54 protein-coding genes and 1 tRNA gene (1 of these 55 running past the window's edge) are annotated in these 57,114 nt (G+C 71.1%); 14 read left to right on the forward strand and 41 right to left on the reverse strand.

Translation table 11 applies throughout. The features are described 5' to 3' along the window. On the reverse strand, nt 1–341 hold the 5' portion of the coding sequence (locus OG417_RS41710) for an rRNA adenine N-6-methyltransferase family protein (protein ID WP_329241164.1). The gene continues 190 nt to the left of window position 1, outside the view; 341 of the gene's 531 nt are visible here — the first part of the coding sequence; the start codon lies at nt 339–341; its stop codon lies beyond the left edge, outside the window. A 223-nt stretch (nt 342–564) separates the two neighbouring features. Here OG417_RS41710 and OG417_RS41715 point away from each other — a divergent pair, with 223 nt between their 5' ends. Continuing rightward, a complete protein-coding gene (locus OG417_RS41715; protein WP_329241166.1) occupies nt 565–1,122 on the forward strand; it encodes a hypothetical protein in 558 nt (185 codons plus the stop codon). A 206-nt stretch (nt 1,123–1,328) separates the two neighbouring features. Here OG417_RS41715 and OG417_RS41720 read toward each other — a convergent pair. The 8 genes from OG417_RS41720 to OG417_RS41755 all read right to left on the reverse strand — a co-directional run bounded on the left by OG417_RS41720 (nt 1,329) and on the right by OG417_RS41755 (nt 7,781). Next, nucleotides 1,329–1,401, reverse strand: a tRNA-Ala gene (locus tag OG417_RS41720). Nucleotides 1,402–1,470: 69 nt separating this feature from the next. Further along, nucleotides 1,471–2,106: a histidine phosphatase family protein gene (locus tag OG417_RS41725; protein WP_329241169.1), complete on the reverse strand. Its 636-nt coding sequence runs from the start codon at nt 2,104–2,106 to the stop codon at nt 1,471–1,473. A 434-nt stretch (nt 2,107–2,540) separates the two neighbouring features. Beyond that, on the reverse strand, nt 2,541–2,948 hold the full coding sequence (gene rsfS / locus OG417_RS41730) for a ribosome silencing factor (RefSeq protein WP_329241172.1): 408 nt from the start codon (nt 2,946–2,948) through the stop codon (nt 2,541–2,543). 36 nt (nt 2,949–2,984) lie between these two features. Continuing rightward, nucleotides 2,985–3,575 carry a nicotinate-nucleotide adenylyltransferase gene (gene nadD / locus OG417_RS41735; RefSeq protein ID WP_329241176.1) on the reverse strand — a complete coding sequence of 197 codons (591 nt, stop codon included), beginning with the start codon at nt 3,573–3,575 and terminating at the stop codon, nt 2,985–2,987. A gap of 63 nt (nt 3,576–3,638) precedes the next feature. Continuing rightward, entirely contained in the window at nt 3,639–4,451 is an 813-nt protein-coding gene (locus OG417_RS41740) for a hypothetical protein (protein ID WP_329241179.1), read from the reverse strand. 109 nt (nt 4,452–4,560) lie between these two features. Further along, on the reverse strand, nt 4,561–5,463 hold the full coding sequence (locus OG417_RS41745) for a hypothetical protein (protein ID WP_329241181.1): 903 nt from the start codon (nt 5,461–5,463) through the stop codon (nt 4,561–4,563). Nucleotides 5,464–5,569: 106 nt separating this feature from the next. Then, a complete protein-coding gene (locus OG417_RS41750; protein ID WP_329241184.1) occupies nt 5,570–6,415 on the reverse strand; it encodes a hypothetical protein in 846 nt (281 codons plus the stop codon). A 97-nt stretch (nt 6,416–6,512) separates the two neighbouring features. Continuing rightward, the gene (locus OG417_RS41755) at nt 6,513–7,781 is read right to left on the reverse strand and encodes a phenylacetate--CoA ligase family protein (protein ID WP_329241187.1); all 1,269 of its coding nucleotides are present in this window, start codon (nt 7,779–7,781) and stop codon (nt 6,513–6,515) included. A 76-nt stretch (nt 7,782–7,857) separates the two neighbouring features. On the opposite strand from OG417_RS41755, the gene OG417_RS41760 reads away from it, so the two are divergent. After that, complete coding sequence (locus OG417_RS41760) at nt 7,858–8,895, forward strand: M48 family metallopeptidase (RefSeq protein WP_329241190.1); 1,038 nt, start codon at nt 7,858–7,860, stop codon at nt 8,893–8,895. Nucleotides 8,896–9,056: 161 nt separating this feature from the next. On the opposite strand, the gene OG417_RS41765 is transcribed toward OG417_RS41760, so the two are convergent. The 3 genes from OG417_RS41765 to OG417_RS41775 are packed head-to-tail and all read right to left on the reverse strand — an operon-like array spanning nt 9,057 to nt 10,546. After that, nucleotides 9,057–9,554 (reverse strand): WXG100-like domain-containing protein, encoded by a 498-nt coding sequence (locus tag OG417_RS41765; RefSeq protein ID WP_329241193.1) that lies wholly within the window; start codon nt 9,552–9,554, stop codon nt 9,057–9,059. 52 nt (nt 9,555–9,606) lie between these two features. Continuing rightward, nucleotides 9,607–9,942, reverse strand: a complete 336-nt coding sequence (locus tag OG417_RS41770; protein ID WP_329241198.1) for a hypothetical protein — start codon at nt 9,940–9,942, stop codon at nt 9,607–9,609. A gap of 10 nt (nt 9,943–9,952) precedes the next feature. Next, a complete protein-coding gene (locus OG417_RS41775; protein WP_329241200.1) occupies nt 9,953–10,546 on the reverse strand; it encodes a hypothetical protein in 594 nt (197 codons plus the stop codon). A gap of 462 nt (nt 10,547–11,008) precedes the next feature. Between OG417_RS41775 and OG417_RS41780 the strand changes: the two genes are divergently transcribed. Continuing rightward, nucleotides 11,009–12,157 carry an ROK family transcriptional regulator gene (locus tag OG417_RS41780; RefSeq protein WP_329241203.1) on the forward strand — a complete coding sequence of 383 codons (1,149 nt, stop codon included), beginning with the start codon at nt 11,009–11,011 and terminating at the stop codon, nt 12,155–12,157. Nucleotides 12,158–12,265: 108 nt separating this feature from the next. Then, entirely contained in the window at nt 12,266–14,509 is a 2,244-nt protein-coding gene (locus tag OG417_RS41785; RefSeq protein WP_329241206.1) for a glycoside hydrolase family 3 N-terminal domain-containing protein, read from the forward strand. Between the two features lie 86 nt (nt 14,510–14,595). Here the strand turns inward: OG417_RS41785 and OG417_RS41790 are convergent, their stop codons facing one another. The 3 genes from OG417_RS41790 to OG417_RS41800 form a co-directional block, all read right to left on the reverse strand. Then, on the reverse strand, nt 14,596–16,782 hold the full coding sequence (locus OG417_RS41790; RefSeq protein ID WP_329241209.1) for an MMPL family transporter: 2,187 nt from the start codon (nt 16,780–16,782) through the stop codon (nt 14,596–14,598). 118 nt (nt 16,783–16,900) lie between these two features. Further along, on the reverse strand, nt 16,901–17,098 hold the full coding sequence (locus OG417_RS41795; protein ID WP_329241212.1) for a hypothetical protein: 198 nt from the start codon (nt 17,096–17,098) through the stop codon (nt 16,901–16,903). 56 nt (nt 17,099–17,154) lie between these two features. Further along, a complete protein-coding gene (locus OG417_RS41800; protein WP_329241215.1) occupies nt 17,155–17,496 on the reverse strand; it encodes an ArsR/SmtB family transcription factor in 342 nt (113 codons plus the stop codon). 151 nt (nt 17,497–17,647) lie between these two features. On the opposite strand from OG417_RS41800, the gene OG417_RS41805 reads away from it, so the two are divergent. The 3 genes from OG417_RS41805 to OG417_RS41815 all read left to right on the forward strand — a co-directional run bounded on the left by OG417_RS41805 (nt 17,648) and on the right by OG417_RS41815 (nt 20,323). Further along, the gene (locus tag OG417_RS41805; RefSeq protein WP_329241217.1) at nt 17,648–18,220 is read left to right on the forward strand and encodes an RNA polymerase sigma factor; all 573 of its coding nucleotides are present in this window, start codon (nt 17,648–17,650) and stop codon (nt 18,218–18,220) included. Beyond that, the gene (locus OG417_RS41810) at nt 18,217–18,777 is read left to right on the forward strand and encodes a hypothetical protein (RefSeq protein ID WP_329241219.1); all 561 of its coding nucleotides are present in this window, start codon (nt 18,217–18,219) and stop codon (nt 18,775–18,777) included. The genes OG417_RS41805 and OG417_RS41810 overlap by 4 nt, the downstream gene beginning before the upstream one ends. A gap of 136 nt (nt 18,778–18,913) precedes the next feature. Continuing rightward, entirely contained in the window at nt 18,914–20,323 is a 1,410-nt protein-coding gene (locus OG417_RS41815; protein ID WP_329241222.1) for a phospholipid carrier-dependent glycosyltransferase, read from the forward strand. On the opposite strand, the gene OG417_RS41820 is transcribed toward OG417_RS41815, so the two are convergent. From OG417_RS41820 to OG417_RS41860, 9 genes are all read right to left on the reverse strand, one after another. Further along, the gene (locus OG417_RS41820) at nt 20,292–21,545 is read right to left on the reverse strand and encodes a glutamate-5-semialdehyde dehydrogenase (RefSeq protein ID WP_329241225.1); all 1,254 of its coding nucleotides are present in this window, start codon (nt 21,543–21,545) and stop codon (nt 20,292–20,294) included. The genes OG417_RS41815 and OG417_RS41820 overlap by 32 nt on opposite strands. A 9-nt stretch (nt 21,546–21,554) precedes the next feature. Beyond that, on the reverse strand, nt 21,555–22,697 hold the full coding sequence (gene proB / locus OG417_RS41825; RefSeq protein WP_329241228.1) for a glutamate 5-kinase: 1,143 nt from the start codon (nt 22,695–22,697) through the stop codon (nt 21,555–21,557). A gap of 22 nt (nt 22,698–22,719) precedes the next feature. Next, nucleotides 22,720–24,222 carry a GTPase ObgE gene (gene obgE / locus OG417_RS41830; RefSeq protein ID WP_329241231.1) on the reverse strand — a complete coding sequence of 501 codons (1,503 nt, stop codon included), beginning with the start codon at nt 24,220–24,222 and terminating at the stop codon, nt 22,720–22,722. A 157-nt stretch (nt 24,223–24,379) separates the two neighbouring features. Continuing rightward, nucleotides 24,380–24,637 (reverse strand): 50S ribosomal protein L27, encoded by a 258-nt coding sequence (rpmA, locus tag OG417_RS41835; RefSeq protein ID WP_290119150.1) that lies wholly within the window; start codon nt 24,635–24,637, stop codon nt 24,380–24,382. Nucleotides 24,638–24,647: 10 nt separating this feature from the next. After that, nucleotides 24,648–24,962 (reverse strand): 50S ribosomal protein L21, encoded by a 315-nt coding sequence (gene rplU, locus OG417_RS41840; protein WP_285585043.1) that lies wholly within the window; start codon nt 24,960–24,962, stop codon nt 24,648–24,650. Between the two features lie 296 nt (nt 24,963–25,258). Beyond that, a complete protein-coding gene (locus OG417_RS41845) occupies nt 25,259–27,739 on the reverse strand; it encodes an Rne/Rng family ribonuclease (protein WP_329241235.1) in 2,481 nt (826 codons plus the stop codon). A gap of 164 nt (nt 27,740–27,903) precedes the next feature. Further along, nucleotides 27,904–28,722, reverse strand: a complete 819-nt coding sequence (locus tag OG417_RS41850) for a TIGR03936 family radical SAM-associated protein (protein ID WP_329241238.1) — start codon at nt 28,720–28,722, stop codon at nt 27,904–27,906. A gap of 67 nt (nt 28,723–28,789) precedes the next feature. After that, complete coding sequence (locus tag OG417_RS41855) at nt 28,790–29,410, reverse strand: hypothetical protein (protein ID WP_329241240.1); 621 nt, start codon at nt 29,408–29,410, stop codon at nt 28,790–28,792. A 69-nt stretch (nt 29,411–29,479) separates the two neighbouring features. Beyond that, nucleotides 29,480–30,544 (reverse strand): LacI family DNA-binding transcriptional regulator, encoded by a 1,065-nt coding sequence (locus tag OG417_RS41860; RefSeq protein ID WP_329241243.1) that lies wholly within the window; start codon nt 30,542–30,544, stop codon nt 29,480–29,482. A 92-nt stretch (nt 30,545–30,636) separates the two neighbouring features. Here OG417_RS41860 and OG417_RS41865 point away from each other — a divergent pair, with 92 nt between their 5' ends. Further along, complete coding sequence (locus OG417_RS41865; RefSeq protein WP_329241246.1) at nt 30,637–30,855, forward strand: hypothetical protein; 219 nt, start codon at nt 30,637–30,639, stop codon at nt 30,853–30,855. A gap of 254 nt (nt 30,856–31,109) precedes the next feature. On the opposite strand, the gene OG417_RS41870 is transcribed toward OG417_RS41865, so the two are convergent. Together OG417_RS41870 and OG417_RS41875 are read right to left on the reverse strand one after the other, a co-directional pair. Next, on the reverse strand, nt 31,110–31,781 hold the full coding sequence (locus OG417_RS41870) for a response regulator transcription factor (protein ID WP_329241249.1): 672 nt from the start codon (nt 31,779–31,781) through the stop codon (nt 31,110–31,112). Then, on the reverse strand, nt 31,778–32,962 hold the full coding sequence (locus OG417_RS41875; RefSeq protein ID WP_329241253.1) for a sensor histidine kinase: 1,185 nt from the start codon (nt 32,960–32,962) through the stop codon (nt 31,778–31,780). The genes OG417_RS41870 and OG417_RS41875 overlap by 4 nt, the downstream gene beginning before the upstream one ends. A 167-nt stretch (nt 32,963–33,129) precedes the next feature. Here OG417_RS41875 and OG417_RS41880 point away from each other — a divergent pair, with 167 nt between their 5' ends. Continuing rightward, the gene (locus tag OG417_RS41880) at nt 33,130–33,858 is read left to right on the forward strand and encodes a hypothetical protein (RefSeq protein WP_329241256.1); all 729 of its coding nucleotides are present in this window, start codon (nt 33,130–33,132) and stop codon (nt 33,856–33,858) included. Nucleotides 33,859–33,877: 19 nt separating this feature from the next. On the opposite strand, the gene OG417_RS41885 is transcribed toward OG417_RS41880, so the two are convergent. After that, the gene (locus OG417_RS41885; RefSeq protein ID WP_329241259.1) at nt 33,878–35,794 is read right to left on the reverse strand and encodes a TIGR03960 family B12-binding radical SAM protein; all 1,917 of its coding nucleotides are present in this window, start codon (nt 35,792–35,794) and stop codon (nt 33,878–33,880) included. A 173-nt stretch (nt 35,795–35,967) separates the two neighbouring features. Between OG417_RS41885 and OG417_RS41890 the strand changes: the two genes are divergently transcribed. Continuing rightward, nucleotides 35,968–36,966, forward strand: coding sequence for a zinc-dependent alcohol dehydrogenase family protein (locus OG417_RS41890; RefSeq protein WP_329241262.1), 999 nt, complete (start codon nt 35,968–35,970; stop codon nt 36,964–36,966). A 36-nt stretch (nt 36,967–37,002) separates the two neighbouring features. On the opposite strand, the gene OG417_RS41895 is transcribed toward OG417_RS41890, so the two are convergent. From OG417_RS41895 to OG417_RS41950, 12 genes are all read right to left on the reverse strand, one after another. After that, a complete protein-coding gene (locus tag OG417_RS41895; protein WP_329241266.1) occupies nt 37,003–37,404 on the reverse strand; it encodes a type II toxin-antitoxin system VapC family toxin in 402 nt (133 codons plus the stop codon). Then, complete coding sequence (locus OG417_RS41900) at nt 37,404–37,769, reverse strand: hypothetical protein (RefSeq protein WP_329241268.1); 366 nt, start codon at nt 37,767–37,769, stop codon at nt 37,404–37,406. The genes OG417_RS41895 and OG417_RS41900 overlap by 1 nt, the downstream gene beginning before the upstream one ends. A 42-nt stretch (nt 37,770–37,811) precedes the next feature. After that, entirely contained in the window at nt 37,812–38,300 is a 489-nt protein-coding gene (locus OG417_RS41905) for a macro domain-containing protein (protein ID WP_329241271.1), read from the reverse strand. Between the two features lie 105 nt (nt 38,301–38,405). Further along, the gene (gene rodA, locus OG417_RS41910; protein WP_329241274.1) at nt 38,406–39,581 is read right to left on the reverse strand and encodes a rod shape-determining protein RodA; all 1,176 of its coding nucleotides are present in this window, start codon (nt 39,579–39,581) and stop codon (nt 38,406–38,408) included. Then, nucleotides 39,578–41,728, reverse strand: a complete 2,151-nt coding sequence (mrdA, locus tag OG417_RS41915) for a penicillin-binding protein 2 (RefSeq protein WP_329241277.1) — start codon at nt 41,726–41,728, stop codon at nt 39,578–39,580. The genes rodA and mrdA overlap by 4 nt, the downstream gene beginning before the upstream one ends. A gap of 4 nt (nt 41,729–41,732) precedes the next feature. After that, complete coding sequence (gene mreD, locus OG417_RS41920; RefSeq protein ID WP_329241280.1) at nt 41,733–42,278, reverse strand: rod shape-determining protein MreD; 546 nt, start codon at nt 42,276–42,278, stop codon at nt 41,733–41,735. Between the two features lie 2 nt (nt 42,279–42,280). Next, entirely contained in the window at nt 42,281–43,258 is a 978-nt protein-coding gene (gene mreC / locus OG417_RS41925) for a rod shape-determining protein MreC (RefSeq protein WP_329241282.1), read from the reverse strand. 12 nt (nt 43,259–43,270) lie between these two features. Beyond that, nucleotides 43,271–44,302: a rod shape-determining protein gene (locus tag OG417_RS41930; protein WP_425550975.1), complete on the reverse strand. Its 1,032-nt coding sequence runs from the start codon at nt 44,300–44,302 to the stop codon at nt 43,271–43,273. A gap of 189 nt (nt 44,303–44,491) precedes the next feature. Beyond that, entirely contained in the window at nt 44,492–44,902 is a 411-nt protein-coding gene (gene ndk, locus OG417_RS41935) for a nucleoside-diphosphate kinase (RefSeq protein ID WP_329241285.1), read from the reverse strand. A 207-nt stretch (nt 44,903–45,109) separates the two neighbouring features. Further along, nucleotides 45,110–46,579: a hypothetical protein gene (locus tag OG417_RS41940; RefSeq protein WP_329241288.1), complete on the reverse strand. Its 1,470-nt coding sequence runs from the start codon at nt 46,577–46,579 to the stop codon at nt 45,110–45,112. Nucleotides 46,580–46,687: 108 nt separating this feature from the next. After that, complete coding sequence (locus OG417_RS41945) at nt 46,688–47,005, reverse strand: DUF4233 domain-containing protein (RefSeq protein ID WP_329241290.1); 318 nt, start codon at nt 47,003–47,005, stop codon at nt 46,688–46,690. A 43-nt stretch (nt 47,006–47,048) separates the two neighbouring features. Beyond that, nucleotides 47,049–48,410 (reverse strand): bifunctional folylpolyglutamate synthase/dihydrofolate synthase, encoded by a 1,362-nt coding sequence (locus tag OG417_RS41950; RefSeq protein WP_442875787.1) that lies wholly within the window; start codon nt 48,408–48,410, stop codon nt 47,049–47,051. A 58-nt stretch (nt 48,411–48,468) separates the two neighbouring features. On the opposite strand from OG417_RS41950, the gene OG417_RS41955 reads away from it, so the two are divergent. Next, entirely contained in the window at nt 48,469–49,710 is a 1,242-nt protein-coding gene (locus OG417_RS41955; protein WP_329241296.1) for a hypothetical protein, read from the forward strand. Nucleotides 49,711–49,716: 6 nt separating this feature from the next. Here OG417_RS41955 and OG417_RS41960 read toward each other — a convergent pair whose 3' ends face one another. Further along, nucleotides 49,717–51,792 carry a SpoIIE family protein phosphatase gene (locus OG417_RS41960; RefSeq protein WP_329241299.1) on the reverse strand — a complete coding sequence of 692 codons (2,076 nt, stop codon included), beginning with the start codon at nt 51,790–51,792 and terminating at the stop codon, nt 49,717–49,719. 103 nt (nt 51,793–51,895) lie between these two features. Here OG417_RS41960 and OG417_RS41965 point away from each other — a divergent pair, with 103 nt between their 5' ends. Together OG417_RS41965 and OG417_RS41970 are read left to right on the forward strand one after the other, a co-directional pair. Next, nucleotides 51,896–55,735 (forward strand): HAMP domain-containing protein, encoded by a 3,840-nt coding sequence (locus tag OG417_RS41965; protein ID WP_329241302.1) that lies wholly within the window; start codon nt 51,896–51,898, stop codon nt 55,733–55,735. Nucleotides 55,736–55,749: 14 nt separating this feature from the next. Further along, on the forward strand, nt 55,750–56,367 hold the full coding sequence (locus OG417_RS41970; RefSeq protein ID WP_329241306.1) for a response regulator: 618 nt from the start codon (nt 55,750–55,752) through the stop codon (nt 56,365–56,367). A 130-nt stretch (nt 56,368–56,497) separates the two neighbouring features. On the opposite strand, the gene OG417_RS41975 is transcribed toward OG417_RS41970, so the two are convergent. Further along, nucleotides 56,498–56,674 carry a GNAT family N-acetyltransferase gene (locus OG417_RS41975; RefSeq protein ID WP_329241308.1) on the reverse strand — a complete coding sequence of 59 codons (177 nt, stop codon included), beginning with the start codon at nt 56,672–56,674 and terminating at the stop codon, nt 56,498–56,500. Nucleotides 56,675–56,684: 10 nt separating this feature from the next. On the opposite strand from OG417_RS41975, the gene OG417_RS41980 reads away from it, so the two are divergent. Next, entirely contained in the window at nt 56,685–56,978 is a 294-nt protein-coding gene (locus OG417_RS41980; RefSeq protein WP_329241310.1) for a hypothetical protein, read from the forward strand. The last annotated feature ends 136 nt before the right edge of the window (nt 56,979–57,114 follow it).

Genomic DNA, 57,114 nt, shown 5'->3' on the forward strand with positions numbered 1-57,114 from the left:
AGAAGCCGCAGCAGCTCACTGGAGATCGCGTACGGCGGGCTGGCGACCACGCGGAAGGGCCGGCGCGGCAGCCGCACGGCCAGCGCGTCGGTCTCGACGACCGTCACGTCCGCGCCGTCGAACCGCTCGCGCAGCCGCTCGGCCCGGCCGGGATGCGCCTCGACGGCGACGACCCGGGCCCCGGCGGCGACCAGATGAGTGGTCAGCGCGCCACGGCCGGCGCCGATGTCGAGCACGAGCTGCCCCGGGCGTACGCGTGCGTCCTCGACGACGCGCCGGGCCCACTCGTCAACGAGCGGATGCCAGCCCCACGCCCGCCGCGACCGCCCGGAGGCGACCACGGCGCACCATGTTCATGAAGCACGTCATGCGCTCACCGTAGGAGCCCCCAGCCCGTCCCGGCAATCGAATTAGACCGCGATCGCCAGCCGCAGGTAGTGATCTTCGCCGCCGCCGGTAAAAAGACCCCGGTGCGGGTCACGGTCATGATGATCTCGCGGGGAGACCTTCTGCGGACGCCGGCCACGGCGTCCGGCAGGTCGAACTCGACGGGGGAAACAGAAGATGATCAAATCCATCCGACGAAACGCCGTGACCGCCGGCACGGTGATCGCGATCGGCGGCACCGTCGTCGTCATGCCGTACGGGCCCGCGGAGGCGTCGAGCTTCTCGGCCACCTACACCTGCAGCGTCCCGGTGCTGGGATCCCGGTCGGTCACCATCGACGGGCGGCTGACCGCCTCGCCCGAGCGCGCGACGCCGGGCCGGCCGGTCCGCTTCCAGCTGCACATCTCCCGGCTGAACCTGCGCACGCCGGTCGCGATCGACTCGTGGACCGCGGTCGCCGAGATCGACGTCACCGGCGCGCAGTCGACGTCGTTCCGCATGACGGGGACCGGTGGCCCGGTGACGCCACGCCAGCCGATCAGCGGTGACCTGTTCGGCTCCTGGACGCCGCGAGCGCACGGCACGGACCACTTCCGCGGCGCCAACGTGGCCCTCACCGCAAAGGTCGCCCGCGTCGGCCGGCTCACGGCCGGATGCACACCGACCAAGCCCCGCCCGCTAATGGAGACGGTAACGGTCACATCACCGTCCGCACGCCAGAACACCGACCTCTGACCCTCGCTCCCGCCGGGCCCGTACGAAGCTCACGGGTCCGGCGATCCCCATAAAACAAAAAAGCCCCTCCTCCGACCGAACCGGAAGGGGGCGTGGGGGCGCAAGCCCCCACATCGGGGGGAATGGGGGGTCGCCCCCCCAAAAAAATAGCGGCCCACCGCGAAACCGCCCCCCGAAGGGGGCGGTGAGCACGATGAGCCAGCCCGTGGAGCTATGGGGATTCGAACCCCAGACCTCCTCCATGCCATGGAGGCGCGCTACCAACTGCGCCATAGCCCCTCGCGTCTTTCAGGTCTCCCTGCGACGCCCCGTCAGTGTATCGGACCTGACGGCCATACCTGTAATCGATCAGCCGTCACTCGCGGCGCGGTCGTCGCTCAGGACGGGTTCCGGCAGCGTACCGGCGTTGTGCTCGACCAGACGCCAGCCGAGCCGGCCCTCCTCCAGCACCGACCAGGAGCAGTTCGACAGGCCTCCGAAGCGGGCCCAGAGCTCCTCAGGGAAGCCGAGCCAGTGCAGCATGCCGATGCGGACCGCCGCGCCGTGGGAGACCACGACGAGCAGGCCGTCGTCGGGGATGCGGGCCAGCGCGCGTTCGAGGGCGGCGCTGAAGCGCTTGGCCACCTGCTCGGTGGTCTCGCCGCCCGGCGGCTGCCAGATCGCGTGTTCGCTCGGATAGCGGGTGCGGATCTCGTGGTTGGTCAGGCCCTCCCAGGCTCCGCCGCCGCGTTCGATCAGGTCCGGGTCGTGGGTGACCGGCAGGCCGGTGACCTCGCTCAGCGCACCGGCGGTGGCGCTGGCCCGCTGCAGCGGGGACGAGACGATCACGGTCGGGCGGAGGGCGGCGAGGAGCCGGGCGGAGCGGGCCGCCTGCTGGACGCCGGTCTCGTCCAGGGGGATGTCGGTCGTGCCCTGGAAGCGGCGTTCGACGTTCCAGGTCGTCTGACCGTGCCGCCACAGCACGATCTTGCGCGACTCGCTCATGGGCCCTCCTTCGTCGGGGGAGTGACCAGGCGCGCGTGTTCTTCGATTCGCTCGCTCCGCTCGCTCATGAGCCCTCCTTCGTCGGAGGAGAGACCAGGCGCGCGTGTTCTTCGATTCGCTCGCTCCGCTCGCTCATGAGCCCTCCTTCGTCGGAGGAGAGACCAGGCGCGCGTGTTCTTCGATTCGCTCGCTCCGCTCGCTCATGAGCCCTCCTTCGTCGGAGGAGAGACCAGGCGCGCGTGTTCTTCGATTCGCTCGCTCCGCTCGCTCATGAGCCCTCCTTCGTCGGAGGAGAGACCAGGCGCGCGTGTTCTTTGATTCGCTCGCTCCGCTCGCTCATGAGCCCTCCCGCGAAGGCGCTCCGCAGGCGCCGCGCTTCCCCGCGTGCGACGCGGTGAGCCGCCCGCCTTCGTCGTCCGGCAGGATCTCGGGGCTCACCGGCCCTCACCCGCGCGTACACGCTGTGTCGCGTGGGCGTTCACGTCCTCGGGCAGGGCCATCTCCGGGCAGTCCTTCCACAGGCGCTCGAGCGCGTAGTAGACGCGGTCCTCTTCGTGCTGGATGTGCACGATGATGTCGGAGTAGTCGAGAAGCACCCAGCGGCCCTCACGCTCGCCCTCGCGACGGACCGGCTTGGCGTCGGCGTCCTCACGCAGACGCCTCTCGACCTCGTCGACGATCGAGCGCACCTGGCGGTCGTTGGCGGCCGAGCAGAGAAGGAAGGCGTCCGTGATGACGAGCTGCTCGCTCACGTCATAGGCGATGATGTTCTCGGCCAGCTTCTCCGCCGCGGCCTCGGCGGCGATCTGGACCAGCTGGTTGGCCCTGTCGGATGCGGTCACGATGCTGTCGTGTTCCTCCCTGCGGGGGCTTCGTCGTCAGTCGCCACGATAAAGCCCTCGTTTATTGATGTACTGCACGATTCCGTCTGGCACCAGGTACCACACGGGCTCACCGGCGCGTACGCGTTCGCGGCACTCCGTCGATGAGATCGCCAGAGCGGGTACCTCGACGAGACTCACCCCGCCCCCGGGGAGCCCGGGGTCGGTGAGGTTGTGGCCGGGACGCGTACAGCCTATGAAATGCGCGAGGTTGAAGAGCTCATCCGCGTCACGCCAGGACAAGATCTCGGCCAGAGCGTCGGCGCCGGTTATGAAGAACAACTCGACGTCCGGCCCGTGTATTTCGCGCATCTCCCGCAACGTGTCGATGGTGTAGGTCTTCCCTGGCCGGTCGATGTCGACGCGGCTGACCGAGAACCTGGGGTTGGACGCGGTGGCGATGACCGTCATCAGGTAGCGGTCCTCGGCCGGGGACGTCTTGCGCCCCTCCTTCATCCACGGCTGGCCGGTCGGCACGAAGACCACCTCGTCCAGCGCGAACAGGTGCGCCACCTCGCTCGCGGCCACGAGGTGCCCGTGGTGGATGGGATCGAAGGTGCCGCCCATGACCCCGAGTCGACGTTTCATGGCGCGACCCTAACCATCGACACCGACGTCCGATTCGCACGCCCCCTCGATTCGCCGCAAGACTCAGCGCTCGGCGGCGTTGCGCAGTTCGAGCGCGACGCCGGCCAGGGACGCGACGCTGCCGCTCCCCGATCGGAACATCATGCCCACGGTCGAGGCGTCCGCCCAGGCGCAGGCCGCCATCGGCCCGCTCTCGTCCCTGCCCGCCCCGCAGCGGAGCACACCGCCGAACGGCCCGGCCGCGTAGTCCTTCGCTCCGCCCTTCAGCCCCACGCCCTCGAACACCCAGTCGACCTGCTCCGACGGCGAGCCGGAGCGCAACTGCTCCGCCGCCGCCGGGCCGTCCTTCGCCGAGAGCCCGATGAAGACGATGGGAGGCTCGGTGCTTCCGCGCTTCTCGTATATGGCGGTCTTCGCCTGCGCGAACGCGCCGCCCTGCGGCGCCATCTCCTGGCGCAGGTCCTTCTCGATCCGCTGCGCGTCGCTTCCGGTCATCCGCCGGTAGTGGCCGAACGATTCGGGGAGAACGATCGCGTGCACCTCGTGTGTGGCGCCCGGAGAGCCGACGTCGTCCGTGTCCCCGGCAGGAGAGTAGGCCTTCTCGAGCAGCACGGACATGCCGGCGAGCACGACGGCGGCCACGATGACGAGCCCGATGACCAGTCCACGGCGATTCTTCCTCGGCGGTCGCGGACCCGGCCCGTACGGCCACGGACCCGGCGCGCCGTACGACCCGGGCGGCGCGCCGTCGGCGTACGTTCCCTCGTGGCTCTCCGGGCCGCGCGGCGCGCCGCTCTGCACCGACAGGTCCTCATCGGGCCGGGGCTCGCCGTCCGGCGGCACGAACCCCGGTCTGTCGTCCTGCCCATCGTTCACGGACCCGCACCCCCGCACTCCCCCTGAATGGTGGATGAATTATCCCTAATGGACGCCTCGATGTCGCTAGAAAACCGTTTGTTGAAGTCTGTTACGAATCGGGGAAACGTCAGCGTTCGGCAACGTTGCGGAGCCGGAGGGTGACCCTCGCCAACGTCGCGGCCGACCTGTGGGGCTCGACGACCATGCCGAAAGTGGAGGAGTCCGCCCACGCGCAGACCATCGCGGTCACGCCCCCCAAATCACCGTTACCGCAGCGGAGTACACCGCCGAAGTGCCCTGGCGCGTAGTCCTTGGTCTGGTCCACTCCCGTGCCGAGAAACAGCTGGTCGACCTCCTCCGACGGGGACGTCGATCGCATCGCTTCGGCCATCTCCGGGCTGTCCTTGGCCGACATACCGGTGAAGATCAGCCGACGGCCGGGGTCGCCACCGTAGGTGTAGATCGCGATCTTCCACTTCGCGTATACATCGGCGTACTTCCCATTCTCCTTGGTCATCGCCTGGCGCATCGTGTGGACGATCCGATCCGCGACGTTCCCGGTCAGGCGTCGGTACGCTCCAACGGTCCTCGGGGGCACGATGGAGTGCGTCACGCTCTCGGCCGCCGGCGACGTCGCGTCGCCGGCCGGCGCGCCGGCCGCATCCGGCCGGGGGTGGTGGCCGTCGGATGACAAAACCACGCCGGCCAGCGTGGCGACGCCGCCCAGCACGACGACCGCGCCGATCACCAGCCCGACGATCAGCCCCGTCCGGCGCCGGCTCGACGGCTCCGCCCACGGCTCGGGTCCGAACGACGCGAACCGCGCGCCGTGCGGGTCAGACCGCGCCCCAGGCTGCCCGCCGTACGCCACGGCCTGCCCGCCGTACGGCTCACGCCGCTCGCCGTACGCACCACCCGGTCCTCCCTCGTACGGCGGCTGTGCTCCAGCTCCGTATGGCACCCCGTCCCGGGGCTCGTCCGGCCACTGCCCGCCATCCGGCGGCACGAAGCCGCCCCGCCCACCGCTCACGCGTCCCCATCCCCACATGCCTCCGAATAGTGGATTGATTATCCACTATTAGGCCTTAATGTCGCTATAAAACCTTTTGTGGAGGTATGACACGCATCGGGAAACGTCAGCGTTCGGCGGCGTTGCGCAGGCGGAGGGTGATCCTCGCGAGCGTCGCGGCCGACTTCTTGGGCTGGAAGGCCATGCCGACAGTGGAGGAGTCCGCCCAGGCGCAGGTCATCCCGCCCATATATTCCAGATCGCCCTTACTGCACCGGAGTACGCCGCCCAAAGGCCCGGTCGGGTAGTTCGTGGTCTGGTGCACCCCCGCGGCGAGGAACATCTGGTCGACCTCCTCCGACGGGGACGTCGTTCGCATCAGTTCGGCGATCTTCGGACTGTCCTTGGCCGACATGCCGATGAACATCAGCCCACGGTCCGCGGGGCCGCCGTTCGTATAGAGCGCGATCTTCCACTTGGCGTACACATCGGCGTACTGGCCACCTTCTTTGACCAACGACTGACGCGTGGTGCGGACGATCCGGTCCACGGCCTTACCCGTCAGCCGCCGGTACGGTCCGACCCTCCTCGGCAGCACGAGCGAGTGCGCCGGGCTCGCGTCCGCGGGCGAGGTCGCGTCACTGGAAGGCGTGCCCGTGGCCGCATCCGGCCGGGTGTGGTGATCGGATGACGACGCCACGCCGACCAGCGCCGCGGCGCCGCCCACCACGACGACCGCGCCGATCGCCAGCCCGACGATCAGCCCCGTACGGCGCGGCCTCGACGGCTCCGCCTGCGCCTCGATCCCGTACGCCCCGGGCCACCCGCCGTGGGAATCGGGCCGCGCGCCGTACGCACCCGGTCGCCCCTCGTACGGTAACCGTGCTCCGGCCTCGTAAGGCGCCCCGTCCCGCCCCTCGTCCGTCCGCTGCCCGCCATCCGGCGGCACGAAGCCACCCTGTGCACCGCTCACGCGCTCCCCGTCCCGAAACCCTCACCGATCAAATGGTCGGTAAAGATTAGCCAGGTGCCGACGGCGTTATGTCGCAAATCGGGATCAATCAGGATATTCACAGACCGGGGAGCGGCGCCTCTCCGGACTCCCAGGTCACCACGCGGACCGCCTTGCCGATCTCCACGCGCGGGACCGTTCCGGCGGGCAGTACCCGGACCTCGCACGACAGGCCCAGTTCGGCCGACAGCACCTGCTCCAGCCCGGCGTCCGCCTCCTCGCACGCCACGATCAGCCGGGGCATGGTCGCCCGCCGGTCGACGATGACCTGGTAGTGCGGCGAGGCGTGCCGCAGCAGCACCGCCTCGATCTCGCGCGGATAGACGTTCACCCCGCGGACGACCAGCATGTCGTCGCGTCGGCCCAGCACCTTGCTCATCCGTACGAGCGTGCGCCCGCACGGGCACGGCGCGGTCGTGAGCGACGCGACGTCCCCGGTGCGGTAGCGCAGCAGGGGCATCGCCTCGCGCGTCGTGGTGAACACCAGCTCGCCCGGCGTGCCCTCCGGCACCGGCGAGCCGTCCTCGCCGACCGCCTCGACGAGGAAGTGGTCCTCGTTGACGTGCAGGCCGTCGCGTTCGAGGCACTCGGTGGCCACGCCCGGGCCGATGACCTCCGACAGGCCGTAGATGTCCAGCGCCGCCAGGCCGAGGAGGTCCTCGATCGTGCCGCGCATCTCCTCCGACCAGGGCTCGGAGCCGAACAGGCCCGCCTTGAGGTTCAGCTCGACCCCGGCCTCCCGCGCGGCCTCGCCCAGGCGTACCGCGTAGGACGGCGTGCAGGTCAGAATGTCGGGCCGCAGGTCGGCGAGCAGCCGGACCTGCCGCTCGGTCATGCCACCGGACATCGGCACGACGGTCGCGCCGAGGGCGATCGCGCCCTGGTGGATGCCGAGCCCGCCGGTGAACAGCCCGTAGCCGTACGCGTTGTGCACCACACTGTCCGGGCCGGCGCCGGCGCAGACCAGGGATCGCGCGCACATCGCCGCCCACAGCTCCAGGTCGCCCCGCGTGTACGGGACGAGCGTGGGCCGGCCGCGCGAGCCGCTGGAGCCGTGCACCGCGACGACGTCGCGCATCGGCACCGCCAGCATGCCGTGGGGGTAGGAGTCCCACAGGTCCTGCTTGGTGGTGAACGGCAGCTTGGGCAGGTCGGCGAGCGCGACGTCCTCTCCCCCCGTGACGCCGGCCTCGCGCAGCCGCTCGCCCTGGACGCCACCGGCCCGTACGAGCCGGTCGATCAGCTCGCGCAGCCGGGTCTGCTGCAGTGCGGCCCGTTCGTCTCGCGACATCGTCTCCTCGGGCCCGGGCCCGTACGCCTCCACCATGACCGGACCATAGATCGGGTACACGCGGAAGGGGAACCCTGAGCGCGAGACAAGCGTCGGACATAGCATGCCGGACATGACGAGCAATACGCCCGACCGTTCACGCACGCGTTTCCCCGGGATCAGCTCCCGCGCCTACGAACATCCCGCGGATCGGTCGGCGCTGGTCGCGCTGCGGTCGCTGACCGGCTTCGACACCGTGCTCAAGCGCCTGGCGGGTCTGTTCAGCGAGCGCGCGATCCGGTTGATGTTCCTCGGCGGGAGCGTACGCGCGGGTGAGACGCAGTTCCGCAACATCAACGACATGGTCCGCGACGCCGCCTACATCCTCGACCTGCCCGAGGTGCCGGAGCTGTACGTCACGCAGGACCCCGCGCCGAACGCCATGACGATCGGCACCGACCACCCGTTCATCGTGCTCAACACCGGCCTGGTCGACCTGCTCGACGACGAGGAGCTGCGGTTCGTCGTGGCCCACGAGGTCGGGCACGTGCTCTCCGGGCACGCGGTGTACCGGACGATGGCGCTGATCCTGACCAACCTCGGCGCGCGGATCGCCTGGCTGCCGCTCGGCAACATCGCCATCTCGGGCATCCTCATGGGCCTCAACGAATGGCAGCGCAAGTCCGAGCTGTCCGCCGACCGCGCCGGGCTGCTCGCCGGCCAGGACGTCGACGCGGGCAAGCGCGCCCTGATGAAGCTCGCCGGCGGCGGCCGTCTGACGGAGATGAGCTCCGAGGCGTTCCGCGAGCAGGCCCGCGAGTACGACGCGGCCGGCGACGTGCGCGACGGGCTGCTGAAGTTCCTCAACCTGCTCACCCGCTCCCACCCGTACGCCGTGGTGCGCTTCGCGGAGCTGGAGCACTGGGCCGCCGAGGGCGAATACCAGCGCGTCCTCGCGGGTGACTACCCCCGCCGGGCCGACGACCCGAACGCCTCGATCTCCGAAGAGATCAAGAACGCCGCCCGCGCGTACCGCGAGTCGTGGAACCGTAGCGAGGACCCGTTCATCGGCGTGGTCAAGAACGCGGCCGAGGGCGCGGTCAACGTGGGCGAGAAGATCTTCTCCCGCTTCGGCGGCCGCCCTGGAGACGACCGCAACAGCGACTCCTGACGGCGGTACACCGCACCTTCATCCTCAGGCGAACGCCCGGCGGACCCGAGAGACGGCCTGCCGGGCGTTGACGGCTGTTCGACCGTGGCGAGCGACACGCGGAGGTCGCTCGCCGACGCCTCACCACATCGGTCTTGGCGCCGTCCCAGAGCACCGGGGTGCTACGCGCCCCCCATGATCAGGGTGGCCAACGTGTTCGTCGCGGCGTTCTGGCTGAGACGGCCGACCGCCAGTTCCTCCGGCCAGGCGACCTCCCCACCGGGGACGAGCGCGGAGGCGGCCATCTCCGCCAGGGTGGAGGCACCGGAGACGAGCTTGAAAATCTTGTAGGCGCTCAGTCCGTTCGGCACCACACCGCCGCCGATGAACGCCGCCACGTTCGCGCCCTTACCGTGGTCGTCGAGGTTCTTGATCGGACCCTGCGGATGGTCGACCGTCTGGGTCATCTGCGTCCCGGCCGATCCCTGGACGGCTGAGGTCGCACGCTGCCCGTGAGTCTTCGCGTCGGTCACCGCGGGCTGCAGGCTGGTCGCGTGCTGCTGGTACAGCCTGCCGACCTTGTGCGCGTCGTCCTCGTTGGCGTTGGTCCAGCCCGCCCCGCCGGCTATGCCCATGAGGTTGAGCAGCTTGCCCATCCAGCCCGGGAGCTCTATCGCCATCGGATCATGTCACCTTTCCGGCCGCGCCCGGCCGACTCGGTTCGCGCTCGGATCAAGCCTGGACCGGCCCGGACAGGCCGGTGTTCGCCTCTTCGGCACCGGTCATGTTCCCCGACATCACCTGCATCGCCTGTCCGTGGCCGTGCAGCACGTCGAGGTTCTGGTGGCCGGTGGACATCATCATCTCGTGGACGGCCGTGAAGCATCCACCGAGCAGGCCACCGATCAGGTCGTTCGGGTCCTTGTTGGGATTCCACCACTCGCCCAGGCCCTGGATCTGCGCCTGGGTGTTGTTCAGCTGGGTCCGCGCATTCTCATGGGCGGCCACGAGTCCGTCGCCGGACTGCTTGAGCTGCGGCCGGTCGTACTGGATCTGCTGCTCGGTCATCCTCGCTCCCTCAACGCTCCGGCTCGATGCCGTTGACCACATCACTCAGTGACCGGAAGTAGGACTCCAGCCGGGCCATGTTCCGTTCCCGCAACTGGCCGAGCTGTTTTCTTATCGCCTCCGGGTCGATGCCGGACTCCGCCTGCCGGTCCCGCGTCTTGGTGGCCAGGTCGTCCAGTGCGGCGTTCACCGCCGTCACGACGTCCCGTTCGAGCTCGACGGTGCCGCGCATCGCGCGGGCGTCCAGGACCAGCGATTTGAGCCGGTTGCCGGGAACGCACACCGCGCGCACCGAGCCCCGGGGGGCCTCGCCCGTACCGGTGAGCTCCTCCTCGCCGAGGTTCCGCGCCTCGTCCACCGTTCGCAGGACGTCGGTCACCTCATCGATCATGTCGTCGACGTTCAGGGCCGGCAGATCGGCGACCTTGACTCCCGACTGACGCAGTTGGGCGCTGACCTCCGCGGCGAAGTCCAGGCGCTGGTTCATGTCGTGTTTGAACTGCTCGTTCGCCTTCCGCAGGTCGGCGATGACCTCACGCAGATCGAATTCCGGGACCTCGGTGCCGAGACGGCGCGAACGGAAGTCATCGAGTGCGGCATTCACCGCCTCAATGAGAAGCCGGCTCACATCCTCCCGGGACGACCGGAGCAGCCTCGCCTCCACACGAACGGTCTCCAGCCGCTCGCCGACCACGGTCACCTGAACGCGACCCTCGTCGGCTTCGCCGACCCCGCGAATGACTGTTTCAGAGCCGGTGTCCGGCCGCTCTACCGACCACTGCGCCATGGCCCGATCGTACAGGGATCGCGCCTTACGCGAGAGATGAGCGTCAACGACAGAAGTGTCGTTAATGATGCTCCGAAGGCGCCCCTACGCACGGCGGATTTCCTCAACAGAATGTTGACGCCCGACGGCGGCTTCGGCCGGCGAAAGAAGAAGGAACGACAGCAGGAGAAGGGAGCCGCGTACCGGCGACGATCGAGGCGGGGACTCCGGCCATGGTTGCGCGTAACCTGTGGTTCACTTCTTGAACACCGTAGACCCGCTGGGGGACCGATGGTGGCGATGCCGGGCTCGCAGACGTCCCTGCGGGAGGCCAATCAGCGGCGGGTCATCCAGGCGGTGCGCGAGTCCGGGGCGCCGACCCAGGCCGACATCGCGCGCAGCACCGGGTTGTCCCGTGCGACCGTGTCCAACATCGTCCGGGAGCTCGCCGCCGACGGGCTGCTGGTCGTCCGGCCCACGTCGGCCGGTGGACGGCGCGCCCGCGCGGTGTCGCTGGCGCCCGGTGCCGGGTTCGCCGTCGGTGTCGACTTCGGTCACTCGCACCTGCGCGTGGCGATCGGCAACCTCGCCCGCGAGGTCATCGCCGAGCGGGTCATACCGCTCGACGTCGGCGCGTCCGCCGCCGACGGGCTGTCCGCGGCGGAGCGTCTCATGGACGAACTGCTGACGTCCGCCGGCGCGACGCGCGACGACGTGGTCGGGATCGGGCTCGGCGTGCCCGGCCCGGTCGACGCGGTGACCGGCACGATCGGCTCGAGCACCATCCTGCCCGGCTGGGCCGGCATCCACGCCGCCGACGAGGCCGCCCGGCGCCTCGGCCGCCCCGTGCACGTCGACAACGACGCCAACCTCGGCGCGCTCGGCGAGATGACGTGGGGCGCGGCGCACGGCCACGCCGACGCCGCGTACATCAAGATCAGCTCGGGCGTCGGCGCCGGCATCGTCATCGGCGGCCGGCTCTACCACGGGCCCGGCGGCACCGCGGGCGAGCTCGGGCACCTCACGCTCGACGAGAGAGGGCCGATGTGCCGCTGCGGCAACCGCGGCTGCCTGGAGACCTACGCCGGTGGCCGTTATCTCGCCGAGCTGCTGCGGCACGCGCACGGCGACGGGCTGACCACCGCGCGCATCGTCGAACTGGCCCTGGCCGGCGACGCGCCCTGCCGCCGCGCGGTCGGCGACGCCGGCCGGTACGTCGGCGCCGGCGTGGCCAGCCTGTGCAACCTGCTGAACCCCACACGGGTCGTGGTCGGCGGCGATCTGGGGCGGGCGGGCGACCTGCTGCTGGATCCGATGGCCGAGGCGGTGAGACGGTCGGCGATCGCCAGCGCGGCCTCGCTGGTCTCGATCGTGCCCGGGGTCCTCGGCGACCGCGCGGAGGTGCTCGGCGCGCTCGCGCTCGTTCTCCAGATCGCGTTCAACTCTTGAACGATTCTGGCAGACTTCGGCCAAACTTAATTCAAGCCTTGATTTGATCTTCAGCTGGGTCTTTGATCACAGAACCTCTTCTTGATCCCCCGCCTGGAGAACACGCGCATGAGACTGAGGTCCAGGGCCGCCCATATCGGGCTGGCCGTCACTGTCACCCTTTCCGGCCTGGCGCTCAGCGCGACCGGCGCCAGCGCCCAGTCCGGCTATCAGGACCCGCACGCCCCCATCCCCGCCCGGGTGGCCGACCTGCTCAAGCGCATGACGCTCGAGGAGAAGGTGGGCCAGATGACCCAGCCCGCGGTGCTCAACATGCAGGGCGACTGCCAGTGGTCCGGCGGCACCCTGGTCGAGTCCTGCATGAAGCATGTCCTGACCGACCTGAAGGCCGGCTCGGTGCTGTCCGGCGGCGGTGAGACCCCGCCGCAGAACACGCCCAAGGACTGGGCCGACATGGTCAACGCGGTCCAGAAGTACGCGATCGACCACTCCCGCCTGCACATCCCGATCGTGTACGGCGTCGACGCCGTACACGGGCACAACAACGTGCTCGGCACCACGAAGTTCCCCCAGCAGGTGGGCATCGGGGCCACGTGGGACCCGCAGCTGTCCGAGGCGATGGGCGAGTCCACCGCACGCACGGTGAAGGCGACCGGTCCGCAGTGGGACTTCGCGCCGGTCGAGGACATCTCCCGCGACACCCGCTGGGGCCGCTACTACGAGACCTACTCCGAGGACCCGTACCTCGCGGGCTCGCTCGGCGCCGCCAACATCCAGGGCCTGCAGAAGTCCGGCCAGGTCGCGGCGACGGTCAAGCACTTCGCCGGCTACTCGGCGCCGTTCGCGGGCCACGACCGCACCGAGGCGCACCTGGACCCGCGCTACTTCCAGGACACGTTCCTGCCGGCCTACAAGGACGCGGTCGACGCGGGCGCGCTGACCCTCATGGTCAACTCCGGTTCGGTCAACGGCGTCCCGGCGCACGCCTCCCACTACCTGCTCACCGACCTGTTGCGCCGGCAGTGGGGCTTCAAGGGCGTCGTGGTCAGCGACTGGGACGACGTCAAGAGCCTGCAGACCGCGTACCACCTGAGTGACAGCTACGCGGGGGCGGCGGCCATCGCGGTCAACGCCGGCGTGGACATGGCGATGCTGCCGCCGGGCAGCGTCGACGACTACGTGAACGGGCTCATCGCCGACGTCAAGAGCCACAAGGTGTCGAAGGCGCGCATCGACGAGGCCGTGTCACGCATCCTGACGCTGAAGTTCAGGCTCGGCCTGTTCGAGCACCCGTACGTGGACTCCTCCCAGGCGGACGGCATCGCGCTCGGCGCCGACAAGGACCTCGCGGTCCGCGCGGCCACCGAGTCGCAGACACTGCTGAAGAACGACGGCAACGTGCTGCCGCTGTCGACCGGCCTCGGCAAGGTGGTCGTGACCGGCCCGAGCGCCGACTCGATCCCGAACCAGGACGGCGGCTGGACGATCCAGTGGCAGGGCATCCCGGACGGCGTCAACGATCCGGGCGTCACCATCTACCAGGGCATCAAGAACCTCATCGGCGACCACGCCAAGCTGGTCAAGGACGCCGGTGACGCGGTCGACCAGACCAAGGACGCCGACGCGGCCGTCGTCGTGGTCGGCGAGAAGCCCGGCGCCGAGGGCGTCAACGACAACGAGACGCCCGAGCTGGCCGCCGACCAGCAGAAGCTGGTCGACGACCTGCAGGCCACCGGCAAGCCGGTGATCGTGGTGGTCGTGGCCGGGCGGCCTCTCGCGCTCGGCGGTGCCGCCGACGCCAAGCAGCTGCTGATGTCCTGGCTGCCGGGCAGCGAGGGCGGTACGGCGGTGGCGAACGTCCTGTTCGGCAAGGCGAACCCGAGCGGCCGCCTGCCGGTGTCGTGGCCGAAGGTCGCCGGCGACGAGCCGATGTTCTACCAGCAGCTGGCGGGCACCAACTCCGGCACGAGCTCCTCCTACGACCCGCTGTTCGGCTTCGGCGCGGGCCTGTCGTACACCTCGTACGCGGTGAACGACGTCTCGGTCTCGGGCGGCAGAACGGTGAAGGTGTCGGTGAAGGTCGCCAACACCGGATCCCGCGACGGAGACATGGTGGTGCCGGTCTTCGCCCAGCAGCCGGTCAGCCGCATCCTCGTCCCGCCGAACCGTCTCGTGGCCTACACCCGCGTGCCGCTCAAGGCCGGCCAGTCCACGACCGTCTCGCTGTCGTTCCCGCTGTCGCGCCTGGCCGTGACGCAGGGCGACATCAACGGGTCGTCCACCCGGTCGGTCGTCCCCGGCCAGTACAAGATCGTCGCCGGCGGCAAGTCCGCGGACCTGACCGTCCACTAGGCGACGGCGACCAACCGGCCCTCCGCCGGGAGAGGCGGTCGCCCCGGCGGGTTCGCAACCCACCCGCCGGGGCGGCCCAGCCGCTCTCAGCCGAGGGCTTCACTCATCTGCGGCCGGACCGGGTCCCGGCCCCACGCCCGGTCGCCGAGCAGCGCCAGGGCGGCCGGGAGGAGCACGCCGCGAACGAGGGTGGCGTCGATCAGGATGGCCACGGACAGCCCGACGCCCATCATCTTGTACTCGATCGCGGTCAGCACGACGAAGACGCTGAACGCCGCGGTCATGATGACGGCGGCGCTGGTCACGACGCCGGCACTGGCGCCGATGCCGCCGACGATCGCCTCGCGCGGACCGGCCCCTCCCGACCGGCGTTCGCGGATCCGGCTGAGGATGAAGATGTGGTAGTCCATGCTCAGGCCGAACAGGATGACGAACATGAACACCGGCAGCCAGTCGACGATCCCTCCGTAGGAGGTGAAGCCGAGCAGCGAGCCCCCGTGACCGCCCTGGAACACCCAGCCGAGCACGCCGCACGCGGCACCGATGGACAGCAGGTTCAGGGCGATCGAGACGAGCGGCACGGCGACGGAGCGGAACGCCACGGCGAGCAGCACGAACGCCAGCACGAGCACGAACCCGAAGACCAGCGGCGTACGGCCGGAGAGCTGCCGGGTGAAGTCGTACGCCAGCGCGGTCCTGCCGGCGACCCCGTACTCGACGCCGTCCACGTGCCCGAACGCCGCGGGCAGCGACCTGTGCCGCAGCGTGTCCAGCGCACGGACGGCCGTCTCTCCGTTGCCGAAGTCGGCCAAGGGCACCCTCAGGAGCAGCGCCCGGCCGACCCTCGCCTGGGCGATCGGCTCCGCACCGCCGCTGCGCAGGTCGTCGACGGCCCGCCGTACGCCGGGAGCGTCGAGCGCGCCTTCGCGTGTCTCCCACACCACCACCCGGGCCGGAGACGGCGTGCCCGGGAACGCCTCCTGCATGCGGACGGCGGCGTCCACGACGGGCACGCTGCGCGGCAGGCTGTCGGTCACGGCCGCGTCCTGAAGATGGAGCCCGAACACGGGCAGCGCCATGACCACCAGCGCGAGCACGGCCGCTCCGCCCCAGACGAGCGGCCGTCTCACGACCACCCGCGCGACGGCCGTCCACGTCCGTGACTCCGCCGCCGCCGTACGCCGGCGGCCCAGCCACGGGATGCGGCTCCGGTCCACCCAGCGGCCCAGCAGGCTCAGCAGCGCCGGCAGCACGGTCACCGAGCCGACCATCGCCAGGCCGACCACGAGCACCGCGCCGATCGTCAGCCCGCGCAGTTCGGCCAGCCCGCTGAACAGCAGCCCGGTCATGCAGAGCATCACCGTCAGGCCCGAGACGAGGATGACGTGCCCCGACGTACGCGCGGTGATCCGCAGCGCCTCCCGTACGGTACGCCCCGCGGCGCGCTCCTCGCGTTCCCGCCGCAGGTAGAACAGCGAGTAGTCGATGCCGACCGCGACGCCGATCAGCAACACCATCGAATGGGTCGCGCTGTTGATCGGGGTCCAGTGATCGACCACCTGCAGCAGGCCGAACGCGCCGATGACGGTGCTGAGCGCGAGCAGCAGCGGAATCCCCGCCGCGATCAGCGAGCCGAACGCCACCAGCAGGATCACCACGGTGACCGGCATCGAGAAGTGCTCGGCCCGCTGGAAATCGCCCTTGATGCCCTCGTCGACCGCGGAGCTCAGGCTCCGGTCCCCGGCCTCCACCACGCGCGCCCCCGGATGGCGGGCCGCCACCTGCGCCACCGCCCGGACGACGGCGTCGTACTGCGCGTCCACCCGCTCGTACGGTCCGGCGAGCTGGAAGGTGACCAGGCCGGAGCGGCCGTCCTCGGACACCGCGGGTGAGCGGAGTCCCGTCACGGTGCCGGGCGTCCGCTGGAGCGCCGCCTCCAGGTCCCGCGCGGCCTGACGCAGGTCCGGGTCGTCGGCGAACCGCCCGTCCGTACGGGACTGGACCAGCACGTTCTCCAGGACGGGCACGTAGGCGTGCTGGGCGTCCAGGATCCGTTGGGCCCGGCCCGACTCGCCCGGATCGACACCGCCGGCGCCCTGACCCGGAATCAGCGCGCTGGAGAGCACGGCGAAGATCACCAGGGCGAACCAGCCCGTGATGGCCAGTACGCGGTGCCGCACCGACCATCCCGCGACGCGCTCCACCAGGGGAGCGGGACCGGCCGGAGCGCGCCCGGCGGCCTCCGGCACGGCCGACTTGCCAATGCGCAGCATGAGCTGCTGTCCTTTCCTTGAAGGGGTATTCGACGAGAACTCGCCCTCGGGCGAGGTGATGCTTCTTCGCTACCTGGGCCGCCGAGTTGCAGCTCGGCGGCCCAGGGCATCCGGGTCCTTACTCGACCTCTTTGAGGATCCGTTCCAGCGAGGCCAGGCGCGCCCGCATGTCCTCCAGCACGAGGGTGATCTCCCGGAGCTGCAGGTCGGTGCGTTCCTGTACGGCCGCCGTGGTCTCGGCGAGCTGGTGGTACCTGCCCTCGCGTGGCGACAGCACCTTGGCCCGCCAGATGGCGGCGATCTGCCAGATGGTCACGGCGATCACCGTGGAGAGTCCGGCGGCTCCGACGACTTCCGCTAGCGCATGCCCGTTCACGTGGGTGTTTCCTCCTCGCCGCCGCGCTGGACGATCTCAGGTGTGGTGAGAGTGAGTACGGCGGCCGCGACGGCCTCCGGGGAGAGCTGGATGGAGAAGGGAGTCACCTCGTAGAACTTCATCGCCTTCCCGTCCTCGGACAGCTCCATCTGGGCCGACACGAGCCCGGCCGCCTGGAGCTTGCGCAGGTGCACCTGGAGCAGCGCGCGACTGATGCCCAGCTCGCGGGCCAGCCGGCTGACGTAGTTGCGCTCACGCGCCAGCGCCGCGACGACTCGCAGGCGATGCGGGTTGGCGAGCGTCGCCAGCACCTCCACGAGTTCGTCGCCGTTCGGCACGTCGACTCCTAATCTTTGTTTGCGCCTGCAAGAAAAAGTTAGCAGGTATCGATCGCGGACACCACCGGACGAGTAACCCGGGATGTAACGCTTTTTCCGCCGACGACCAAGTAAGGGTGTTAGCGGGCGGACGGCGAAGGAGGCGGGGCGGATGCGCGGCAGCGACGCATCGCCGGCGGAGGTGGCCACCGACCCCGAGGCGTTCGAAAGGTTCTACCGGCGCCACATCGAGGTGGTCACGCGGTTCGTGACACGCCGGGTCGACGATCCGCACCTGGTGGCCGACCTGGTCGCGGACGTGTTCGTCGCGGTGATCGACTCGGCGCACACCTACCGCGCGGACCGCGGCACCGAGGTCGAGTGGCTGCACGGCGTGGCGCGCAACACGCTGGGGGCCTACCGGCGGCACGCGGCGCGGCAGCAGCGGCTCGAGCACCGGATCGCCGGGCGCCGCCTGCTCGACCCTGACGACGTGTCCCGGCTCGAGGACCGCATCGACGCGGAGAGACCGGCGCGCCGGCTGCTGGCCGCCATGGCGGGGCTGCCCCCGAGCGAGCGCGCGGTACTCGAGCTGGTGGCGATCGACGAGCTGACCGTCGGGGAGGCCGCCGCGGTCCTGGGCATCCGGCAGAACACCGCCCGGGTACGGCTGCACCGGGCCCGCCGGTCGCTGCGCGGCAACGCCGATCTCGATCTGACCGTCGCCGTGGAGGGACTGCGATGACCTTCGAGGACAGGCTCCTGGCGGAGCTGAAGACCGAGGTGGCGGGACGAGCCGCCCGGCGACGCGGTACGGCGCGGTGGTGGGCGAGGCCGCGGCCGGTGGCCGTCGCGGTCGCCGCGGTGGCGGCCCTCACCGCGGTCGCCGTGCCCACGCTGATCGGCTCCGAAGCCACGGCGGCCTACGCGGTCACCCGGAACGCCGACGGCTCGATCACCGTGACCATCAAGGAGTTCCGGGAGGCGGACCGGCTGCAGCGGGAACTCGCGGGCGACGGCGTCCGGACCGACATCACGTATCTGCCCCAGCACAAGAGATGCGCCGGCGTACGGGGCACCGAGGTCGACTCGGCCCCTCCCCCGCACGAGCCGCTCGTGTGGCCGGAACGGGAGCGGCCGGTGCGATCCTTCAAGATCTCCCCGCAGCTCGTCGAGCCCGGCCGGACACTCGTACTGGAGCTCGCCGAGTCGCACCGCACGAAGCTGTGGAAGCTCAAGTTCTACCTGGTGACCGGGCCGGTCGGGCCGTGCGTGCTCGAGAACGACCCGTACTGGAACTGACCGGCGCGTGAGGCCCGTCACCGCGTAGCCCCCGCCGACGGACCCCGCCCTCTCCGCCCCTGGGAACCGCCCGGCGACGGTGACGCACGCTATTGGACTCATTCACAGTAAGGGGCTGGTCGCTTTGGCGTCCCCCGTGGCCGGCGTTGAGGCGCCGGTCTCCCCCACGCCGTCCCGCGCACCCGGCGCACGCACGCGGTGGGCGGCGCACGCGCCGTTCGCGGTGGTCCTCGCCGTCGCGGCCGTGCTGCGGGCCGTGACGATGATGGGATACCGGCCCGGCCGCGTCTACTACATCGACTCCTACGAGTACCTCGACCTCGCGCTGCACCCGCGTCCCGGAACGGGCTTCCGTGGCATCGGCTATCCGCTGCTGCTGCGCCTGCTGCTGCCGTTCCACAGCGTTCCCGTCGTGGTCGCGGCCCAGCACGTCCTCGGCCTCGCGACCGGCCTGCTGATGTACGCGCTGCTCCGCCGCAGGGGCGTGCCCGCGTGGGGCGCCGTGCTCGCGACGGTGCCCGTGCTGTTCGACGGGCAGATGCTCCAGCTCGAACACGCCGTGCTGTCCGACACGATGTTCCTGTTCCTCGTGGTCGTCGCGGTGGTGGCGCTGATGTGGTCGCCCGGCCGCCCGTCGGCGCGGGCGGCGGCGGGCGCGGGCCTGTCGCTCGCCCTGGCCGCGCTGACCCGGAGTGTGGGCCTGCCGCTGCTCCTGCTCGTGCTGGCCTACCTCGCGGCACGCCGGATCGGCGTACGCCGGTTCGCCGCCGCTGCGGTCGCCGGGCTGCTGCCCCTGGTGATGTTCGCCGGCTGGTACCGGGCCGACAACGGCCGCCTCGCCCTCTCCGGGACCGACGGGGTCGCCCTCTGGGCACGGACCATGACCTTTGCGGACTGCCGCCGGATCCAGCCGCCGCCGGACGAGGCTCCGCTGTGCCCGAACGGCACCTGGCAGGACGCGGCCTCGGAATACGTGTGGGACCCCGGCTCGCCGATCAACCGCATGCCCGGGGGCGCCGCCGCGAACAACGACCTCGCACGGTCCTTCGCGCTACGCGCGATCCTCGCCCAGCCGCTGGACTACCTCGGCGCGGTCGGCCACGACGTCTCGCTGGCGTTCCACTGGACACCGGCCCGCCACCCCCGGCGCGTGACTCCCGCGTTCGGCTTCGCGAAGGGCCGCTGGGCACCGACCGGGGTGCCGCCGTGGGCGCGACGGACCCTGTCCGCGTACGCCCCCGGTGCCACCGGGGAGTACCGCTCCGTCGAGCCGTACGCGGCCGTTCTGCGCGCCTACCAGTACCCCGCCTACCTGCGCGGTCCGTTCCTGGCGGCGATCCTCCTCGCGGGCGCGCTCGGCCTGCGGCGCGGCACGCTGCTGCCGTGGGGCGCGGCGGTCACGCTGCTGGTCGTGCCGGTCGCGGTCCTCGACTTCGACCACCGGTACGTCCTGCCGGTCGTACCGGTGGCCTGTCTGGCCGCGGCGCTGGCCCTCGCCGGACGGCCCGGCCGGGTCAGGCCCCCTTCAGGTGGCCCTCGCCGGTGACGACGTACTTGGTGGAGGTCAGCTCGGGCAGCCCCATCGGACCGCGGGCGTGCAGCTTCTGGGTCGAGATGCCGATCTCCGCGCCGAAGCCGAACTCCTCGCCGTCGGTGAACCGCGTCGAGGCGTTGACCATGACGGCCGCGGAGTCGACCAGGGCCACGAACCGGCGGGCCGCCGGCTGAGAGGTCGTCACGATCGCCTCGGTGTGCGCCGAGCCGTACCGGCGGATGTGCGCGACCGCCTCCTCCAGCGAGCCGACGACGGCCGCGGCGAGGTCGAGGGAGAGGTACTCACGTCCCCAGTCCTCCTCGGTGGCCGCAACGACGTCGTCGCCGTACGCGCGCACCGCCTCGTCGCCGTGCACGGTGACGCCCTTGGCGCGCAGGGCCTCCAGCGCGCGCGGCAGGAAGTCGGCGGCGATGTCGCGGTGCACGAGCACCGTCTCGGCCGCGTTGCACACCGACGGCCGCTGCGTCTTGGCGTTCACCAGGATGTCCACGGCCATGCCGAGGTCGGCGTCGGCGTCGACGTAGACGTGGCAGTTGCCGACGCCGGTCTCGATCACCGGGACGGTCGACTCCTCCACGACCGAGTTGATCAGCGACGCGCCGCCGCGCGGGATCAGCACGTCGACCAGGCCGCGGGCCCGCATGAGGTACTTCACCGAGTCGCGGTCGCGGCCCGGGACGAGCTGCACGGCGTCGGCGGGCACGTCGGTGAGCGCCGAGCGCATGACCTCCACCAGCGCGACGTTGGAGTCGTACGCCGAGGAGGAGCCGCGCAGCAGCACGGCGTTGCCGCTCTTGAGCGTCAGGGCGGCGGCGTCGACGGTGACGTTCGGCCGGCCCTCGTAGATGATGCCGACCACGCCCAGCGGCACGCGGACCTGCCGCAGCTCCAAGCCGTTCGGCAGGGTGTAGCCGCGGACCGACTCCCCCACCGGGTCCGGCAGCGAGGCCACATGGCGTACCGCCGCCGCGATCTTCTCGACGCGCTCGGCGGACAGGCTGAGCCGGTCGATCATGTACTCGGACGTGCCCGCCTCGCGGGCCCGCGCGACGTCACCGGCGTTCGCCTCGACGATCTCGGCGGACCGGGCGAGGAGGGCGTCGGCGATCGCGTGCAGCGCGGCGTCCTTGGTGGCGCGCGGCAGCGGGGCGAGCTCGGCCGCCGCCTGCCGGGCGCGTCGCGCCACGTCGAGAACCTGCTCCTGGGTGGTCATGCTCCCCTCCTACCCCGCCGCCGACCGCGACGGTGTCTCCGGACTCGCCAGGACGACGAGGTCGTCCCGGTGGACGATCTCGCGTTCGTACTCCGGGCCGAGCTCGCGCGCCAGCCAGCGCGTCGAGCGGCCCATGAGGTCGGGGATCTCCCCCGCGTCGTAGTTGACCAGCCCGCGGGCGATCAGGCCGCCCTGCTCGTCGCACATGTCCACCGGGTCTCCGGCGCTGAAGTCGCCCTCGACCCCGGTGATCCCGGCGGGCAGCAGCGACTTGCCGCGGCGTACGACGGCCTCGACCGCGCCCGGGTCGAGCCGTAGCCGTCCCTGGCCGGTCGTGGCGTGCGCCAGCCACTGACGCCGTGCCGACGGCCGTGTCACCGGCGGGTGGAAGTACGTGCCGGCCTCCTCACCGGCCAGCGCCGCGCCGACCGAGGCGGCGTCGGTCAGCACGACCGGCACGCCCGCGATCCGCGCGGCCTCCACCTTGGTCACCATGCCACCGGTGCCGACCCGCCCGGAGCCGCCGAGGCGTACGCCGTCGAGGTCGGCGGGCCCGCGGACGTGCTCGATGCGGCGGGAGCCCGGCAGCCGCGGGTCGCCGGTGTAGAGCGCGTCGACGTCGGAGAGCAGGATCAGCGCGTCCGCGCGGACCAGGTGGGCGACCAGGGCGGCGAGCCGGTCGTTGTCGCCGAAGCGGATCTCGTCCGTCGCGACCGTGTCGTTCTCGTTGACGATCGGCACGACGCCGAAGGCCAGGAGCTGCTCCAGCGTGCGCCGGGCGTTGCGGTGGTGCGAGCGCCGCATCATGTCGTCCGCGGTGAGCAGCACCTGCCCGACGCCCAGGCCGTACCGCGCGAAGGAGGACGCGTAGCGGGCGATCAGCAGGCCCTGACCCACGCTCGCCGCCGCCTGCTGGATGGCCAGGTCACGCGGGCGTGCCGGCAGGCCGAGCGGACCCATTCCGGCGGCGATCGCGCCCGAGGACACGAACACCACCTCGCGGCCCTTGCCGCCGTCCGGGCTCCGCCAGCCGGTCAGGGCGTCGACGAGCGCGTCGATGCGGGCGGCGTCGATCGCGCCGTCCGGAGTGGTGAGCGAGGAGGAACCCGCCTTCACCACCACGCGGCGGGCGCTCGTGATCGCGGTACGCATCAGCTCGTCCGCCTCCGGCGCGTCATCGGCCCTCCAGTCTGGTGTCGGTGCCCCGGCGGCCCAGCCCCTGCTCGGACCCGGCGAGCACCTCCGGCTCCCAGTCGAAGACGATCGAGTCGTCCTCGGTGCCGATGAGCACGGTCGCGCCGGGCTCGGCCCCCGCCTCGGCCAGCCGCTCCTCGACGCCGAGCCGGGCCAGCCGGTCGGCCAGGTACCCGACGGCCTCGTCGTTGGAGAAGTCGGTCTGCCGGAGCCAGCGGCGCGGCTTTTCCCCGGTGATCAGGAAGCTGCCGTCGCCGAGGCGGCGGATCTCGAACTCCGGCCCGCCGACCGGCGCCGGCCGGATGACCAGCCGGGTGGGCTCCTCGGCCGGCTGCGCGGCGCGGTAGGCGTCCACCATCTCGGCCATCGCGAAGCCCAGCTCGCGCAGGCCCTCGTGCGTGGCGGCCGAGATCTCGAACACCCGCAGCCCGCGCTGCTCGAACTCCGGCCGTACGAGCTCGGCCAGCTCACGGGCCTCGGGGACGTCGACCTTGTTGAGCACGATGACCCGGGGCCGGTCGGCCAGCGGCCGGTCGCCGAGGGCGTTGTAGGCCTCCAGCTCGGCCTCGATGACCTCGAAGTCGGAGATCGGGTCGCGGCCCGGCTCCAGGGTCGCGCAGTCGAGCACGTGCACCAGCGTCGAGGCGCGCTCGATGTGCCGCAGGAACTCCAGGCCCAGGCCCTTGCCCTGGCTGGCCCCCTCGATGAGGCCGGGCACGTCGGCGACCGTGAAGACGGACTCCCCCGCGCTGACCACGCCGAGGTTGGGCACGAGCGTGGTGAAGGGGTAGTCGGCGATCTTGGGTTTGGCCGCGGACATGGCCGCGATCAGCGACGACTTGCCCGCGCTCGGGAAGCCGACGAGGGCGACGTCGGCGACGGTCTTCAGCTCCAGGACGACGTCGAGCTCGTCCCCCGGCTCGCCCAGCAGGGCGAACCCGGGCGCCTTGCGCCGCGCGGTGGCGAGCGCGGCGTTGCCCAGTCCGCCGTGCCCGCCCTGGGCGACGACGAATCGCGTGCCGGCCCCGGTCAGGTCGGCGAGGATCTCGCCGGCCGGCGTCTTGACGACCGTGCCGTTCGGCACGGGCAGCAGGAGGTCCTCGCCGTTCGCGCCGTTCTTGTGCGAGCCCTGTCCCTGCTTGCCGCCGCTCGCCGTGCGGTGCGGGCGTTTGTGGTATTCGAGCAGGCTGGCGGAGTTCGGATCGACCTCGAACGTGATGTCACCGCCGCGCCCGCCGTTGCCGCCGTCGGGGCCGCCGAGCGGCTTGAACTTCTCCCGGTGCACCGAGGCGCAGCCGTTCCCGCCGTTGCCGGCCTGCAGATGCAGCGTCACCCGGTCGACGAACTGCGCGCCCTTGCCGCCCGGGGCGCGACCTCGGGCGGGGGCGTGATCGTCCCGGTGGCCTGTTGCCCCCGACCAACCGACCCCGACCGACCTCCCGGCGTGCTCCCCCGTCGCCGGGGGAACGGCACGATCCGGCATGGTTCCTTCTTCCTGTCGTGAAATACGACGAGGGCGGACCGATCAATCGGTCCGCCCTCGTCTCGAGGTCATACGTGCCACCCAACACCGGGGCCCCCGTGTCGCCGGGGGTTCCAGGGGGTCGCCCCCTGGGCCAGCACGAGTCGTCCGGCGAACCTTACTCCGCCGGAGGGACGATGCTGACGGCGCGACGGCCGCGGTAGCGGCCGAACTCGACCGCGCCCGCGACGAGCGCGAACAGCGTGTCGTCGCCGCCGCGACCCACACCCGGACCCGGGTGGAAGTGCGTGCCGCGCTGCCGGACGATGATCTCGCCGGCGTTGACGACCTGGCCGCCGAACCGCTTCACTCCGAGCCGCTGAGCGTTGGAGTCACGGCCGTTGCGGCTGGACGAGGCGCCCTTCTTGTGTGCCATTGTCTGCGACCTACTTTCCGGCCTTGATACCGGTCACCTTGACCTGGGTGTACGGCTGACGGTGACCCATGCGCCGCTTGTACCCGGTCTTGTTCCGGTAGTGCATGATGTTGATCTTCGGGCCCTTGGTGGCCCCGAGGATCTCGGCGGTGACCTCGTACTTGGCCACATCGGCGGGCGCGCTGACGACGTTGTCGCCGTCGACGACGAGCACTGCCGGCAGCGTCACCGTGGAGCCGACCTCACCGGACAGCTTGTCGACGGCGAGCACGTCGTCGACGGCCACCTTCTCCTGCCTGCCGCCGCAACGGACGATCGCGTACACCGCGGAACCTTTCCTTTGCGTGCCTCGGGCACGACTAACCGAACTGAAGCTCATTTCGGAAGCTGCTGCCTGCGCCCCGTCGGGCGAGGGGCCTCAGGCGCGCTAACAACGACGCACAAGCGCCGGATGACCAGGATACCGGATCGGAAGCCTCAAGGTCGAACCGGACGCCGCTTCCGAACCGTGGACCGGCAACAAGCGTGCCGATCCACGGCCCGGGGCGCACGTCGGTGACGCGTCGAGGACCGGAAGCCGTGGCCATCCGGTGCCCCGCCGCGCTCCGTGCCGGATGCCCGTCAGTCGGCCGCAGCCTCGGACTTGGCCCGCGGCGACCGGCGGGAACGCCGGCGGCGTCCGTTGGCGGAGGGCTCGGTGTCGCTCACCTCGGCGTGGTCGGCCGGACCGGCGTGGTCCGCGGCCACGGGCTCGGCGGCGCCGTGACCGTTCTCCCCGCTGTCCGCCATGGCGGGCTCCTTGACCGGCTCTCCGGCGTCCGGCTTGGCGGCCTCCTTGGCGCGCTCGGCCTGGGCCATCTTGTCCTCGACGGCCTTCTCGATGTCGCCCTTGCGCTTGCGGCGCCGGCTCGACCCGCCGGACTTGTCGGCCTTCGGCTCGACCGGCGAGAGCGTCACGTGGATCCCGCGGCCGTTGCAGCACTCGCACGGCTCGGAGAAGGACTCCAGCAGCCCCCCGCCGACGCGCTTACGGGTCATCTGGACGAGCCCGAGCGAGGTCACCTCGGCGACCTGGTGCTTGGTGCGGTCACGCGACAGGCACTCGAGCATCCGGCGCAGCACCAGGTCCCGGTTGCTCTCCAGGACCATGTCGATGAAGTCGATGACGATGATGCCGCCGATGTCACGCAGCCGGAGCTGGTGGACGATCTCCTCGGCGGCCTCGAGGTTGTTGCGGGTGACGGTCTCTTCGAGGTTGCCGCCCTGCCCGGTGAACTTTCCGGTGTTGACGTCGACGACCGTCATGGCCTCGGTGCGGTCGATGACCAGCGAGCCGCCGCTCGGCAGCCACACCTTGCGCTCCATGGCCTTGGCGATCTGCTCGTCCACGCGGTAGCCGGAGAAGATGTCCTCACCGTCGGACCACAGCTCGAGCCGGTCGGCCAGGTGCGGCGCGACGTAGCCGACGTACTCCTTGACCATGTCCCAGGCGTCCTCGCCCTGAACCACGAGCTTGCTGAAGTCCTCGTTGAAGATGTCGCGCACGACCCGGATGGTCAGGTCCGGCTCGCCGTACAGCATGGCCGGGGCGTTCGCCGTCTTGGACTGGCGCTTGATGTTCTCCCACTGCGCGGACAGGCGCGAGACGTCGCGGGCCAGCTCCTCCTCGGCCGCGCCCTCGGCGGCGGTCCGGACGATCACGCCGGCGTTCTCGGGCATGACCTTCTTGAGGATCTGCTTGAGGCGCGTGCGCTCCTTGTCGGGCAGCTTGCGGCTGATGCCGGTCATCGAGCCGTCCGGGACGTACACGAGGTAGCGGCCCGGAAGCGAGATCTGGCTGGTCAGGCGCGCGCCCTTGTGCCCGAGCGGGTCCTTGGTGACCTGGACGAGGACCGACTGGCCGGACTTGAGCGCCGACTCGATGCGGCGCGGCTGGCCCTCCAGCCCGGCCAGGTCCCAGTTGACCTCGCCGGCGTACAGCACGGCGTTGCGACCCTTGCCGATGTCGACGAACGCCGCCTCCATCGACGGCAGGACGTTCTGCACCTTGCCGAGGTAGACGTTGCCGACGTAGGACTGGTGGCTCGACCGGTCGACGTAGTGCTCGACCAGCACGTTGTCCTCGAGGATGCCGATCTGCGTACGGTCGCCCTCCGAGCGGATCACCATGACGCGCTCGACGGACTCGCGGCGGGCCAGGAACTCCGACTCGGTGACGATCGGCGGCCGGCGGCGGCCCTGCTCGCGTCCTTCGCGGCGGCGCTGCTTCTTGGCCTCCAGGCGTGTGGAGCCCTTGACCGCCTGCACCTCGTCCTCGACGGCGCGGGGCTCGCGGACGTGCACGACGGTGTTGGGCGGGTCGTCGCCCGCGATGTCGTCGCCCTCGCCCCCGCCCGCGCGGCGACGACGGCGGCGACGACGGCGGCTCGAAGAGGAGCCGGCCTCCTCGCGCTCCTCGCCCTCGTCGGCGGACTCCTCGTCGGCCTGCTGGGAGTCCTCGTCGGTCTCCTTGCCGGTGTCCTCGGCCTCCTGGCCCTCGCGGGCCTTGCCACGGCCACGGCCGCCACGGCGGCGACGGCGGCGGCCGCCCTTGTCGGTGCCCTCGTCGTCGTCGGCCTGGTCGTCGGCCTCGTCGGCCTTCGGCGCCTCCTGCTTCGGCTCGGCCTTGGGCTTGGCCTGGCTCTCGGCCTTGGGCCGGCGCGGCGGCGCCTCCTCGGCGGGCATGGCCGGAGGCTGGAAGACGACCATCGGCGGCTGGAACGCCGCGTCGGGGACCTCCGGGCCCTTGGGCGCGCTGGAGACGGCCGGCGCCGCCGGCTCGGTCTTCACCGTGGCCTCGGCCTTCACCGGCGTCTCGGCGGCCGGTGCCTCCGGCGCCTCGGCCGCGGCCTTGCGCGTGGTCCGGCGGGTGCGGGTCGTCTTGGCGGGACGAGCCTGGTCCTCGCCTGCGGGCGCGGACGGTGTGCTCTCCTCGGGCTCAGGAGGCGGCCCGGCCGGGCGGCTGGCCCGGCGCGGGCGGCTCACCTTGGTGGTCTCACCAGTCGATTCATTGCCGGTGTTCTCAGTGCCGCCTGTGGCGTCACCGATCTCGTTGTCAAGCATGCGGGCGTTCTCCCGTCAGCTCCCGGGCGCGACCCGCCAGGGTGCGCCGCGCAGGAGCGATCCGTTTCTCGTTGGCGCCGGCTCGGCCCTTCGGGTCGTGCCGACAAAGTCATGAGGGGTGCGCCCGGCTTTCGGCGAGAATCCATGCGATGCACGGAAATCGCCTACGGCTGGGCACCGACGGCGTCCGGCTCCGCCATCCGTACGGCGTCCGCGTGCGCGGCGGCGACATCGCCTGCCGGTGCGGTCTGCCGGTCGGGGGCCAGCGGGTCGGTGAGCTCACCGGTGTCATCGGCGAGCAGTCCCTGCGCCAGCCGCGTCACCAAGGGAGGCGACGGCGGCGCGAGGCCGGCCACAAGCCGAAGTCCGGTGAGGACGTCGTCAGGTCGAACAGCGGGTGTCGTGTGCCGAACAACCATTCGAAGTATGGCACACTGCGCATCCGCGCCCTCGGTGGCGCGCCGGTCGAGCTCGCACGCGATGACCGCGCCACGGGCGTCGAAGCTCCGGCGGCCCTTCTTGGTGAGGCGTTCGACCTCGATCTCATCGGCCGCCATGAAGGCGGCCACGGCGGCGCCGGCGGTCTCCGGGGCGACCCCGTCGAGACGTACGAGCCAGCTCGATGCCTCCAGGCGGTCCGCCAGAGTCCCGCTGCGCGCCTCGACGACGTCGAGGATGTCGAGACCCTCGGGTAGCGCGTCGTCGAGATCGGCCCGCAGCCGGCCTGGATCGCAGGGGGCGGCAAGCCCGATTTCGAGGTATTCCGCCTCACTGGCGACACCAGTGGCCGCCGCACCCGAATACGAGATCTTCGGGTGGGGGCTGAATCCGGCGCTGAACGCCACCTGGATCCCGGCGCGCCGGATGGCGCGTTCCACGGCCCGGGAGATGTCTCGGTGGCTGGTGAACCGCAGCCTGCCGCGCTTGGCGTAGCGCACGCGAAGCCGCTGGGTCACGGGGGCCGGCGCCGGGCCCTCCGGCATGGGTGCCAGTGTTTTGATCCTTCCTACTCGTGCCAGTGCGAAAGTCTTTTGTTCTAAGAGTACGGGGTCACGGACGCCGTGCATCCAGGCCGAGTGCCCTGGAGACCGAACGTCCGGCCGCGCGTACGGGTTCCCCGACATGGTGGCGGAACCAGCGCGCCGCCGGTACCACCGTGGCCCGCCAGATTCGGCGTACGGCCCGCAGGACCGGCCGCAACACCACGCGCCACAGGAATTTCAGAGGCCGTACGAGAAGGTGGTGAAGAATCACGCCGGCGAGCCGCCAGGTGTGGGCGAGCAGCCGGCCGAACGCAGCCAGAACCGGCCACAGCACGGCGCGCCACAGCGCGGCGAGCACCCGCCCGACGGGCCGTGCGACGAGCATGACGAGCCAGGCGAGACCGCTCAGCAGCGGCACCAGGACGCACCTGAGGAGCGCGCGCCCCAGCGGGAGCAGGATCCGCCGGCCCACCCATCGCAGCGGCAGCACCACCAGCACGCGCAGCACCCAGCGGATCGGACGCCAGACCAGTTCACGCAGGACCCACGCCACGGGTCGTACGAGGGCGTTGTAGAGCAGCCATCCGAGGGGGCGCAGCACGTACGCGCCGATGAGCCGTCCGATCACGCTCAGCACCTCCCACAGGAGGCGTACCGGCAGAACGATGATCAGGAGAGGGATCGTCACGCAGCCCGGAGAGCCGTTGTCCACGCTGTTCACTCACCTATGACGCGGGCGTGAGGCGTTTCGTTTCGTCTACGCGGGCGGCGCGGTGGTGCGGCGGACGATCAGTCGGTGGTCCATCAGCACGCACGGCGCGGGGTCGTCCTGGGACGGTTCGAGCAGCAGCCGCCCGGCGGTGGTGCCCTTCTCGGTGATCGGCTGACGCACGGTGGTGAGCCCGGCCGGCTCGGAGGCGGGCACGTCGTCGAACCCGACGACGGACAGCTCGCCCGGGATGTCGATGCCCCGCTGGGCCGCGACGTCCATCACCCCGAAGGCGATCTCGTCGGTGGCCGCGATCACGGCCGTCGGGCGCGGGTCCAGGTCGAGGATCCGCGCGGCCGCCCGGCGCGCGATCTCCCGGTCGTTGGTGGTCGGGTAGATCGGGATGTCGGACCAGTTCAGACCCGCCTTGAGACACGCGTCGTGGTAGCCGGCCACCCGGGCACGACCCGCGCCGAAGCGGTGACCGGCGACGAGGTCGATGTCGAGCCAGGCCGGCTCGGGACCACGGCCGGGACTCTGGGCCGCCATCGGCTGCGCCGCGATGATCGCGATGCGCCGGTGCCCGAGTTCGAGCAGGCAGGTGGCCGCCTCGCTCGCCGCGGTCCGGTCCTCGATGCCGACGAACGGCACGCCGGGGACGTACGGGTGGTCGACCGTGACGACGGGGAGACGGCGGCGCATGACGGTCTCGACGAGCGGGTGGGCCTCCGGTGAGAAGAGGCAGAAGCCGTCGACGACGGCGTCGCCGATCACCTCTTCCGCGACACCGGGCGAGGGCCAGCCGATCAGGTGCAGGCCGGTGCCGGACTGCTCGGCCACGCGGCTGAGCCCGCGCAGGAAGCCGACGGCGTAGGAGTCGGCGAAGGCGTACGACAGCGTCTCGGTGAAGACGACCCCGATCACGCCGGCACGCCCGCGGCGGAGCGTACGGGCGGCGGGGTTCGGCCCCGGGTAGTCCAGCTCCTCGGCGACCTCCATGATCCGCTGCCGCAGCTCCTGTTTGAGCTGGTCGGGCCGGGAGAAGGCGTTCGACACGGTCGTTCGTGAGACGCCGACCCGGTCGGCGATCGTCTGCAGCGTGACGCGTTCCACACCGGAGACCCTATTTCTGAATTGATTCAGAAGCGACTTGGTCTTAGGCTCGTGCCTGGTTCTGAATCGATACAGAGACCTAGAGAGGGCACATGGAACCGCTGCAGATGATCGCGTTCGAGTCCGCTCGCCGTCAGGCGCGGCAGCACCTGCTCGACTCGCGTCCGGAGGCACCCAAGGTCGCCTACCGGCCGACCCCGCGCCAGGAGGCGGCGGCCCAGGTCCGGCGGACCGCCCGCGCGCACCTCGCGGGCATGCTGCGCCGCACCGCCGACCGGGTCGACCCCTGCCCGAGCCCGTCCGCGGGCTGAGCTCCCTGCCCGGCCGAGGCGTGGACCGAGCCCCCGCCCGTAGGCCGAACCTCCCGCCCGGCCCAGGGCGCGGACCGAGCACCCGCCCGATCCCGCCCGGCTGAGCCCGATCTGATCCGGCGGCCGAACCGCACGAAGCAGGCGCGAAGGCCGGCCTCCCGGCGACAAGCCCTGTGAGACTCTCCGCTCCCGCGGAGACCTCCTCACAGGGCTGCCTCGTTTTCGGGGGCCGGTCCCCCTTGCGGCGGCTTCGGCTAAGGGGCGGGGGTGACCAGGCCGGATTCGTAGGCGATGATCACTAGCTGGGCACGGTCGCGGGCGTGGAGTTTGGTGAGCAGGCGGCCTATGTAGGTCTTCACGGTGGCCAGGCTCAGGTGCAGGTGCTCGGCGATCTCGGTGTTGGACAGGCCGCGCGCGACGAGGGTGAGGACCTGGCGTTCCCGGTCGGTCACGCCGTCGAGGGCGCGCGGGAGCGGGCGGGTGGACTGCGGGCTGCGGGCGAACTCGGCGATGAGGCGGCGGGCCACCGTAGGGGCCAGAAGGGCTTCGCCCGCGGCGACGACGCGGATGGCGTTGAGGAGCTCGGCCGGCGGGGTGTCCTTGAGCAGGAAGCCGGCAGCGCCGGCGCGCAGGGCCGAGAAGACGTGGACGTCCAGGTCGAACATGGTCAGGATGAGCACCCGGACCGTCGCGTTGTCCGCGTCCTGACAGATCCGGCGGGTGGCCTCGATGCCGTCCTGGCGGGGCATGCGCACATCCATCAGAACGACGTCGGGCCGCAGGACGTGGACGAGCTCGACGGCCTCGGCTCCGGTGGCGGCCTCACCGACCACGGTCAGGTCGGGAGCGGTTTCGATCAGGGCGCGGAAGCTGCCGCGCAGCAGGGCCTGGTCATCGGCGACGAGGACGCGGATCGGCTCGGTCACCGGCCGCCTCCGCCGAGGACGTACGGGAGAGTGGCCGCGACCGCGAAGCCGCCCTCGGCGCGGGGTCCGGCGCTGAAGGATCCGCCGTACATCGCGACGCGTTCCCGCATGCCGACCAGTCCGTGTCCGCCAGGACCCGGTTTCGGGGCCGGGCGGACCGCGCCGTCGTCGACCACCTGGATGCTCACCCGGCACGGCGAGACGTCCACCGTGGCCCGGCAACGAGCGGGAGCCGCGTGCTTGACCACGTTGGTGAGGGCCTCCTGGACGATCCGGTAGACGGTGAGCTGGAGAGCTTCCGGGAGATCGGATTCACCGGACACCGCGAGTTCGACCTCGACCCCGGCGGCCCGGACGTGCTCGGCCAGGTCCTCGATCCCGCCGACGCCCGGCTGGGTGAGATCGGTCCCCGGCGTCGAGTCACGGCGCAGCACTTCGAGCAGGCGCCGCATCTCGGCCAGGGCGTCACGGCTGGTCGTCTCGATCAACCGCAGCGCCTCGCGGGCCTCCTCGGGGCGCGCCTCGGCGATGTGGTTGGCGACCCCTGCCTTGACGGCGATCAGTCCCACGCCGTGCGTGACCACGTCGTGCAACTCGCGGGCGATCCGCAACCGCTCGTCGGCCACGATCCGACGCGCCCGCTGCTCCTCCAGGAACGCCGCGTTCCACCTCCGGCGCCGCAGCAGGTGACCGGCCAGCCACCCGCCGGCGGGCAACAGCCAGGCCGCCGCCGTCCAGCCGACGGCCGCCGCCACGCCGTACCGGGGGTGAACGACCTGGGCGACCGCCGCGGCGACGGTCGCTACGGCCACGCACCCTGCCAGCGCGCGGGCCGAACGCCGCGGGGACTCGACGGTCGCGACGGTGCAGAGCACGAGCGCGGTCGCCGCGAACGGATCCCACAGCACGCCGGTCACGGCCGCGACGCACGAGAGGGCCGCCGCGGCCGTCGACGCGCGCCGGGGCCACCGCCGCCGGACCGCGACGACCAGGCCGAGCGCGACCGCCATCAGGCAGGACGCCAGGAAGGGAAGGGTGAAGTCCGGCCGGTCCTTGAGCATGTTCCCGGCGACCACCACATCCACCCCGACCAGGACGACCGCCAGAGGCACGTCGAGGGCGCGCAGGCGGCCCCGGCGCAGGAGGTACGTCTGGCGGGCCTCGAAGTCGGCTTCGTCCACGGAGGGCACGTTATCGGCGCAGGTCATCCGCCGCATCAGACCAGAGTGGATCATCCCTGAGGAGGATCGCGCCGACGTGCCGGCGGGTGGTGTCCACGTGAGCCTGAACGCGGAATGCCGATCGTGGGGCGATCCGCCGCGGGCATCTGCGCGGGCAGTCTGTGGGCATGTCTTCAACGCAGCCTTCGGCACACGTCGTCTTCGCGTTTCCGGGACGGTGGCTCACCGGGTCCTCGCTGGTGCTCGGGCCCGTCCTGCTGCTGTCGGGGGTGCTGCTGAGGGCGAGGTTCCCCTTCTTCTTCCCCGACCAGCTGGCCGCCTACGACGGGCACCCGGCGCTGATGAGGGCGTCCTACAGTTGCTTCGCGGCCGGGACCGTGGCGCTGTGGCCGGCCGTCAGTGCCCTGGCCGTTCGCATCGGCGCGACCCGGCCGACCCTGGCGGCGTTCGGCGGCGGGCTCACCCTGGTGGGGCTGTTCGCCCGCACGTTCCATGCCGGGGTGGACCAGCTGGCCTTCCGGCTCGTCGACACCCAGGGCCGACGGCCGGCCACCGCCGCCGTCGCCGACTCCTACCAGGCGTTCCACATTTTCCAGTACGCCTCGTTCGCGGTCATGCTCGGCTGGGTCGTGCTGGCGGCCGGAGCCTGGCGCTCCGGTGTGCTCGGCCCGGCGCGCTGCCTCGCGCTGGCGCTCATGGCCCTCCTGCCGCTCGGCGTCCTGAAGGGCACGACGCCGTTGTCGATCGCCGGCACGTCGGGGCTGTGCGTCGCGCTCGTACCTCTCGGACTCACGGTCCTGTTCGGTGGACCCCGTCCCACGCGCCGGTCGGTGGCACGGTTCGGCATCGCCGCCCTGGTGGTGATGGTCCTCGGGTTCGTCTCGTCCCTGGGATGACCGTGGCGCCGTTCGAGGGTCAGACGACCGTCAGGGGAAGGAGCTTCTTGCCCGTCGGGCCGATCTGGATCTCCGTGTCCATCGTCGGGCAGACGCCGCAGTCGTAGCACGGGGTCCAGCGGCAGTCCTCGACCTCGGTCTCGTCGATCGCGTCCTGCCAGTCCTGCCACAGCCACTCGCGGTCCAGGCCGGCGTCCAGGTGGTCCCAGGGCAGGACCTCGACCTCGTCGCGCTCGCGGACGGTGTACCAGTCCAGGTCGACGCCCTCCAGGGCCTTGTCGGCGCAGGACCGCCAGCGGTCGAAGCTGAAGAACTCGCTCCAGCCGTCGAACCGGCCCCCGTCCTCCCAGACGGCCTGGATGACCTTGCCGACCCGGCGGTCGCCGCGGGACAGCAGGCCCTCGATGATCGACGGCTCGCCGTCGTGGTAGCGCAGGCCGATGGAGCGGCCGTACTCCTTGTCGCGGCGCAGCGCGTCCTTCAGCGCGCGCAGGCGCCGGTCGACCGTCTCGTGGTCGCACTGCGCGGCCCACTGGAACGGCGTGTGCGGCTTCGGCACGAACCCGCCGATCGAGACGGTGCAGCGGATGTCACGGCGCCCGGACGCCTCGCGGCCCGCCTGGATGACGCGCCTGGCCATGTCGGCGATGGCCAGGACGTCCTCGTCCTCCTCGGTCGGCAGCCCGCACATGAAGTAGAGCTTGACCTGCCGCCAGCCGTTCTCGTACGCCGTGGTCACGGTGCGGATGAGGTCGTCCTCGGAGACCATCTTGTTGATGACCTTGCGCATGCGCTCCGAGCCGCCCTCGGGCGCGAACGTCAGGCCCGAGCGGCGCCCGCCGCGGGAGAACTCGTTGGCCAGCGTGATGTTGAACGCGTCGACCCGCGTGGACGGCAGGGACAGCGAGGTGTTGGTGCCCTCGTAGCGGTCGGCCAGGCCCTTGGCGATGTCGCCGATCTCCGAGTGGTCGGCGCTGGACAGGCTCAGCAGCCCGACCTCCTGGAAGCCGGACTCCTTCAGGCCCGTCTGGACCATGTCGCCGATCGTGGTGATCGACCGTTCCCGCACCGGCCGGGTGATCATGCCGGCCTGGCAGAAGCGGCAGCCTCGCGTGCAGCCGCGGAAGATCTCCACGCTGAAGCGCTCGTGCACGGTCTCGGCGAGGGGCACCAGCGGCTTCTTCGGGTACGGCCACTGGTCGAGGTCCATGACCGTGTGCTTGGCCACCCGCCACGGCACGCCGGGCCGGTTGGGCGCGACCCGCTGGATCCGGCCGTCGGGCAGGTAGGTGACGTCGTAGAACCGCGGGACGTAGACGCCGCCGGAGCGCGCCAGCCGCATCAGCAGCTCGTCGCGGCCACCGGGGCGGCCCTCGTCCTTCCACTCGCGGATCACCTCGGTGATGGCGAGCACGATCTCCTCGCCGTCGCCGAGCACGGCCGCGTCGAGGAAGTCGGCGATCGGCTCGGGGTTGAAGGCCGCGTGCCCGCCCGCGAGCACGATCGGGTGGTCGTCGGTACGGTCCGCGGCGTGCAGCGGGATCCCGGCGAGGTCGAGCGCGGTCAGCATGTTGGTGTAGCCGAGCTCGGTGGAGAAGCTGATCCCGAGCACGTCGAAGGCGCCGACGGGACGGTGGGCGTCCACGGTGAACTGCGGGATGCCGTGCTCGCGCATCAGCGCCTCGAGGTCGGGCCACACGCTGTAGGTGCGCTCGGCGAGCACGTCCTCGCGCTCGTTCAGGATTTCGTAAAGGATCTGGACGCCCTGGTTGGGCTGCCCCACCTCGTACGCGTCCGGGTACATCAGCGCCCACCGGACCCGCGCCTCGTCCCAGTCCTTGACCGAGGAGTTCAGCTCACCGCCGACGTACTGAATCGGCTTTTGCACCGCGGGGAGCAGCGGCTCCAGGCGGGGAAACAGCGACTCGACGGACATGGCGGAAGCCTCCGGGAAGCAGGATGGGAATCAAGTTCCGAGCCTACCGCCGCCGGGCCGCCGTCCCGGACATCGCGACGAGACGCAAAGTACGACGACTACCTAATTTGACATCCTTCGTACTTTCACCTGGGATACGGGTCATCGACTTCCGAGGGAACGGATGGTGCGCGATGGCCGGAACGGTGCTGTTCCACGAGCTCGGCGGCCCCGAGGTGCTGCGGCTGGAGGACGTGGCGGTCGGCGAGCCCGGCCCCGGCGAGGTGCGCGTCCGTGTGGAGGCGATCGGCCTGAACCGGGCCGAGGCGCTGTTCCGCAGCGGCCGCTACATCGAACCGGTGAGACGGTTTCCGGCCAGGCTGGGCACCGAGGCCGCCGGCATGGTCGAGGCGACCGGCGAGGGCGTCACCGGGCTGGAGCCCGGGCAGCCGGTCAGCGTCATTCCCGCCTTCTCCCAGAACGACTACGGCGTCTACGCCGAACTGGCGATCGTGCCCGCGGCGGCGGTGCTGCCCCGCCCCGACGGGCTCGACGCGGTCGCGGGCGCGGCGGTGTGGATGCCGTACCTGACGGCCTACGGCGCGCTGGTCGAGGTCGGCGGCATGCGGGCCGGGGACACGGTCGCGCTGAACGCCGCGTCCAGCAGCGTGGGGCTGGCCGCCATCCACATCGCGCGCCGCGTGGGCGCCGTGCCGATCGCCCTCACCCGCACCGGCGCCAAGAAGGACGCGCTACTTCGGGAGGGGGCGGCCGAGGTGATCGTCACGGAGGCGGAGGACGTGGTCGAGCGGGTGCCGGCGCTGACCGGAGGCCGGGGCGCGGACTTCGTCTTCGACGCCGTCGCCGGCCCCGGCGTGGTGGACCTGGCCAGGGTGGTCGCCCCGGGCGGCACCCTCCTGGAGTACGGGGCGCTCAGCGGCGAGGCGACCCCGTACCCGGGGTTCGAACTCGGCATGCCCGCACTGAACATGCGCACCTACACGGTCCACGAGACGACGAGGGATCCGGAGCGCCTGCGCCGCGCGGAGGCGTTCGTGGCCTCCGGACTGCGGGCGGACGCCTTCCGCGCCGTGGTGGACCGCACCTTCGACCTCGGCGACATCGTCGCGGCCCACCGGTACATGGAATCCGGCACGCGACTCGGAAAGATCGTCGTCACCACCGCGCACTGAACCCCGGCCGCTCCCGGTGGGGAGCGGCCGGTCGGATCAGACCTTCTGGACCAACGGCGGGAGTTTCACTCCGCTCGCGTCGACCAGCGCCTTCAAATCGTTCGGATCGCTCGTCAAGATGGTGGTCGCCCCGCGTTCGATCGCGGTGGCCACGACGAGCGCGTCGACGGCGTCGCTCGTGCCGGTGCGGCCGAGCAACTCACCCGCCCGCTTGGCCGTGCTCTCATTTGGTGCGTCGACCACGCAGCGCCGCAGAAAGCGGCCGATGACCGCCTGCTTGCGCCCGTTGCGCCAGACCTGAGCAAGGACCGGCGTGCTGACGATGAGCTCCTGACCGGTGATCAGCGTTTCGTCGTAGACGGTCCAGATCACGCGACTGCGGGACTCGGCGGAGATCAGCGAGCCCGCGTCGAGGACGATCGGGCGGACGGAGGACATCAGCCCGCCTCCTTCTCGCGCGCGGCCAACTCGTCGAGCTTGCGCTGGTGCTCGTCGGCCGCGTCGAGGATGGCCCGGGCCGCAGCCCTGTCCTCCTCGGTGAACGGACCCTCCTCGGACACGAACCAGCGCACAGCCTCGGCACCGGCGCGGCGCCGGGCGGCCGCCGCGAGTTCTTCGGCGATGACGGCGGAGACGGAGGTGCCTTCTTCCTCGGCCTGGCGCCGGACCATCTCCGCGAGCTCGGCGGGCAGGGTGATGGACAGCTTCTTCATCGCCATGGCCTCGATCCTACTTGGGTAGGATTGCTCTGGCCAGGCGAAATATGCGTGCCGCTGGGGGGCGGCCTCGATGGCTACGGTCACGGTCGGTAACTTAACCCCTACTATCGGTTCGTGACCACCCGTTTACCCGAAGTCACCATGGTCGTACACGGTCACCGGGACGCCGGCGGCGACGAGGCGGGCGTCGATGAGGGGCTCGACGCGCTCCCAGCGTCCGCCGGCGAGGCCGCAGCCGATGCGGGGCATGTGGACGCTCGCCCGCACTTCGGAGGCGTGTTCGGCGAGCCGGCGGAGGCACTCGTCCAGTGCCTCGTAGCGGATCGGCGCACCGGTCGAGCGGCCGCGTTTGGTGCCGTGCTGACCGATCATGTTCGCGACCCACATGTCGGCGCGGACCTGGACGAGCTGGACCGCGCCGAGTCCGAAGTCGTTGCCGGCGCGGTCGCGGTACCAGCGCCGATAGGCCTTCTCCGGCTCGGGCCACCGCCGGGACACCGCCACGACGAAGCCCTTTCCCCATCCGCCCCGGTCGTTGCAGACGTGCGCGATGACCTTGGGGCCCTTGGCCTGGGGACACGTGGCGTCGCCCCGGACGTACCGGATGTCCGTCATGGTCCGCACCATAGGCGCGACCTCTGACCGGCATCCAGCCCGGAGCGCAGCGGAGTGCTGGATGCCGGTCAGACCTTGCCTTTCTTCGAAGGGTTACGACGGAGATCACTCGTACGGGTTGTGGCGCAGGTGCACGGCCTCCAGGAGGCCGATGGCGATCATGTTGGCGAACGTGGCCGATCCGCCGTAGGACACGAAGGGCAGCGGCAGGCCGGTGATCGGCATGATGCCAACGGTCATGCCGATGTTCTCGAACGTCTGGAACGCCAGCCAGCACACCACGCCCGAGGCCACCAGCAGGCCGAACAGGTCGGCCGCCTGCATCGCGATGCGCAGGCCCCGCCACAGCACCACGCCCAGCAGCGCGGTTATCAGCGCCGCGCCGACGAAGCCGAGCTCCTCCCCCGCCACCGTGAAGATGAAGTCCGTGTGCTGCTCGGGCACGAAGTGTCCGATCGTCTGCTCGCCGTGGAACAGGCCCTTGCCGAAGAGCCCGCCCGAGCCGACGGCGATGCGCGCCTGCTCGGCGTTGTAGCCCGCGCCCCGCGGGTCCTTCGACGGATCGGCGAACGCGGTGAACCGGTTGATCTGGTACGGCTTGAGCAGGTGCAGCCACCACACGAGGAACGCCCCGGTCGCCGCGCCGCCCAGCAGCCCCAGCACCCATCGCTTGGGCGCGCCGCTGACCGCCAGCATGCCGATCACGACCGCGCCGAACACCAGGGTCGTGCCCAGGTCCGGCTGGAGCATCACCAGACCGGCGGGCAGGGCGGCCAGCCCCAGGGCCAGCAGGATGTCGCGGCGTCCCGGGCCCACCTCGCCGTCGCGTGGCTCGCCGAGGATCATCGCCAGCAGCACCACCATGCCGACCTTGGCGAACTCCGACGGCTGGAGCTGGAACCCGCCGCCCAGCGTGATCCACGAGTGGGAGCCGTTGATCGTCGCGCCCAGCGGGGTGAGCACGACGACCAGGCCGACGCACGCGGCGGCGTACACGATCGGCGCGTACGCCCGCAGCAGCCGGTAGTCCAGCGCCGCCGTCACGCCGCCGAGGATCACCCCGATCGCGATGTTGAGCAGGTGTTTCTTCAGGTAGGAGTACGGATCGTCGCCCGCTTCGCTCAGGCCGCCGCGGGTCGCGGAGAACACCAGCACCGAGCCGATCGCGGTCAGGATCGCCGTGACGCAGATGAGCGTCCAGTCGAGCCGGCGCAACGGCGAGTCGGACAGGCGGCTCAGCCACGAGCGCCCTTCGAGCGGCCGGCCGTACCCGCTGATCATTTGTGTTTCTTCTTCCGGTGGACGGGACGGGCCGCGGGCGTCTTCTCCTCCGGCTCACCGAAGCCCGGCGGCGGGGCGATCGTGCCGTCGGCGGCGAGCGTCGGGAGCCGGTCGGGCACCTTGCCGTCGGGCAGGTCGGCCTTTTTGCCCTTGCGCAGGCCGTACATGTCCTCCCAGATCTCGCGTACGGCCGGCGCCGCGGTGGTCGATCCGGTGCCGGTCTGGGTGACCATCACCACGACGACGTAGTGCGGGTTGTTGGCCGGGGCGTAGGAGGCGAACCAGGAGTTGTCCTTCTTTCCCCAGACCTCGGCGGTACCCGTCTTGCCGGCGACGGGAAGCTTGTCGAACGGGAACCCGCCGAACGGCCCGGCCGCCGTGCCGGACTTGGGCACGTCGGCGAACGCGCTCCGCATGTACGCCAGCACCTTCTGCGAGATGGGCAGTTTGCCGGCCTTCACCGGGTCGATCCGGCGGGCCACCGTGCCGTTCGGCGCCAGCACCGCCTTGCCGACGCGCGGGCTCCACAGGGTGCCGCCGTTGGCCACCGCGGCGTACGCGCGGGCGAGCTGCAGCGGCGTGACCAGCACGTCGCCCTGGCCGACCGAGAAGTTGGCCGCGTCGCCGGCGCGGAAGACATAGCCGTCGACGCAGTTCTCCGCGGCCATCTGCTTGAGGTACGCCGCCCGCGACGGATCGGTCTTGGCGACGTCGGGATAGCCGGTCTTGCCGTGCTTGCAGTCGGAGGCCTTGGTGGCCTCCCAGTAGTCCTTCTTCCACTGCCGGCTGGGGATGCGCCCGGCCGACTCGCCGACCAGGTCGATGCCGGTGCGCTTGCCGAACCCGAAGTCCTTGGCCATCTTGATCATGGGGTCCTTGGGGTTCTTCACCGGGTGCATGCCGCCGTCGCGCAGCCACTCCTCGTACGCGAACCGGTAGAAGACCGTGTCGCAGGACATCACGATCGCCTGGTGCAGACTGATGTCGCCGCCGGACTCGCCCTCGAAGTTGCTGAACGCCCGCGCGCCCACCATGTACGACGACGGGCAGCCGTAGGTGCCGTGCAGCGAGTAGCCGTCACGGACGGCCGCGGGCAGCGAGGAGATCTTGAACGTCGACCCCGGCGCGAACTCGCCCTGGGTGACGCGGGAGATCAGCGGCTGTCCCTTGTTCTTGTTGAGCAGCGCGTCGTACTCGCTCTGGGAGATGCCGCCGGTCCACACCGCCGGGTTGTAGGTCGGGTAGCTGCCGAGCGCGATGACCCGCCCGGTGCGCACGTCCATGACCACGGCGGCCCCGGAGTCGGCGGGGTCGCCGCGTTTGCGCGCGGCATCGATGGCGTGTTTCAGTGCGGACTCGACGTCGCCCTGGACCTTGGCGTCGAGGCTGGTGACGAGGTTGCCGCCGGACACCGGAGGGTTCTCGGACGCGACGCCGGTGACCCTTCCCTGGCTGTCGACCAGCACTCGGCGTATGCCCGGCGCGCCGCGCAGGTCGCCGTCGTAGACCGCCTCCAGGCCGTCGCGGCCGATCAGGTCGGCGCCGCTGTAGCCGGTGACCTTGATGCCCTTGCGCTTGTTCAGCTCCTCCTGGGTGATCGGCTGGAGGTACCCGAGCGCCTGCGCCGCGCCCGCCCCGTCCGTACGGGGATAGTCGCGGACCGCCTGGAGCTGGGCGCTGATGCCGGGGAAGTCCTCCTGGCGCTCGCGGATCTGCAGCGCCTTCCGGGCGTCGGCGTTGTCGTCGAGCGGGATCGGCTGGTACGGCGAGCCGGTCCAGCAGGGCCGTGTGACGCCCGGCCCGCACAGGCGGATCTTGTCGGCGAGCTGGGCGTACGGCACCTTGAGCACCCCGGCGAGCCGCTGGAGCACGGCCTTGCCGCCGTCCTTTTGCCGCAGCAGGACCGTACGGTCGGCCGAGACGACCAGGGCCGTACGGTTGCGCACCAGCGGACGGCCGGCGTCGTCGAGGATCTGCCCGCGCGGCGCCGGCACGATGATGTCGCGGATGCCGTTGTCGGCGGCCACCCGGCGGTAGTACTGGCCGTTCATGACCTGCAGGTACCAGAGCCGCCCGCCGAGCGACAGCAGCAGTGACATGACCATGACGTGCAGCACGACGAGCCGCACGCGAGAACGTGAGCCCATCGGCCTACCTCGCCCGGTAGAAGCCGGGCACCGGGTCGAGCCCCGCCGAGTCGCGGGGCCGTTCGGCGCGGTTGGTCAGCCGCAGCACGGCCCAGACCACGAACGGGCTGGCGACGATGTCGTAGAAGACCTGGAGCGGAAGCACGTGCGAGACCACCGGCCAGCGGGCCCGCGGATCGCCGAGCATCGCCCCGACCAGGGCGTACAGCACGGATCCGGCGAGGGCGCCGGCGGCCACCATCACGAACGGCAGCAGCGGCGCGCGGTTCATCTCGACCGCGACCGAGCCGCAGAGGTAGCCGATCAGGCAGAACACCAGCGCGTACCGGCCGATCGTGTGGTCGGCCGGCGGGACGATGTCGGCGGCCAGCCCGGCGCAGAACCCGGCGACGAGCCCGCGCAGCGAGCCGTTGACCAGAGCGAGCGCGACGACGGCCAGCAGCACGAGGTCGGGCACCACCGAGCCGGGCAGCGGCAGCCGGTTGACGACCGTCACCTGCAGGATCAGCGCGGCGACGATGACAATCGAGGCAAGGACGTTACGTGACACGGTCAGCCTCTCGACGTCGGTGACGGAGCCGGCCGGGACTTCGGCGGCGAGGACGAGCCCGCCTGGGCCGGCGGCGGTTGGGACGGCGTGGGGGTGGGCGTCGGGCTCGACGGTGAGGGCGAGGGCGGCAGCACCGAGTCGCGCGGGTCGCGCTTCGGCGCTCCGACCACCACGCCGACGACGTCGAGCGAGGTGAAGTGCACGAACGGGCGTACGACGGCGATGCGGGTCAGCGACCCCGACGTCCGCTCGATCCTGGTGATCGTGCCGATCGGGACACCGGGGACGTACGGTCGGTCGCCTTGCGAGCCGAAGGAGACGATGCGCTGGCCCGGCTCCATGACCACGGTGGAGTCGAGCAGCTGGAACTTCAGCGACGAGCCGGCGCGGCGGCCGGCGCCCTGGACGATGCCGATCTCGTCGGAGTCCTCCAGCCGTCCGCCGACCGAGGACGCCGCGTCGATGGCGAGCATCACCGTGGAGGTGGTCGGCCCGACACGTGTCACCCGGCCGACCAGCCCGTCGCCGGACAGCACGGTCATGTTCGGCTGTACGCCGTTGCGGCTGCCGACGTCGAGCGAGACGGTGTTCTCCAGGCCCTCGCCGGAGGAGATGACCTCCGCCGGGACGATGCGATAGCCGCCCAGCCCGGACGCGCCGAGGAGGCGATCCAGCTGGCCCGCCCGCCGCTTGTCGAGCTGCCCGGAGCGCAGCTGCCGGCGCAGCTGCTGGTTCTCGCGTTCGAGCCGGGTGATCCGCCGGTGCGCGCTCGGCGCCCCGGTGAACGTGTGGAAGGCGCCGGCGATCGGATGGACGACCGCGGTGGCGCCCTGCTCGATGGGGCCGAAAATGGCCTCACCGAAGCCGCGCAGCACCCTCAGCGGCGAGTTGTCCCCACCGCGGTAGTCCACCGTGATCATGGCGAGTGAGACGAGCAACAGCACGCCGAGGACGGCGCGGGTTCGCCGGGTGTCCTTCACCGGCCGGGTGTCCTAACGCCTTGGTTCGGGTACGAGGACCTGCCGCAGTGCCTCGAAGTCCTCGACGCACTTGCCTGAGCCGAGCACGACCGAGTCGAGCGGATTGTCGACCATGTGGATCGGCATGCCGGTCTCTTCGCGCAGGCGCTCATCGATGTTCTTCAGCAGCGCGCCGCCACCGGTCAGCGCGATGCCGCGGTCCATGATGTCGCCGGACAGCTCGGGCGGGCATTTGTCCAGGGTGGTCTTGACCGCGTCGACGATGGTGTTGACCGACTCCTCGATCGCGCGGCGGATCTCCTCGGCGGAGATCACGACGGTCTTCGGCAGCCCGCTGACGAGGTCGCGGCCGCGGATCTCGGCGTGCGGCTCGTCGTCGAACGGGTATGCCGACCCGATCGCCATCTTGATCTCCTCGGAGGTGCGCTCCCCCAGCATGAGGGAGTACTCCTTCTTGGCGTAGGAGATGATCGCCTGGTCGAGTTCGTCGCCGCCGATGCGGATGGACTGGCTCGTCACGATGCCGCCGAGCGAGATGATCGCGACCTCGGTCGTGCCGCCGCCGATGTCGACGACCATGTTGCCGGTCGGCTCGTGCACCGGCAGCCCGGCGCCGATCGCGGCGGCCATCGGCTCCTCGATGATGTAGACGCGCCTGGCCCCGGCCTGGTAGCCCGCCTCCTTCACGGCGCGCTGCTCGACCCCGGTGATGCCGCTGGGCACGGCCACGACGATGCGTGGTTTGGCGAAATGTCGGCGTTTGTGCACCTTTTGGATGAAGTAGCGCAGCATGCGTTCGGTGACGTCGAAGTCGGCGATGACGCCGTCCTTCAGCGGACGCACCGCGACGATGTTGCCCGGCGTACGGCCGATCATCCGCTTGGCTTCGATCCCGACGGCGACGATCTTGCCCGTGTGGGTGTTGATCGCCACGACAGAGGGCTCGTTGAGCACGATGCCGCGACCGCGGACGTAGACCAACGTGTTCGCCGTACCCAGATCGACCGCCATGTCGCGGCCGAGGAACGACAGCTTGTTACCCATGAAGAAAGGCAGCCCTTCGAGATTGGCGGGCGTGCAGGAGCGCATTGTCATGGTAACTCGGAACACGCCAGTTGATGCAGGACCAATCGTCGCGCGTCGTCGCTCCGTAACGCTCCGGTCAGAAGCCGGTCACGCTAAACAAAACGCGCGGACCGGAGTCGCTCCGGACCGCGCGTCTTGGCGCCGTCGTCAGAAAAGGTTCGGGAAGAAGAGCTTGATCTCACGCTCGGCGGAGTAGGTGGAGTCGGAGCCGTGGACGACGTTCTCCTGGATCTCCAGGGCGTGGTCGCCGCGGATCGTGCCGGGCGTCGCGGAGACCGGGTCGGTGGCGCCGGCGAGCCCGCGGAACGCCTCGATCGCGCGCGGCCCCTCCACCACCATCGCGACGAGCGGGCCTCCCGTGATGAACTCGACGAGCGAGGAGAAGAACGGCTTCTCCCGGTGCTCCTCGTAGTGGGTCTCGGCGACGTCGCGCTCGAGCGTGCGCAGCTCCAGCGCGACGAGCTTGAGGCCCTTGCGCTCGATGCGCGAGATCACGTCGCCGACGAGCCCCCGGCGTACGCCGTCGGGCTTGACGAGGACAAGAGTGCGTTCGGACACGGGTGGTTCTCCTCGCGTTCTTGGATGACGATCGTCACGGGGCCGTGAGGGCGGTCGCCGAATGACGGGCTGCGACGCCGCGCTCGGGTCCGTCCCACGAGCCCGCTGCCGGCCTGCGGCGCCACGGACAGGGCTTGTGGAACGGGCCCTGGCGGCGATGACGGCTCGCGGCCGGGCCTCCGCGTGTTGGCTGCGATCCTACCCGTCTCACCCGGTGGGCAGAGCGGCGCCGCTGGAGCCCGGAGCCGCGGCGACGGCGGCGGTCCGGCGAGCCCGGCCGCGCCCGGTCCAGACGGTCGTGACGGCGAGCACCGCCGCGATCACGCAGGCGCTCACCAGCCACATCCGGTACGCGTCGGTCAGCGCCGCCAGCGCCTGGGCGGTGCCCCCTCCCGCCCTCGTCACCGCGCCGACCTTGGCGACCTGGAGGGGCCCGACGACGAGGTGGCCGCCGAGCACGGCGGGAAAGCACAGGGTCAGGCCGAAGAGCGCCGGGCCGGCCCCGGCCGGCCGCAGCGTGGTGCCCAGCGCCAGGCCCGCGCCCGTGCCCAGCGCCCCCAGCGCGCCGGACAGCTCCCACCGGTCGGCCCCGGCGCCCATCGCGAGCAGCGCCATCAGCGCGGCGATGACCAGGCCGTATCCGCACAGCACGGCGCCCCGTCCGGCCGGCCGCCGGGTGGCGGTCGCGGTGAGCACGGCCAGCGCGGCACACCCCGCGCCCACGGCGAACGGCCCGAACGGCGCGCCGCGCCCGCCCAGCAGCCCCGCCAGCGGTCCGGTCACCGGCATCGCCAACAGGCCCACGGCGACCATCACCACGGCGTAGCCGAGCGGGCTGCCGGTGACGGCGCCGCGCGATCCGGCCAGGGCGATGCCGAGCAGCCCGGCGACCGCGCACGCGGCCAGGATGAGCTGGGCCCCCGGCGACCAGGTGTAGGTGGTCACGACGGCGAGGAAGGCGAACCCGGCGGCGGGCGCGACCGGCAGCAGCAACAGCACGCGCTCCCCGCGCGTGGGCGCCGGCACGCCCGCTCCGGCGGACGGGCGCAGGCGCAGCACGCCCAGCAGGCCCGCGCCCACGAGCGCGGCCGCCCCGAGCCACCAGTACGGGTGCAGGATCACTCGCCACTCCGGCGCGTGGACGCCGTACGGTCCGGGCGTGACGGCCAGCACGGCGGGCGTGGCGAGCAGCAGGGAGCCGGTGAGGGCCGCGGCCCACACACCGGTGGCCAGGCGGCGTTCAGGGCGCTCACAGGCGAGCAGGAGGGCCGCCGGCAGGACGGCACCCGCCCCGACCCCCTCGACGGCCCGTACGAGGCCGGTGAGGGGCACGGAGGTGGCGTACGCGGCCGACGCCTGGGCGCCGAGCATGAGGACCAGGCCGCCGAACAGCACGCCCCACGGAGTCCGCCTGCGGGCCAGCACGGCGGCGATCGGCGTGGTCAGCAGCAGCGCCGGCATCGCGAGGCCGGCCGCCCGTACGAAGCCGGCCGCGTCGCCGCCCGACAGGCCGAGGTCGCGGGCGGCCTGCGGCACGACGTACGACGCGGTGTTCGGCAGCACGAGAACCGCGGCGGGAATCGCGGTGACGAGAACGAGGAGGAGAATGACGAGGCCGGCCGGATCCCGCCGTTGCGCGTCGCGACTTTCGGGGTGAATTTCGGGAAGATCTGGCATCGGGCGGCCTCCCGGAGTCATCCCCGCTTCCACCAAATCCGGTAAATGTCCGGCTTTGTTGGAATTTATATTTTGTTCGACGGGGAACGCTGAAGAGTCAACCCGACATTAGCGCGCCGGCGCGCCCTCCACCCGCCATCCGAGCCAAATCGCCGTCGCCCACAGAGCGGCGAAAATGATCCCGAGAACGAACATCGTCGTCACCACGAAACCGGTCGCTATCACCAGAATCTGCAACACGCTCCCGGCGACGTACGCCCACCGGAACCGCAGCAGACCCGCGACGACCAGCCCGGCCACGGCCAGGACGCCGCCCACGACACCCGCCGTCGTGCCGTCCGCGTGCGACACGGAGATCGCCACCGGAATCGACAGAGCGGTCACCACCGCCTGAAGGGCGAGGACGACGGCACACAGTCTTCTCACGCTCGACCCGCCTTTGCGGCGCGGAACTCCCGGCCCGCGCCGATCATTGTGACGCCTTCATCAGCAGGCGGGCATCGCCCGCCGTCGCCACCGAACCCGTGATCAACACCCCGGCCCCGGCGAACTCCCCCGACTCGTCCGCGAGCCCGATCGCCTGGTCGATCGCGTCGTCCAGCCGGGGCACGAGATGGACTCGATCTTCGCCGAAGACATCGCGTGCCACCACGGCCAGTTCGTGCGCGGACATCGAACGCGGGGAGGAGTTACGCGTGACGATCAACTCGTCGATGATCGGCTCGAGCTCCTCCAGCACCCCCAGGACGTCCTTGTCGGCCATGACGGCGAGAATCCCGATCAGCCGGGTGAACCCGAACTCCTCGGTGATCGCCGCGACGGTGGCCGCCATGCCGGCCGGGTTGTGCGTCGCGTCGACCAGGACGGTCGGGCCCGTCCGCACGACCTCCAGCCGCCCGGGTGTGGGCGTGCCGACGAACGCCGCGCGTACGAGCTCGGCGTCCAGCTGGTCGTCACCACCCGGCTCGCCGGTGGCCCGGCCGCGCGCGAACGCCTCGACCGCGGCCAGCGCGCAGGCGGCGTTGCTCGCCTGGTAGTCGCCGAACAGCGGCAGGAACACCTCGTCGTAGGCGCCGAGCAGGCCCTGGAGGCGGACCCGCTGCCCGCCCACCGCCAGCTCCCGCTGCAGGACACCGAACTCGATGCCCTCGCGCGCGACGGTCGCGCCGACCTCGGTGGCACGGCGCAGGAGCACCTCGGCGGCCTCGACGGGCTGCTGCGCGAGGACCGCGATCGATTCGGCCTTGATGATCCCGGCCTTCTCGCCCGCGATCGCCTCGATGGTGTCCCCGAGGTACTCGGTGTGGTCCAGCCCGATCGGCGTGACGACGGCCACGGCCCCGTCGGCGACGTTGGTGGCGTCCCAGGCGCCCCCCATTCCGACCTCGACCACGGCCACGTCGACCGGAGCGTCGGCGAACGCGGCGAACGCCATCGCGGTCAGCATCTCGAAGAACGAGACCTTCACGTCGTGCTTGGCGTCGACCATCTCGGCGTACGGCAGGACGTCGTCGTACAGCTCGGCGAAGCGCTCCGCGCCGACCGGCTCACCGTCGATGCTGATCCGCTCGCGCATGGTGTGCAGCTCGGGGCTGGTGTACATGCCGACCCGCAGACCGCGCTCACGGAGCAGCGCGTCGATCATCCGCGCGGTGCTCGACTTGCCGTTGGTCCCCGTGACATGGATCACCGGGTACGCCCGCTGCGGCGAGCCGAGGATGTCGACCAGGTCCCGGATCCGGTCCAGCGACGGGTCGAGGTCCCACTCGACCCCGCGCGCCCTGATACCGGCGACGGCGTCCTCATAACTGCTCCCTGTCACGCTCAGCAGCCTACTCACCCGATGGCTGTGGATAACTTGACGTGTACTGCCGCGCCGGGAGGGGGCGATGATGACGGACGAGGGCGACACCGCCTTCTTCTACGACGAATGGGGACGGCGTCGTCCCGGGGACCGGCGTGACCTGAGGCGGGCGGCGCTACTGGCCGACACACTCGGCCTTCCGGGCCTTCCCGCCCTCACCGTGGTCGGGTCCAAGGGCAAGGGCACCGCCGCCACGTACGCCTCGGCCTGGCTCGTGGCCGCCGGGTGCCGCGTGGTGACCGTCACCAGCCCCGGACTGCGTCGTGACAGCGACCGGATCCGCCTCGACGGGACCGCGATCTCCGAGCGCGACCTCGCCGGGCTCGGCCGCAGGCTCAGGGACGCCGCCCGGTCGCTGCCGCCGCACGGGGCCGGGTACCTCTCGCCGAGCGGGCTGTTCACCCTCGCCGGGCTGCTGTACGCACGCGACGCCGGGGCCGACGTCGTCGTGCTGGAGGCCGGGATGGGCGGCGCCTCGGACGAGGTGAGCCTGGTGCCGCCGACGGTCGTGGCGATCACCCAGGTGTTCGGTGAGCACCTCGGCGTGCTCGGCGACACGCCCGCGGAGATCGCGGCGGACAAGGCCGGTGTCGTCTCGGAGCTCACGCGGGCGGTCGTTTCGCTGCCGCAGACGCCGGACGTCGCGGCGGCGATCGAGGCGACGGTCGCCGGCCGTACCGGCCGCCCGGTCGAACTCCCGGGGCTCCCCGGCTCCTCTGAGGTCTCCGAGCTCTCTGCGCTCTCAGGCCTTTCCGCGCTCTCCGGACCCCACCGGCCCAACGCACTCCTGGGTTGCGCCGCCGCGCGGCGGCTGCTTCAGGTGACGGGCCGGCCCGCCGCGGACGCCGCGCGTACGGCCGAGGTTCTGGCCTCCGTACGGCTCCCCGGGCGCGTCTCGTGGCACACGATCCCCGGGGCCACCCTCCTCGTCGACTCCGCCGTCGAGGGGAACGGCGCCGCCGCCGCGCTCGCGGAGGCGTACCGCCGCTGGGACCGGATCGACCGCGTTCTGGTCTGCCTGCCCGACCACAAGGACCTGGAGGGCGTGCTGGCCGCGCTCGACGGCCTGCCGGTGACCACGGTGCGGATGCCCGACCGGGAGAGCCTGCGGTTCACGCGGACGCGCGACGGGCTCGACATCGCCGATCTCACGCCCGGGCGGCTGGCCTCGTTCGGGGAACGGATCGTCGTCCTCGGCACCGTCTACTTCACCGGCCGGGTGCTCGACCTCGTCGGCGCCGACACCACGCGCCTGTTCGCCGGCTGAGGCGCCTCACTCCTCGATACGCAGGACGATCATCGCCATGTCGTCGTGCGAGGGCTCGCTGGAGAAACCGCGCACGGCGCGGCTGACCTTGGCGGCGACCGCCCCGGCGCCCAGCCCCGCACAGCCCGCGAGGATGCGTTCGAGCCCTTGGTCGTCGCCCAGCAGCCGGTCGCCGTTGCGCCGCTCGGTCACGCCGTCGGTGAACCCGAGCAGGAGGTGCCCCGGCTCGAGGGTGACCGTCCGGACGGAGAACTCCGCCTCGGGGAACGCCCCGAGCATCAGGTCGGACTCGTCCTCGCCGTCGACCGTGCCGGCCGGGCTGAGGAACAGCGGCGGCGGATGGCCCGCCGTCGCGTACGTCACGCGGGCGCTGCCGTCCTCCTGCGGCTCGACCTCCCCGTGCAGCAGCGTCAGGAACCGCGCGCGCGATCCCTCGTCCAGGATGAGGGCGTTGAGGCGCTGCAGGACCTCGGGGATGGAGTAGTCCTCCCGGCCGAGGATGCGCAGCGTCTGGCGGGCCAGGCCGGTCACCGACGCCGCCTCCGGCCCGGTGCCGCACACGTCGCCGATGGCGAAGCGCCACCGCGAGCCCACGCTGAACACGTCGTAGAAGTCGCCGCCGACCTCACTGCTCTCACCGGCCGGTTCGTACACCACGGACACGTCCAGACCCGGGATGACCGGGATCTCCGGCGGCAGGAGGCTGCGCTGGAGCGTACGGCTCATGTCCGCCTGCTCCTCGTACAGCCGTGCGTTGTCGATCGCGAGCGCCGCGCGCCCGGCGAGGTCCTCGGTCAGCTCCAGCATGTCGCGGTTGAACCGGGCGCCCTTCGGGCCGCCGACGACCAGCATGCCGATGCTGCGCCCGCGCGCCAGCAGCGGGAAAACGTGAGCGACGTCACCGGTGACCCGGTGCGCGGTGGGCGGCATGCCCTCGCTGGGCGCGGCCCCGAAGCCCTCCCACGGCCCGGGTTCGGCGGGCGGCGGCGCCGGCGGGAGCAGCTCGAGCAGCTCGCGCAGGTCGGCCACCATCGTCTCGTCGGCGTGCCAGGCGTACGCCGGGAGCGCCGTCGCGTTGTCCCGTACGGTGAACAGCGCGCACCAGGTCGCCAGGCGGGGCACGATCAGCTGCGACACCAGCGCCATGGTCATCTGCTGGTCGAGGGTGCCGGCGAGCAGGCTGCTCGCCTCGGCGAGGAAGCCGAGCCAGCCGCGCCGGGCCCGCTCCAGCTCCATCAGACGGGCGCGTTCGAGCGACGGCGCCTGCCGGTCGGCGACCTGCTGGAGGCGCTCGACGTCGGACTCGTTGAAGTGGGCCGCGTCGCGCGAGGCGGCGATGATCAGCCCGATGCCCCGGCCGTCGACCACGAACGGCGCGGTGACGAGCGAGCGGATCCCCGCGGCCTGCAGCGCGGGCAGGTTGTACGGGCTGCCGCCCAGGTCCGCGTAGACGCCCCGTCCGCCGACGGTGGCGCCCTCCAGCCCCATCTCCAGCGCCGTGCCCTCGGGCCGTACGCCGGAGGTCGCCTTGAGCACGAGGTCGGCGTCGTCCTCGGTCAGCAGGACGTACACGCAGTCGGCTCCGAGGGCGTCCTGCGCGCTCTGTGCGGTGCGGTGGGCCAGCTCGTCGACGGTCGGCCGGCTGGGCCGCGGCGCGGTCACCATCTCCTCGTACGAGGGCGGCGGAGGCGGTGGCTTCTCCCCCGAGACCCCGGGGATGGTGAACCAGACCTGCTTGTCGCCCTGGCCGTACGTGACGCCCCAGGAGAGCGCGAGCGTCTCGGGGAACAGCAGCCCGCGCCCGCTCACCTGGTCGCCGGGGACGGGGATGCGCCGCGCCTGGTGGCGATCGTGGACTTCGACCCTCACCTGGCCGCCGAGCGCCTCGCAGACGACCTCGACCTCGGTCCCCGCGTGGACGATTGCGTTCGTAACCAGTTCGCTGGTGAGTAGCATGGCGTCGTCCACCTCGTCGACGCCCCAGTTACGAAGCGTGTCCCCGACAAAACGCCGTGCAGCCGCTACTGACGCGACCTCCGGCGGGAAGGTCGCGTACCTCTTTGGGTTCTTCTCCACAGTCACTTGGATTCGTCTCGGGGATGCACGACGCTGCCATCGTGGCAGATTCCCCGGGTGGGCTGTACATATCCCCGACCACGTCGCATGGAAGGCGAGGTGCAAGTTAATGCCTCGAAGCACGTCCCATGCACCGGTGAGCGTCCAGTATGACGAGGCTGACCTGCGGCCCGTCCTCGACGCGCTCAGCGCCCTGCGCGACGGAGATTTCGAGACCAGACTCGATACCTCCGGTGATGACGTCCTGGCCGAGATCGCCTCCGTCTTCAATGATGTCCAGGCGCGTGCGGGCCATCTGACCGGGGAACTCGTCCGCGTGCAACGTGAGGTTCGTCACGAAGGCCGGATCGACGAGCGGCTCGGCGCCAACGGCGAGGGCGCCTGGGCGACCGGCAACGCCGCCGCCAACGCGCTGATCGACACGCTGGTGCAGTCCGCGACCGCGATGGCCCGGGTGGCCGACGCGGTCGCCGACGGTGATCTGAGCCAGCGCATCGAGCTCGACACCGGCACCCGGCCCTGGCGCGGCGAGCTGCTGCGGATGGGCTCGGGCGTCAACCGCATGGTCGAGCACCTCGACGAGTTCGCCGCGGAGGTCACCCAGCTGGCCCGCGAGGTCGGCGCGGAGGGACGCCTGGGCGGCCAGGCCAAGCCACGGGAGATGTCGGGCCGCTGGCGCGACGTCACGGGCGCGGTCAACGCCATGGCGAGCCGGCTGACCGGCCAGGTGCGCGACATCGCGCTGGTGACCACCGCGGTGGCCAAGGGCGATCTGACCCGCAAGGTCACGGTCGAGGCGACCGGCGAGCTGCTGGAGCTGAAGGAGACCGTGAACACCATGGTCGACCAGCTCTCGTCGTTCGCCGACGAGGTGACGCGTGTGGCCCGTGAGGTCGGCACCGAAGGACGCCTCGGCGGCCAGGCACAGGTCAGCGGCGTCAGCGGCGTCTGGAAGGACCTCACCGACAACGTCAACTCCATGGCCGGCAACCTCACCGGCCAGGTGCGCAACATCGCGCAGGTCGCCACGTCCGTCGCCAACGGCGACCTGTCCAAGAAGATCACCGTCGACGCCCAGGGCGAGATCCTCCAGCTCAAGGACACCCTCAACACGATGGTGGACCAGCTGTCGGGCTTCGCCAACGAGGTCACCCGCGTCGCCCGCGAGGTCGGCACCGAAGGACGCCTCGGCGGCCAGGCACAGGTCAGCGGCGTCAGCGGCGTCTGGAAAGACCTCACCGACAACGTCAACTCCATGGCCGGCAACCTCACCGGCCAGGTCCGCAGCATCGCCCAGGTGGCGACCGCGGTGGCCGGCGGCGACCTGTCCAAGAAGATCACCGTCGACGCCCAGGGCGAGATCCTCCAGCTCAAGGACACCCTCAACACGATGGTCGACCGGCTGTCGGCGTTCGCCGACGAGGTCACCCGCGTCGCCCGCGAGGTGGGCACCGAGGGCAACCTGGGCGGCCGCGCGAAGGTCGGCGGCGTCAGCGGCGTCTGGAAGGACCTCACCGACAACGTCAACTCCATGGCGGACAACCTGACCTCCCAGGTCCGCAACATCGCCCAGGTGACCACCGCGGTCGCGAACGGCGACCTGACCAAGAAGATCGACGTCGACGCCCAGGGCGAGATCCTGGAGCTCAAGACCACGATCAACACGATGGTCGACCAGCTGTCCGCGTTCGCCGGCGAGGTCACGCGTGTGGCCCGCGAGGTGGGCAGCGAGGGCCGGCTGGGCGGCCAGGCGGAGGTCGAGGGCGTCTCGGGCACGTGGAAGCGGCTCACCGAGAGCGTGAACGAACTGGCCGGCAACCTGACCCGGCAGGTGCGCGCGATCGCGTCGGTGGCCAGCTCGGTCGCCCGCGGCGACCTGAGCAAGTCGGTCGCGGTCGAGGCGCGCGGCGAGGTCGCCGAGCTGGGCGACAACGTCAACCTGATGGTGGCCAACCTCCGCGAGACCACCCGCGCCAACCAGCAGCAGGACTGGCTGAAGACCAACCTCGCCCGCATCGCCGGCCTCATGCAGGGCCACCGCGACCTCATGGAGGTCGCCCGGCTGATCATGAGCGAGGTCACCCCGCTCGCCTCCGCGCAGTACGGCGCCTTCTACCTCGCCGAGGAGAAGGACGGCGACCGTGAGCTGGTGCTCAAGACCGGCTACGGCGTGGGCAGGGACCAGATCGACAAGGTCCGCTTCGCCTTCGGCGACCGCCTCGTCGGCCAGGCCGCCGTCGAGCACAAGCCGATCCTGGTCGACGACCTCCCGCCGGGCTACATCACGATCGGTACGGGCCTGGGCCAGGCGTCCCCGGCGAACGTCATCGTGCTGCCGATCCTGTTCGAGAACCGCGTGCTCGGCGCGATCGAGCTCGCGTCGTTCAGCCCGTTCAGCGAGGTCCACCTGGCGTTCTTCGACCAGTTCGTGGAGACCATCGGCGTGACGATCAACACGATCACCGCCAACTCCCGTACGGAGGCGCTGCTCGCCGAGTCCCAGCGCCTGACCGTCGAGCTCCAGGACCGCTCCAGCGAGCTGCAGCGCCAGCAGGCGGAGCTGCGGCGCTCCAACGCCGAGCTGGAGGAGAAGGCGGCGCTGCTGGCCAAGCAGAACCGCGCGATCGAGATGCAGAACTTCCAGATCGAGCAGGCACGCCGCACGCTGGAGGAGCGCGCCGAGCAGCTCGCGCAGTCGTCGCGCTACAAGTCCGAGTTCCTCACCAACATGTCCCACGAGCTGCGCACGCCGCTCAACAGCCTGCTCGTGCTCGCCAAGCTCCTGGCCGGCAACCCGGACAAGAACCTCACGGCCAAGCAGGTCGAGCTGATCAAGACGATCCACGAATCGGGCAGCGACCTGCTGCGCCTCATCAACGACATGCTCGACCTGTCCAAGGTCGAGGCGGGCAAGATGGAGCTGCACCCGCAGCGCATCTCCCTGTCGGAGCTGGTCGACTACGTCGACGCCACGTTCCGGCCGATGGCCGCCGACAAGGGGCTCGCCTTCGACGTGTACGCCGAGCCGGGCCTGCCGCACGAGCTGTACACCGACGAGCAGCGGCTCCAGCAGGTGCTGCGCAACCTGCTGTCCAACGCGGTCAAGTTCACCTCCTCCGGCGAGGTGCGCCTGACCGTACGGCGCCCGGTGGACGTGACCTTCGCCGACCCGTCGCTCGCCGAGAACCCGGACGTGATCGGCCTAGCGGTCACCGACACGGGCATCGGCATCGACGAGCACAACCTCAAGTCGATCTTTGAGGCGTTCCAGCAGGCGGACGGCACCACGAGCCGGCGCTACGGCGGCACCGGGCTGGGCCTGTCGATCAGCCGCGACATCGCCGCGCTGCTCGGCGGCGAGATCCACGTGTCCAGCCGCCCGGGCGACGGCAGCACCTTCACGCTGTACCTGCCGGTCCGCTATGCCGGGCCGGTCGACACGGCGCTCGCCGCACCCAGCGAGAGTCGGCCCGCCCCGCAGCCGCCGCCCCCCGCCCCGCAGGCGACGCTCGAGCTGCCCGAGGCGGAGGAGCAGTACGCCGAGAACCCCATCGACGACGAGGTGCTGTCGGGCCGCAAGATCCTGATCGTCGACGACGACGTGCGCAACATCTTCGCGCTGACCTGCGTGCTGGAGCAGTACGGGATCGAGGTGCTGTACGCCGAGAACGGCCGCGAGGGGATCGACACGCTGGACCGCAACGAGGACATCGACCTCGTCCTGATGGACGTCATGATGCCCGAGCTCGACGGCTACGCGACCACCGAGGCCATCCGCCGGATGCCGCAGTTCGCCGATCTGCCGATCATCGCCCTCACCGCGAAGGCGATGAAGGGTGACCGGGAGAAGAGCATCGAGTCCGGCGCATCCGACTATGTGCCCAAGCCTGTCGACGCGGACCACCTTCTTGACATCATGAGGGCGTGGCTCAGTCGGCCGCGCACGTGATGGAGGCTTGAACCGTGGCCGAGAAGGCGAACATCCTGTTGGTCGATGACCGCGACGAGAACCTCGTCGCGCTCGAGGCGATCCTCAGCTCACTCGACCAGAACATGATCCGTGCCCGGTCGGGCGACGAAGCCCTGCGGGCCCTGCTGACGAACGAGTTCGCGGTGATCCTGCTGGACATCGTGATGCCGGGCATGGACGGCTTCGAGATCGCCCGCGCGATCAAGCGCCGCCGAAAGACGCGCGAGGTGCCGATCATCTTCCTGACCGCGATGGACTCGGGTCCGGACTACGCGTTCCGCGGTTACGCCGCCGGCGCCGTGGACTACATCTCCAAGCCGTTCGACCCGTGGGTGCTGCGGACCAAGGTGTCGATCTTCGTGGAGCTGCACCGGAAGAACCAGCAGCTGCGTGAGCAGTCGGAGCTGCTGCGCACGCAGTTCGCGGCCGCGCCGTCGGGCGAGTTCGCCGCCGAGCTCAGCGAGCGCCTGACGGCCGTGGAGCAGCAGCTGGGCGTGCTGTCCGAGTGGACGTCGAAGGACGAAGAGGCGGCCAAGGCGATGGGCGTCCTGGAGCAGCGTGTCGGCGAACTCAGAACCGCCATCGACACGCTACGCCCACCGTCCGACTGACCGTTCCACCGCAAGCCGGCCACCGGCGATCACCGAGGTTTCCGGCCAGACCGGTCCCGGTCTCAGGTAGGTGCTCGGGCCACAGTGCGCGGCTTCCCGGCCACCACGGAGGCCGGGAAGCCGCCCGTGATCACCGCAACGAGATGTGCAGGATCTCCGAGACCCGCCGGTACCCGGCGCGGTGATAGATCCGCTCGGCGTCGTCGTTCTCCAGCATGAGGAACAAGGTGGTGATCTCTGCGTTCGCGCAGGCGCGCGTCAGCGTGGCGGTGAGCGCGGAGGCGATCCCGCGACGCCGGTAGGCCACGCGCACACCGATGGCGGGCGAGTTCGCTCACGCCCCCGTGCGGCGGACCGACCTGGCCGCCGGCCACCCCTTGGCCGGTGGTCGTGTCGAAGGCCAGCGCGACCAGGCCGCCGCGGTCCAGCACACTCCGCAGCCGCGCGACGTCGTGCTCGGTGACCTGTGGCTGCTCGTACGCCTCGCCCTGGGCGCGGGCGACCTCCCGGAGCTGGGCGTCGGTCTCGGCGAGGATGACCTCGACCGGCCCGGTGACCCGCGGCACCAGCGCGCTTGCAGGTCAGGATCGGCAGCCGCCGTTCGGCGGTGAACCCGGAGGCGACCAGCGCCTCCTCGACGCGTGGAGCGGCGGCCGGAAGATACTCCAGGGTGGCGTCCGTGAGTGCCGGATGAAGATCTCCGCGAGCCGCCGTACCTGGTCTCTAGTCGGCTCGGCCCCATCATCG

The organism is Actinoallomurus sp. NBC_01490, assembly GCF_036227085.1.
Taxonomy (GTDB): Bacteria; Actinomycetota; Actinomycetes; order Streptosporangiales; family Streptosporangiaceae; genus Actinoallomurus; species Actinoallomurus oryzae.

What these genes read in the sequence shown, in the direction of transcription:
- OG417_RS41715 (WP_329241166.1), top strand. Translation starts at nt 565, where the DNA reads ATGATCAAATCCATCCGACGAAACGCCGTGACCGCCGGCACGGTGATC.
- OG417_RS41725 (WP_329241169.1), bottom strand. Translation starts at nt 2,106, where the DNA reads ATGAGCGAGTCGCGCAAGATCGTGCTGTGGCGGCACGGTCAGACGACC.
- nadD (WP_329241176.1), bottom strand. Translation starts at nt 3,575, where the DNA reads ATGAAACGTCGACTCGGGGTCATGGGCGGCACCTTCGATCCCATCCAC.
- OG417_RS41755 (WP_329241187.1), bottom strand. Translation starts at nt 7,781, where the DNA reads ATGGTGGAGGCGTACGGGCCCGGGCCCGAGGAGACGATGTCGCGAGAC.
- OG417_RS41760 (WP_329241190.1), top strand. Translation starts at nt 7,858, where the DNA reads ATGACGAGCAATACGCCCGACCGTTCACGCACGCGTTTCCCCGGGATC.
- OG417_RS41765 (WP_329241193.1), bottom strand. Translation starts at nt 9,554, where the DNA reads ATGGCGATAGAGCTCCCGGGCTGGATGGGCAAGCTGCTCAACCTCATG.
- OG417_RS41770 (WP_329241198.1), bottom strand. Translation starts at nt 9,942, where the DNA reads ATGACCGAGCAGCAGATCCAGTACGACCGGCCGCAGCTCAAGCAGTCC.
- OG417_RS41780 (WP_329241203.1), top strand. Translation starts at nt 11,009, where the DNA reads ATGCCGGGCTCGCAGACGTCCCTGCGGGAGGCCAATCAGCGGCGGGTC.
- OG417_RS41785 (WP_329241206.1), top strand. Translation starts at nt 12,266, where the DNA reads ATGAGACTGAGGTCCAGGGCCGCCCATATCGGGCTGGCCGTCACTGTC.
- OG417_RS41790 (WP_329241209.1), bottom strand. Translation starts at nt 16,782, where the DNA reads ATGCTGCGCATTGGCAAGTCGGCCGTGCCGGAGGCCGCCGGGCGCGCT.
- OG417_RS41805 (WP_329241217.1), top strand. Translation starts at nt 17,648, where the DNA reads ATGCGCGGCAGCGACGCATCGCCGGCGGAGGTGGCCACCGACCCCGAG.
- OG417_RS41810 (WP_329241219.1), top strand. Translation starts at nt 18,217, where the DNA reads ATGACCTTCGAGGACAGGCTCCTGGCGGAGCTGAAGACCGAGGTGGCG.
- OG417_RS41820 (WP_329241225.1), bottom strand. Translation starts at nt 21,545, where the DNA reads ATGACCACCCAGGAGCAGGTTCTCGACGTGGCGCGACGCGCCCGGCAG.
- proB (WP_329241228.1), bottom strand. Translation starts at nt 22,697, where the DNA reads ATGCGTACCGCGATCACGAGCGCCCGCCGCGTGGTGGTGAAGGCGGGT.
- obgE (WP_329241231.1), bottom strand. Translation starts at nt 24,222, where the DNA reads ATGCCGGATCGTGCCGTTCCCCCGGCGACGGGGGAGCACGCCGGGAGG.
- rpmA (WP_290119150.1), bottom strand. Translation starts at nt 24,637, where the DNA reads ATGGCACACAAGAAGGGCGCCTCGTCCAGCCGCAACGGCCGTGACTCC.
- OG417_RS41845 (WP_329241235.1), bottom strand. Translation starts at nt 27,739, where the DNA reads ATGCTTGACAACGAGATCGGTGACGCCACAGGCGGCACTGAGAACACC.
- OG417_RS41850 (WP_329241238.1), bottom strand. Translation starts at nt 28,722, where the DNA reads ATGCCGGAGGGCCCGGCGCCGGCCCCCGTGACCCAGCGGCTTCGCGTG.
- OG417_RS41865 (WP_329241246.1), top strand. Translation starts at nt 30,637, where the DNA reads ATGGAACCGCTGCAGATGATCGCGTTCGAGTCCGCTCGCCGTCAGGCG.
- OG417_RS41880 (WP_329241256.1), top strand. Translation starts at nt 33,130, where the DNA reads ATGTCTTCAACGCAGCCTTCGGCACACGTCGTCTTCGCGTTTCCGGGA.
- OG417_RS41885 (WP_329241259.1), bottom strand. Translation starts at nt 35,794, where the DNA reads ATGTCCGTCGAGTCGCTGTTTCCCCGCCTGGAGCCGCTGCTCCCCGCG.
- OG417_RS41890 (WP_329241262.1), top strand. Translation starts at nt 35,968, where the DNA reads ATGGCCGGAACGGTGCTGTTCCACGAGCTCGGCGGCCCCGAGGTGCTG.
- OG417_RS41895 (WP_329241266.1), bottom strand. Translation starts at nt 37,404, where the DNA reads ATGTCCTCCGTCCGCCCGATCGTCCTCGACGCGGGCTCGCTGATCTCC.
- OG417_RS41905 (WP_329241271.1), bottom strand. Translation starts at nt 38,300, where the DNA reads ATGACGGACATCCGGTACGTCCGGGGCGACGCCACGTGTCCCCAGGCC.
- rodA (WP_329241274.1), bottom strand. Translation starts at nt 39,581, where the DNA reads ATGATCAGCGGGTACGGCCGGCCGCTCGAAGGGCGCTCGTGGCTGAGC.
- mrdA (WP_329241277.1), bottom strand. Translation starts at nt 41,728, where the DNA reads ATGGGCTCACGTTCTCGCGTGCGGCTCGTCGTGCTGCACGTCATGGTC.
- OG417_RS41930 (WP_425550975.1), bottom strand. Translation starts at nt 44,302, where the DNA reads ATGGGTAACAAGCTGTCGTTCCTCGGCCGCGACATGGCGGTCGATCTG.
- OG417_RS41940 (WP_329241288.1), bottom strand. Translation starts at nt 46,579, where the DNA reads ATGCCAGATCTTCCCGAAATTCACCCCGAAAGTCGCGACGCGCAACGG.
- OG417_RS41955 (WP_329241296.1), top strand. Translation starts at nt 48,469, where the DNA reads ATGATGACGGACGAGGGCGACACCGCCTTCTTCTACGACGAATGGGGA.
- OG417_RS41965 (WP_329241302.1), top strand. Translation starts at nt 51,896, where the DNA reads ATGCCTCGAAGCACGTCCCATGCACCGGTGAGCGTCCAGTATGACGAG.
- OG417_RS41980 (WP_329241310.1), top strand. Translation starts at nt 56,685, where the DNA reads ATGGCGGGCGAGTTCGCTCACGCCCCCGTGCGGCGGACCGACCTGGCC.